The 57,671-nt window shown below is 45.4% G+C and carries 46 protein-coding genes; 20 read left to right on the plus strand and 26 right to left on the minus strand.

Annotation, left to right across the window (positions count from 1 at the left end):
- From ACVBJC_RS13995 to ACVBJC_RS14030, 8 genes are all read right to left on the minus strand, one after another.
- The coding region (locus tag ACVBJC_RS13995; RefSeq protein ID WP_447161469.1) for a hypothetical protein at window positions 1–713 on the minus strand (713 nt) is incomplete at its 3' end.
- A gap of 14 nt (window positions 714–727) precedes the next feature.
- Entirely contained in the window at window positions 728–2,053 is a 1,326-nt protein-coding gene (locus tag ACVBJC_RS14000) for an HlyD family type I secretion periplasmic adaptor subunit (protein WP_447161470.1), read from the minus strand.
- Window positions 2,046–4,163 carry a peptidase domain-containing ABC transporter gene (locus tag ACVBJC_RS14005; RefSeq protein ID WP_447161471.1) on the minus strand — a complete coding sequence of 706 codons (2,118 nt, stop codon included), beginning with the start codon at window positions 4,161–4,163 and terminating at the stop codon, window positions 2,046–2,048. Before ACVBJC_RS14005 ends, ACVBJC_RS14000 begins: the two co-directional genes overlap by 8 nt.
- Window positions 4,164–4,165: 2 nt before the next feature.
- Window positions 4,166–5,824 (minus strand): ABC transporter transmembrane domain-containing protein, encoded by a 1,659-nt coding sequence (locus ACVBJC_RS14010; protein WP_447161472.1) that lies wholly within the window; start codon window positions 5,822–5,824, stop codon window positions 4,166–4,168.
- A 300-nt stretch (window positions 5,825–6,124) separates the two neighbouring features.
- Window positions 6,125–7,522, minus strand: coding sequence for a tetrathionate reductase family octaheme c-type cytochrome (locus tag ACVBJC_RS14015; RefSeq protein ID WP_447161473.1), 1,398 nt, complete (start codon window positions 7,520–7,522; stop codon window positions 6,125–6,127).
- Between the two features lie 49 nt (window positions 7,523–7,571).
- The gene (locus ACVBJC_RS14020) at window positions 7,572–9,284 is read right to left on the minus strand and encodes a DUF3373 domain-containing protein (RefSeq protein ID WP_447161474.1); all 1,713 of its coding nucleotides are present in this window, start codon (window positions 9,282–9,284) and stop codon (window positions 7,572–7,574) included.
- Window positions 9,285–9,464: 180 nt separating this feature from the next.
- Window positions 9,465–9,794 (minus strand): c-type cytochrome, encoded by a 330-nt coding sequence (locus ACVBJC_RS14025; RefSeq protein ID WP_447161475.1) that lies wholly within the window; start codon window positions 9,792–9,794, stop codon window positions 9,465–9,467.
- 395 nt (window positions 9,795–10,189) lie between these two features.
- Window positions 10,190–10,909 (minus strand): SDR family oxidoreductase, encoded by a 720-nt coding sequence (locus ACVBJC_RS14030; RefSeq protein ID WP_447161476.1) that lies wholly within the window; start codon window positions 10,907–10,909, stop codon window positions 10,190–10,192.
- A 146-nt stretch (window positions 10,910–11,055) separates the two neighbouring features.
- Between ACVBJC_RS14030 and ACVBJC_RS14035 the strand changes: the two genes are divergently transcribed.
- Complete coding sequence (locus tag ACVBJC_RS14035; RefSeq protein ID WP_447161477.1) at window positions 11,056–11,970, plus strand: LysR family transcriptional regulator; 915 nt, start codon at window positions 11,056–11,058, stop codon at window positions 11,968–11,970.
- Window positions 11,971–12,178: 208 nt separating this feature from the next.
- Window positions 12,179–13,372 (plus strand): conjugal transfer protein TraF, encoded by a 1,194-nt coding sequence (locus tag ACVBJC_RS14040; protein ID WP_447161478.1) that lies wholly within the window; start codon window positions 12,179–12,181, stop codon window positions 13,370–13,372.
- A 9-nt stretch (window positions 13,373–13,381) separates the two neighbouring features.
- Here the strand turns inward: ACVBJC_RS14040 and ACVBJC_RS14045 are convergent, their stop codons facing one another.
- Entirely contained in the window at window positions 13,382–14,113 is a 732-nt protein-coding gene (locus ACVBJC_RS14045) for a sulfite exporter TauE/SafE family protein (protein WP_447161479.1), read from the minus strand.
- A gap of 183 nt (window positions 14,114–14,296) precedes the next feature.
- A complete protein-coding gene (gene metJ / locus ACVBJC_RS14050; RefSeq protein WP_012153825.1) occupies window positions 14,297–14,611 on the minus strand; it encodes a met regulon transcriptional regulator MetJ in 315 nt (104 codons plus the stop codon).
- A 210-nt stretch (window positions 14,612–14,821) separates the two neighbouring features.
- Here metJ and metB point away from each other — a divergent pair, with 210 nt between their 5' ends.
- The 8 genes from metB to ACVBJC_RS14090 all read left to right on the plus strand — a co-directional run bounded on the left by metB (window position 14,822) and on the right by ACVBJC_RS14090 (window position 23,229).
- Window positions 14,822–15,982, plus strand: coding sequence for a cystathionine gamma-synthase (gene metB, locus ACVBJC_RS14055; protein ID WP_447161480.1), 1,161 nt, complete (start codon window positions 14,822–14,824; stop codon window positions 15,980–15,982).
- 15 nt (window positions 15,983–15,997) lie between these two features.
- On the plus strand, window positions 15,998–18,391 hold the full coding sequence (locus ACVBJC_RS14060; protein ID WP_447161481.1) for a bifunctional aspartate kinase/homoserine dehydrogenase II: 2,394 nt from the start codon (window positions 15,998–16,000) through the stop codon (window positions 18,389–18,391).
- A 223-nt stretch (window positions 18,392–18,614) separates the two neighbouring features.
- Complete coding sequence (metF, locus tag ACVBJC_RS14065; protein ID WP_447161482.1) at window positions 18,615–19,505, plus strand: methylenetetrahydrofolate reductase; 891 nt, start codon at window positions 18,615–18,617, stop codon at window positions 19,503–19,505.
- Between the two features lie 318 nt (window positions 19,506–19,823).
- On the plus strand, window positions 19,824–20,399 hold the full coding sequence (locus tag ACVBJC_RS14070) for a c-type cytochrome (protein ID WP_447161483.1): 576 nt from the start codon (window positions 19,824–19,826) through the stop codon (window positions 20,397–20,399).
- 9 nt (window positions 20,400–20,408) lie between these two features.
- The gene (locus tag ACVBJC_RS14075; protein WP_447161484.1) at window positions 20,409–21,461 is read left to right on the plus strand and encodes a c-type cytochrome; all 1,053 of its coding nucleotides are present in this window, start codon (window positions 20,409–20,411) and stop codon (window positions 21,459–21,461) included.
- 69 nt (window positions 21,462–21,530) lie between these two features.
- Window positions 21,531–21,893, plus strand: coding sequence for a GFA family protein (locus ACVBJC_RS14080; RefSeq protein ID WP_447161485.1), 363 nt, complete (start codon window positions 21,531–21,533; stop codon window positions 21,891–21,893).
- A gap of 19 nt (window positions 21,894–21,912) precedes the next feature.
- Window positions 21,913–22,176 (plus strand): cysteine-rich CWC family protein, encoded by a 264-nt coding sequence (locus ACVBJC_RS14085; RefSeq protein ID WP_447161486.1) that lies wholly within the window; start codon window positions 21,913–21,915, stop codon window positions 22,174–22,176.
- Between the two features lie 69 nt (window positions 22,177–22,245).
- Window positions 22,246–23,229, plus strand: a complete 984-nt coding sequence (locus ACVBJC_RS14090) for a DMT family transporter (RefSeq protein ID WP_447161487.1) — start codon at window positions 22,246–22,248, stop codon at window positions 23,227–23,229.
- 172 nt (window positions 23,230–23,401) lie between these two features.
- On the opposite strand, the gene ACVBJC_RS14095 is transcribed toward ACVBJC_RS14090, so the two are convergent.
- From ACVBJC_RS14095 to uvrA, 4 genes are all read right to left on the minus strand, one after another.
- Entirely contained in the window at window positions 23,402–25,288 is a 1,887-nt protein-coding gene (locus ACVBJC_RS14095) for a DEAD/DEAH box helicase (RefSeq protein ID WP_447161488.1), read from the minus strand.
- Window positions 25,289–25,514: 226 nt separating this feature from the next.
- Window positions 25,515–26,474: a M28 family peptidase gene (locus ACVBJC_RS14100; RefSeq protein WP_447161489.1), complete on the minus strand. Its 960-nt coding sequence runs from the start codon at window positions 26,472–26,474 to the stop codon at window positions 25,515–25,517.
- A gap of 62 nt (window positions 26,475–26,536) precedes the next feature.
- Window positions 26,537–26,851, minus strand: a complete 315-nt coding sequence (locus tag ACVBJC_RS14105) for a hypothetical protein (RefSeq protein ID WP_447161490.1) — start codon at window positions 26,849–26,851, stop codon at window positions 26,537–26,539.
- An 18-nt stretch (window positions 26,852–26,869) separates the two neighbouring features.
- Window positions 26,870–29,713 (minus strand): excinuclease ABC subunit UvrA, encoded by a 2,844-nt coding sequence (gene uvrA / locus ACVBJC_RS14110; protein WP_447161491.1) that lies wholly within the window; start codon window positions 29,711–29,713, stop codon window positions 26,870–26,872.
- Window positions 29,714–29,978: 265 nt separating this feature from the next.
- On the opposite strand from uvrA, the gene ACVBJC_RS14115 reads away from it, so the two are divergent.
- From ACVBJC_RS14115 to ACVBJC_RS14140, 6 genes are all read left to right on the plus strand, one after another.
- Window positions 29,979–31,346, plus strand: a complete 1,368-nt coding sequence (locus tag ACVBJC_RS14115; protein WP_447161492.1) for an MFS transporter — start codon at window positions 29,979–29,981, stop codon at window positions 31,344–31,346.
- A 32-nt stretch (window positions 31,347–31,378) separates the two neighbouring features.
- Entirely contained in the window at window positions 31,379–32,053 is a 675-nt protein-coding gene (gene ssb, locus ACVBJC_RS14120) for a single-stranded DNA-binding protein (RefSeq protein WP_447161493.1), read from the plus strand.
- Window positions 32,054–32,430: 377 nt separating this feature from the next.
- Window positions 32,431–32,826 (plus strand): curli production assembly/transport protein CsgE, encoded by a 396-nt coding sequence (locus ACVBJC_RS14125; protein ID WP_447161494.1) that lies wholly within the window; start codon window positions 32,431–32,433, stop codon window positions 32,824–32,826.
- A gap of 10 nt (window positions 32,827–32,836) precedes the next feature.
- Window positions 32,837–33,223 carry a curli assembly protein CsgF gene (locus tag ACVBJC_RS14130; protein WP_447161495.1) on the plus strand — a complete coding sequence of 129 codons (387 nt, stop codon included), beginning with the start codon at window positions 32,837–32,839 and terminating at the stop codon, window positions 33,221–33,223.
- A gap of 3 nt (window positions 33,224–33,226) precedes the next feature.
- Window positions 33,227–33,988, plus strand: a complete 762-nt coding sequence (locus ACVBJC_RS14135) for a CsgG/HfaB family protein (RefSeq protein ID WP_447161496.1) — start codon at window positions 33,227–33,229, stop codon at window positions 33,986–33,988.
- A 292-nt stretch (window positions 33,989–34,280) separates the two neighbouring features.
- Window positions 34,281–34,946, plus strand: coding sequence for a response regulator transcription factor (locus tag ACVBJC_RS14140; protein WP_447161497.1), 666 nt, complete (start codon window positions 34,281–34,283; stop codon window positions 34,944–34,946).
- A 107-nt stretch (window positions 34,947–35,053) separates the two neighbouring features.
- Here ACVBJC_RS14140 and ACVBJC_RS14145 read toward each other — a convergent pair whose 3' ends face one another.
- Window positions 35,054–36,565, minus strand: coding sequence for a curlin (locus ACVBJC_RS14145; protein WP_447161498.1), 1,512 nt, complete (start codon window positions 36,563–36,565; stop codon window positions 35,054–35,056).
- Between the two features lie 14 nt (window positions 36,566–36,579).
- A complete protein-coding gene (locus ACVBJC_RS14150) occupies window positions 36,580–37,005 on the minus strand; it encodes a curlin (protein WP_447161499.1) in 426 nt (141 codons plus the stop codon).
- Between the two features lie 450 nt (window positions 37,006–37,455).
- On the opposite strand from ACVBJC_RS14150, the gene ACVBJC_RS14155 reads away from it, so the two are divergent.
- Window positions 37,456–39,969: a S8 family serine peptidase gene (locus ACVBJC_RS14155; RefSeq protein ID WP_447161500.1), complete on the plus strand. Its 2,514-nt coding sequence runs from the start codon at window positions 37,456–37,458 to the stop codon at window positions 39,967–39,969.
- 102 nt (window positions 39,970–40,071) lie between these two features.
- Here ACVBJC_RS14155 and ACVBJC_RS14160 read toward each other — a convergent pair whose 3' ends face one another.
- Window positions 40,072–40,803, minus strand: a complete 732-nt coding sequence (locus ACVBJC_RS14160; RefSeq protein ID WP_447161501.1) for a substrate-binding periplasmic protein — start codon at window positions 40,801–40,803, stop codon at window positions 40,072–40,074.
- Window positions 40,804–41,350: 547 nt separating this feature from the next.
- Between ACVBJC_RS14160 and ACVBJC_RS14165 the strand changes: the two genes are divergently transcribed.
- A complete protein-coding gene (locus ACVBJC_RS14165; protein ID WP_447161502.1) occupies window positions 41,351–41,767 on the plus strand; it encodes a hypothetical protein in 417 nt (138 codons plus the stop codon).
- A 56-nt stretch (window positions 41,768–41,823) separates the two neighbouring features.
- On the opposite strand, the gene ACVBJC_RS14170 is transcribed toward ACVBJC_RS14165, so the two are convergent.
- The 8 genes from ACVBJC_RS14170 to cutA all read right to left on the minus strand — a co-directional run bounded on the left by ACVBJC_RS14170 (window position 41,824) and on the right by cutA (window position 54,224).
- On the minus strand, window positions 41,824–42,864 hold the full coding sequence (locus tag ACVBJC_RS14170; RefSeq protein ID WP_447161503.1) for an aldose epimerase family protein: 1,041 nt from the start codon (window positions 42,862–42,864) through the stop codon (window positions 41,824–41,826).
- Between the two features lie 24 nt (window positions 42,865–42,888).
- Window positions 42,889–44,043, minus strand: coding sequence for a galactokinase (gene galK / locus ACVBJC_RS14175; protein ID WP_447161504.1), 1,155 nt, complete (start codon window positions 44,041–44,043; stop codon window positions 42,889–42,891).
- 341 nt (window positions 44,044–44,384) lie between these two features.
- A complete protein-coding gene (locus tag ACVBJC_RS14180; RefSeq protein ID WP_447161505.1) occupies window positions 44,385–45,806 on the minus strand; it encodes a solute:sodium symporter family transporter in 1,422 nt (473 codons plus the stop codon).
- Window positions 45,807–45,858: 52 nt separating this feature from the next.
- Window positions 45,859–49,092 (minus strand): glycoside hydrolase family 2 TIM barrel-domain containing protein, encoded by a 3,234-nt coding sequence (locus ACVBJC_RS14185; protein WP_447161506.1) that lies wholly within the window; start codon window positions 49,090–49,092, stop codon window positions 45,859–45,861.
- Window positions 49,093–49,152: 60 nt separating this feature from the next.
- The gene (locus ACVBJC_RS14190) at window positions 49,153–50,103 is read right to left on the minus strand and encodes a TolB family protein (RefSeq protein WP_447161507.1); all 951 of its coding nucleotides are present in this window, start codon (window positions 50,101–50,103) and stop codon (window positions 49,153–49,155) included.
- 68 nt (window positions 50,104–50,171) lie between these two features.
- Window positions 50,172–51,875 carry a cation:proton antiporter domain-containing protein gene (locus ACVBJC_RS14195; protein WP_447161508.1) on the minus strand — a complete coding sequence of 568 codons (1,704 nt, stop codon included), beginning with the start codon at window positions 51,873–51,875 and terminating at the stop codon, window positions 50,172–50,174.
- Between the two features lie 205 nt (window positions 51,876–52,080).
- Window positions 52,081–53,904, minus strand: coding sequence for a protein-disulfide reductase DsbD (locus ACVBJC_RS14200; protein ID WP_447161509.1), 1,824 nt, complete (start codon window positions 53,902–53,904; stop codon window positions 52,081–52,083).
- Window positions 53,901–54,224, minus strand: a complete 324-nt coding sequence (gene cutA / locus ACVBJC_RS14205; protein ID WP_447161510.1) for a divalent-cation tolerance protein CutA — start codon at window positions 54,222–54,224, stop codon at window positions 53,901–53,903. The genes ACVBJC_RS14200 and cutA overlap by 4 nt, the downstream gene beginning before the upstream one ends.
- Window positions 54,225–54,585: 361 nt before the next feature.
- Here cutA and ACVBJC_RS14210 point away from each other — a divergent pair, with 361 nt between their 5' ends.
- A complete protein-coding gene (locus tag ACVBJC_RS14210; RefSeq protein ID WP_447161511.1) occupies window positions 54,586–55,221 on the plus strand; it encodes an FxsA family protein in 636 nt (211 codons plus the stop codon).
- Between the two features lie 39 nt (window positions 55,222–55,260).
- Here ACVBJC_RS14210 and ACVBJC_RS14215 read toward each other — a convergent pair whose 3' ends face one another.
- Complete coding sequence (locus ACVBJC_RS14215; protein ID WP_447161512.1) at window positions 55,261–57,069, minus strand: protein kinase domain-containing protein; 1,809 nt, start codon at window positions 57,067–57,069, stop codon at window positions 55,261–55,263.
- A 247-nt stretch (window positions 57,070–57,316) separates the two neighbouring features.
- Between ACVBJC_RS14215 and ACVBJC_RS14220 the strand changes: the two genes are divergently transcribed.
- Window positions 57,317–57,658 carry a hypothetical protein gene (locus ACVBJC_RS14220; protein WP_447161513.1) on the plus strand — a complete coding sequence of 114 codons (342 nt, stop codon included), beginning with the start codon at window positions 57,317–57,319 and terminating at the stop codon, window positions 57,656–57,658.
- Window positions 57,659–57,671: the final 13 nt, after the last annotated feature.

Below are 57,671 nucleotides of genomic sequence, written 5' to 3' on the forward strand. Positions count from 1 at the left end.
CCAGTGCCAGTGCCAGTGCCAGTGCCAGTGCCAGTGCCAGTGCCAGTGCCAGTGCCAGTGCCAGTGCCAGTGCCAGTGCCAGTCTCGGTAGTTGTTAAAGTGGGTTTATTTTGCAGGGTGCTGACTTGCTGAGCATTAGTATCAGTTGTCATCGCTACCGTAAAATGAGGCTGATTATGCTCATTTGCGCTAAAGGTCAGCGGTTGTGCAATCGTGCTTAACTCGGGGCTTTTATCTGAAGTGGCATGAAAATGTGCTCCGGCTCTGAAACCTGAAGTTTGGATAGCGCTATGCGGACGTGTTCCTGTTGCTTGTTGAGCTTGGCTATCTTGTGATGCTGGAGGGGTAACTTGCTCGTCTTTACTGGGCTGGATAGCTGATGCTTGAGCTTGTACATTGTCATTATTTGAACGTGTGGATGCTAGAGGATCTTCGCTTGCGGTGGCTGCCTTGTTTGAGGGGCTAGTGTCTACATCTGCTATGGGAGTGGCGGCGCTCCAAGATTTATCGGCAACGAGATCTTTATTACCAATGCTTGTCGCTTTCTCGGTATCTCGAAGCTCTTTTGCTTTTAAGCGAGCAACATCTTTGTCGAGTTGTTTGGCTTTTAACTTCGATTTTTGATCGCGTTTTTTTTGCTGCGCGTGTTCGCTATCGGTGGCGTTATTAGGTGTTTTAGAGGCTGATGTGTGCTTATTCTCGTCATGACTCATTATTTACATCCTCTTTATCGCTCACCAAAAGCTTCGGTTACGTTAGTAAATACAGGCTTCCATAGATATTGAAATACCGTTTTGTCTCCAGTGACGATGTCTGCTTCACCAGTCATGCCAGGGATTAGATCAAACTGACCCGGTTTATCGGAAAAATAGGGTTTATCGATGGCAATTTGCACCTTGTAAAATACGCCGCCTTTTTCATCGGCATCGGTGCTCGGAGATATCCGTTTGACTATGCCATCAAGGGCGCCGTAGCGACTGTAGTCAAAGGCATCAATTTTGATCCGTACAGGTTGACCAACACGAACGAAGCCGATATCTCGCGGAGAGAGTTTAGCTTCCATTAAGCCGGTTTTGGTCATAGGTACAATTACGGCAACCGTTCCACCTGGTTGGATAACACTGCCAGATGACGTGGAGGGGATGGATTGAATAATGCCATCGACGGGGGCGGTCATGGTATTTTCAGAGACCAGAGACCCAGATGATTTTAAGCGGGCAATAATACCCAGCAGTTCAGCCTGAGCATCGGTACGTTTTTCCCCAACTTCTTTGAGCAAGGTTGCTTGTTTCTGTTTCAGCTGTTGCTCTAAATTGAGCAAGTTTTTGGCCAGCACTTGTTGCTTACTTTCCATGCTTTTTAGCTCACGGATATAGGCATCAAGCTTTTGCTGCGACTCTAAAATACGTAGTTTAGAAACAGCTTGCACTTCGGTGACCGATTGCATCATCTTAAGTGTCTGCTCTGCGGTTTTAATCTGATCGCTTAACGGTGGAATTTCTGCTTGTAAGCCGTCAATTTCAGCTTGGGATTTAGCAATGTCTGACTCAGAAAGCCTTGCTACAGCAGTGCGCTCCTCATTCATACGCTTAAGTGAGGCGGTATGTAGCTTGACCAGTTGTGGGTACTCAATGGCAAACTCAGTAAAGTCGGCGTCACGCTTATCGATAAAGGCATCGTAACGTTCAATTTTGAGTAGTAAATTAGCGCGTTTACTGGCGAGCTCCTCCTCTGCCGATTGACTGTCAATCGAGACAAAGGTGGCAAGTATATCGCCCTCTTTAACGACATCGCCTTCTTCGACTTCAACAGAAGCAATGGTGCCTCCTGTACGGCTTTGAATAACCTGTCTATGTCCTAGCGGTACCACTTGGCCTTTGGACTTAGAGATCTCTTCAACATGGGTAAAAATAGACCACAGCAGCATGATCAGGATAGAGCCTGTGATAAGCAAAATAATACGCTTGATCAGCTTTCGCTCCGCTGGCGCCTCAATCGCATCGGTAAACTCGTGCTCAGGCCAGACTCGATTTGCTAGTTGTCGATTATCCATTAGAGAGGTTCTCCTGAGATGACGCAGCTGGTGGTTGCTGAGGTGCTTGTTCTGGAATGGGGCCGGCGTAAACCACAGCACCTTTATCTAAAATTACGACTTTGTCGGCTTGCTGGATCAACTCTTGGTCATGACTGGTAAATAGCACCGTTGCCTGTCCTTTAAGTTCACTAAAGGTTTTGAGGAGTTGCGCCTTAGCTATAGGGTTACGGTTAGCAATGGGTTCGTCTAGTACGATAAATCTGGACTGCTTAAGTAAGGCGCGAGCCAGACTAATATAGCTACCTTCAACAGCAGAGAGAAGCGTGTGACCGCGATTAAATAGGTTGATGTTTAAGTCATTTCCAAGTGCATTGAGCAGTGAGTTTGCTCCTGCGTCTTTTAAGGCTTTAGTCAGCTCCGCATCTGTCGCTTCAGGTTTTGCTATGCGCAGGTTCTCGGCTAAGGTGCCAGGAAATAGGTCCGGTTCTGCAGGACAAAAAGCGGCCCACTGTCTAAAAGCTTCAGGATCATATTGCTTAAGATTCTTACTGTTGACTGTGACATAGCCAGCTTGGGCTTCAACAACACCGATCGCCGCCAATAGCATTGAGGTTTTACCGCAAGCATTTGGACCGATAATCGCAACGTTTTCTCCAGGCTCAATATCGACGGTAACACCGGCTAGGGATGGCTCTAAGTCTGCAGAATAGCGTAACGTTACATGTTGAAAGCTGATGCCGGGTGCTTGATGTGTATCGGGTGTATCGAGCCTAAGCTCGTTTTGTTCAGTGCTTGCTTGCATAAAACGATCAAACTGAGTAATTGCAGAGCCCATCATGGTGATTTTTTGGCTGGAGGAAAAAGCCAGTTGAGCCGGCCCCGTGATCCGCCAAATCAGCATGACGCAAGCGATGAGTGCTCCCGGACTGATGCTCTGGTTTAACACCAAGAAAATCCCTGTAAATACGGTGACTAACGCAGTAAGCAGGCTCATTGCATGAGCGACGGCGGCATTAAGGCCATTGCGTTTTGCGTATAAAAAGTTTTGTCGACAGTTCTCTTTGCATTGACGAGCAAATTTAGTATTCCAGCCGTCAGTTTCTCCACTGGTTTTTAATTGTAATAGGTTCTTTGCTAGCTCATTAATCGAGTTTTGATAATCACCACTAATCGTCGGTGAAGCCGATTGTGCATATCTATTAACAGCTTTCATTACGAGGTAAAAAAGCAATAGCATCACAATGGGGACGATGACTAACCAACCACTTAGTAGGGCGATGGTCACAAAGGCGATGAGGGTAAATGGCAGATCGACCAAGCCTGCGCCGCCGGGACCGGCTAACAAAGTTCGTACTTTTTCAGCGTTGCGCATTCTTGCCATATGATTGGAGATCCCCACTCGAGAGAGCACCATCAAAGGCATGCTGAGTAGTCGTCTAAAGGTCAGATCGGAAAGATCTCTGGCGAAACGGTTGCTGGTGGTGGCTAATACATTGGCGCGAGTTAATCGGCTGGCGACTAATATTCCCAATGCGAGCGCTGCGCCGAGTGCAATGCTGGGGAGTACATTGGGAGCTTGCCCACCAATGACTTTATCGTAAACCGCCATGGTAAACAGGGGAACAGCCAGGCCTGTCAGGCTTGAAAGCAAACTAAGCCAAAATACTGGACGATACCATTTAGCCCTTTTGCTCATGTGCGCGGCAAAGGCGCGAATATTTTGTTTACTGCTTGGCAGGTATTCGATAACAAACAGGTGTGCAGGTTTGGGGATGGCACTTTCTTGAATGCTTTGCCATTGATCTGTAGCGATATCGAAAGCTTCAAATAGCTCGTCACGGCGGCGAGCAATAAAGGCGGGCTCAGTTTCGGGTACCACAATAAATGGATGGATCGATTGAGCGATGGCTTGCTGGTGTAACTTGTACACTGAAAAGCCGATATGGTGCTTCTTGAGTAAGCCTGCTAACTGAGAGGTATCAATATCTTGGAACGTTTGGTCATTGATTAAGTTGGTCGCTTGAGCAAAAAGTCCAAGCTGTTGAAATAAACTGATGAGTATGGGTTTTAGCTCTGGCATGTCAGGCTGCTTTTCAGAATGAACACTTACGGGATCTGTCGTCATCATATTCATCCTTGTGCCGGTGATGTTGTTGGCAGTATTTCACACTCGCCATTTGCGCTGACATTGACCCGCAAATCACTTTGACTGTTAAGGGTGTCAAAGTGAGAGGCGCACAATATGGTCATCTTGCCTTGGTACTGTTTAAGTACTGTCAGCAAGCGCACCTGTGAGTCGGTATCTAATGAGATCAATGGCTCATCGAGTAATAAAATAGAAGGTGACTGCACTAACGCCCTTACCAATGCAATGAGCTTAATCGCCCCCTTATTAAGCATTTGACTGTCATTCACGCCGACTTCGGTTTGGTAACCTGCGGGGAGTTTCGCGATACTCACCGTCAAACCTAAAGCTTCGGCTATCTCCATCGCTCTTGATTCTCGCTCCGGTCTAAACATGGTCATATTTTCTAGTAGGCTGCCCGCAAAAAGAGTGGGCCAGGGGGATACATAGGTGACTGATTGGCGATATTCGTTGGCGTTATGCTCTAGCTGTGCAATGCCTGCGATATAAATTGTTCCTTGCTCTAAATGGTGAAATGCGCCAACAACACTCAATAATAAACTGGCGTGGGTTAGTGGATCTGATGTGATAGTCACTAAGCTACCCGAAGGAATATTCAGGTTAAAGTTCGCGAGTTTTGCGCCTACTTGGTGACTTGCTGCAGCTTCAAAGGTAATCGGCCCAAGGGGGAGTTTTTGATGATACTGAGTGTGACCGTTAAAGGATTCTAGAGGTAGCTTGGCTAAATCATCGACATGAGACATGGCTGTTTTAGCTGATACGAGTCGAGATCGTAAACTGATGATTGCGCTAAGAGGAGCGATTGCGCGTCCAGCTAAAATTGAACAAGCGGCTAGGCCACCAGTCGTTAAATCTCCATCTAGCACTTCCAAGCAACCAATCAGTACGATTAATAAGGTCGTACCTTGGGATGCGCCTTGAATAAGTTCTTGTAGCTTGGATGAAAGCCAGTCGACCTGTTGTTGCAGTGCAAGACGGCGGTAATTGATCTCATTGTACGTTGTCGATAGTCGCGTCTCCATTGCTAAGGCTTTTGCCGTGGTTAACCCCGACAATACCAATATCAGCATACGAGAGCGTTCATTATCTGTTAGCGCTAACGCTTCAGTGACTCGGGTTAATTTTTGGCCTATCACTAGCACCAAGGCCCCAATAAGCGCCCAAACGATAATGGGAATAAACACGAGTGGGCCACCTATATAGGCGACGAGTGCTAAAAAGATCAGGACAAATGGAAAATCCATCAAGGCAACTAAGGCTTGGCCTGAATAGAGTTCACGAATGGCAGCAATGCTTGCCAGTCCATTAGAAACCTTACCCGCTCCGAGATTTTCCACATGATGGTAATCAGAACGCATCAGGGCGCTAACAAGGTTAGTGGTCGTTTTGAGCTCAAAGTTAGCCGCGGATGACGCCAACATCCAGCTACGAGCATAGCGTAGTAGTAACTCCAGCAAGATAGCGACTGCAACGGCAGAGACCAGCACACTTGCGGTGCCGTAGCCTTGATTCGGTAAAATACGGTCGTAGATTTGCAGCATGGTAAAGGGGAGGGCAAGTGAGAGCAAATTGATGAAGATTGAGGAAAGAAACAGTTCGGCCCAAGCCCGATTACTGTTTATTAAGCTTAAGTTTTTTCTCATTTGCTGACCTCATCCTAGACGGAGTAAAACAGTGTTTAAATGATAGCCCATAAATGGGTGTTTACAGTAACTTAACTTAAATTTAACGGCATGGATATAGTCAAAAAGAAGCATTAGAAGAGTTTTCTTTATGGGTGCACAAGGGGGAGAGGCGGTTAACTAAAAGGCATAATGAAAAAGAGTCAGCCAGCGGATGTCGATAATGCTGGCTGACGAATCACCTTACTACTGGAGTCTCTGCAAGGTCAGTTGGCAGGATTATGGGTCGTTATTACTGATGATTATCCGTTGCTGTTAATGTTATTTTGCGTGTTTTTGGTCTGCTTTCACTTTCATCGGATCTCCGTCATAGCCTAAGGCTTGCCAATCGAGTCTGCCTTGTTTGCTATGACAATCCTTACACTTGAGGGCATCCTCCTTAGGTGAAACCATATGGTTGATTGGCCACCACATCTCTGTGGCAGCAAAATCATATTCACCACTGTACTTAAGTCCTTTTTCGGCCATAGTTTGATTTTGCGCCATGCCCAGTTGAGCAGCTTTATCCCAGTCAAAAGTTTTCCAGTAGCCATCTTTACCAAAGACTTTTGGGGTGATGAAGATATTTAACTTCTTGTCGTAGATCTGTTTACCCGTATGTACTTTAAAAGGTGCGATTTTGGCTTTAGGATCCTTGATGTTGCCTAAAGGATGAGTCAGCTTAGTGACAGCGTTAGGCTGTATTTTATCGCCAGCCATATAAGCATCGGCTTTACCGTTATACCAGGCGTATTGAGGTATAACATTCTTAGCCCATACGAAGTCACCTTTCTTTTTCATGTAGTTGTGCTTGCCATATTCATCTCGGGTTTGTTCCCGGTCAGAGCCCGCGGTTGACCAGTCCCAACTCATTTTTGTTGGTTCGTTTTTAGCAAATTCAGGAATATGACAGGTTTGGCAGGCAACCGCTTGACTGTGCTCATTAAGCTTGCTGTTTTCATGGGGCGTACTCTCGTGACAGTTTACGCAGCCGATTGGGTTATTACCTCCAGGTGAGACGCCCATGGCATTACCTGTTATTTGGTGATTGAGCGTGGCGTGACAGTCTTGGCACTGAAAGTCATTACCGTCAGTATCCATATGCACATCGGTACGTATGTCTGGGTAAGACATAGAAGAATCAAGATCGCCGTGTTTGACGCCATCGCCCCCGCCACCATAGAAGTGGCAGGTTCCGCAGTTGTCTCGCACAGGTGTTCCTACATTTTGCGCCACCCGTTCAAGGTTGACTTTCTTTGAGACTTCACCCGCGCCAGCAGGGTCTTTGACGTAGGTGCCGGTGGTGTCGTGGCAGATAAGACAGTCGACCTTGGTCATATCGGTAAAGTCGAAGTTATTGTCTTTCCAGCCGTAACCCGCATGACAGCTTGTGCAGCGGGGCTCGTTACTGGAGATCGCAACACAGAAATTATTAATGGTATTTTTCTTGCCACGCTTTACGCTGCGCCCAGGAAGAGACTGCTCTAGTTCCCAGGTCCAGTGTGATGATTTCATAAAGTCTGCGGCATGATCTTCATGACATTCTATGCACTGAGTTGTAACGTCTGAACCCGTTGCAAATGGCCCTTGGATAAACTCACTATGGTCTTGGGCTGCCCAGGTGCTAGTGCAGTGTAGGAGCATAGTGAGCAGGCTGAGTGTGATAGCTATGGTTTTCATGACGAATCTCCATCCCCTCGGTAATTAGCCGAGGGGGAATCCATTTTTGTTAGAAGTTGACGGTGAGAGAGGCGTTAACATCAAAGGCGGTGTCGACGACGGGTAACATTGAGTAAGCCGTGCCTGCGATAACCTCATCGATATCTTGAGGTGCTCCTACAGGCGTGCCGCTACCCGTATATTCAAAGTCATAGTAGAGACCTGCAAGCTTGATAAACATACGTGGATTGATATCAAACATGTAATAGGCTTCGCCGACATGGCCACGAGTCGCTAGCTTACTGCCGATAGGGTCGTCTTGCGCTTGCGTGAATGGGGTCCAGTATTTAGACCCATAGTTATATTCGAGACCAAATTTTCCGTATGGGGCAGGGATCTGAATACCGACATAGGCACCGTAACCCTCTTTTGGACCACTGTCGTCAGCGGCACTTGGCATCATGATGATCTCAGTGCCATCGGCGTTAAGCTGAGCTTCAAAAACGGCATCACTTAACATGCCACCGAACATGCCTGCGTTGCCGTTACCATCAGCGCGTGTCCAACCACCAGAGATAAACCATTTCACGTCATTATCTTCTTCACGTGCAAAGCCGATCCCACCTAAGAACATATCGCCAATAACACCGCTGGGCTGTACTCGAGTTTCAAAGTTAAAGTTGCTGAACTTCTGCATATCTTGATACATAGTTGGCGCAAAAATGCCCGCTAGCTGAGTCGGGAAGGCCATGGTGCCTTTAAAGCCATCATTGACATCTTTGGCGCCAAAGAGGGTGAATTGAAGAAAGTTTTTGCCATCATTTATCGCATCAATATTAAAGCCACCTAAGTGAGTATCTTTGGTGACGATATCGCCAAACATTTCGCCATTACCCCACTGGGATTCAAAGCCTTGGCCATAACAGATACGCACAACTTGGCCATCGACTCCGGTCAATTCTCCGAGCTTGTATCCTAATGTGGCACCATCGAAGTTAAAGTTGACTAAGTGACCTGATGGCGTTCCGCCTCGTTGCTCATTTTCACGATATTGGGTTGGGGGGCCATAGGTTGAAGGCCGACGTCCAATGGAGAGATAGAATGGTGAACCGTTGATGTTCTTCCAGTCGAAATAAGCGCGCTCGACTCTTAGCCAGTCGCCACTGGTGTTACCGCTGCTGGTGCCATCCATGGTAAATGAGCGCCAAGAATCGAATACTTGCACTCCGGTAGAGTCGCCCCAGTTTTTATACATAGAGAGCCGGCCCGCAAAACTGACGTTGTCCCAGACTTTGGCTTTTAAATTGAGGCGTAACCTTGTGGTGTAAAAAATATCGTTATCGATATCTTGAGTGGTTTTTTGAGCTAAAACATAAGGCATGATCCCCTGAAGCTGACCACTTTGGAATGCCGCCGCTAAATTCGGATCTGCTGCCATCATCTTGCCTAAAGGTGAGCTTGGATCATTTGGCATGCCAAATACGCCGGACATCGCTTTGGCACCAAAGTCACTAAAATTGACCTTTATTGCAGGGTTCCAGGTCACGTTTTGATAGTGAAGTGAGTGAGCTTTGGTACGAAAGTCGCCAGTGATCAAAATTCTGTCGAGGGCGGAGTGGCGCTCATTGTTATCGACGCGATCATTGAGATCGTCAATCTCGCTGGTGATGTCCTCTAGCTGTTGCTTTAGATCTGAAATTTTTTGAGCGTCGTTTTCATTGGCATATACACTGCCAGATAAGGCGATAGCATTGGCAACGAGTAGTGATATAAGGGTACGCATAACATCTCTCCTTTCGAGGTTTGACTTATCTTGCTGTTGTCTTGTCTCGATTGATGTTGAGGGGCAACCTGGACTTGGCTGATTTTTGGCAGCACGAGGCCCTGAGGCTTTCCCCATTTTTAATTTATCTGTTGGTTACTCTGAGAATCTAAGAATGGTGGTAAGTCGGCTTACCGCGTCTTAGCCACAGGTTTGCGGTTGATCTGAGTCAGCCGCATGGTCATAAAGGAACTGTTGAATATCTTTTAAGTCCTTTTCAGATAGCGCATTAAAGGCTTCTTGATCACCTTTGTGCTTCATACGTTTAAAGAAGCGATCCCACTGGCTCATGGTTTTTGTCATTGGAGTGATCTCTCCCCCCACATCACCTTTGCTATGGCAGGCTTTACACTCTTTTTTATAAAGGTGCTTACCCTTTTTAGGGTTACCGCCGTCTGCAGCCTGGGCTTGAAGCCCCAAAGACAGCGCAAGGGCAAGGCCTATTCCGATTTTTGAGATTGTTTTCATCATCAATTCCTTACTTTTTTATAGGTTTGATGCCGTCCTTCGCGTGGTTAATCAAATGCTTTAAAAATGCTTTCGTGTTGTTACTAAATTTAGCAGGTGTTGTTGGGTTAAATATTGAGCTTGATCATATTCATGATAAAAATCTAATTGATAAAAATATCATTGAATAAAATCTAATGGAGGTTGATGTATGTGCGCTTGCTGTTGTTTTTAAAGGGTTTTGTGGTTTTGGGTGTGATTTTGATTATCTGTTTTTGTCTTGCGGAGTGTTTTTGGTGCGAGGTCTGTGTCACGTTTTTGGGTTTTAGCTATCCCTAAAGTGATAACTAGGTTGACTTGCTGTTAATAAAAAGCCCTAGCAGAAAGACTGGAAGGGCATTAACTTGTGTGAGGGAAGATTAAGGCTGTTGACGCGTAGGTGCTAATACGATTTCACGCACACATACATTTTGTGGTTGCTCGAAGGCGAACACGGCTGCATCAGCAACCGCTGTTGGCTCAATCACTCCGCCCATGAACTCTTTCCACTCGTTGTAACCCGCTTTGATCTCTTCGCTGGTGGTGTGGCTTAATAATTCGGTTTCAACTGCCCCAGGCGCAATCGTCACCATACGCACATCATCTAAGGCGACTTCTTCACGGATATTTTCTGTGAGTGCATGTACAGCAAACTTAGTGGCACAGTATGCCGCATGGTTGGGGAATGTTTTGCGGCCTGCTATTGAGCTCACGTTGATGATGGTGCCTGTTTTGCGCGCTTTCATATCGGCAAGAACCGCGTGAATACCATTGAGTACACCCATCACGTTGATGTTAAGCATACGACTCCATTCGGCTGGATCTTGAACATCCGCTGCGCCCAGTAGCATGACTCCAGCGTTATTGATTAAGCAACCTACAGGGCCAAACTTGGCTTCGGCTGCAGCAATAGCGCTTTTCATTGCATCTGCATCAGTTACGTCAACACTGACGCATAAGCTATTATCAAGTGCCAGAGCTTGCATAGGTTCAATGCGGCGTGCCAGTAAAAGTAACGGGTGACCCTTAGCACTAAAGGCTCTAGCCATTGCCGCACCAATACCAGAAGATGCACCTGTAATAACGATTAATTGTTTCATATCAGCCTCAATAAGGGGGTAGGATCTCGATTGATGATTATTTTATATAAACCAATATTGTTGATATATAATCTATAGAGAATATGATTGTTTACATATGACTTCTAATGCTCGTCAAAATACCGAGATAAAATGGATTGCCGTTCATGTATCAAGACCTAAATTTAGCAGATGTTCGCGCCTTTACCGTGATTGCAGAGAAAGGCAGTTTTACCCTTGCGGCTGAAAAGCTAGGTTGCTCTCGTTCTCACCTTTCAAAGCAGTTAACGCAATTAGAACGCTACCTGGGAGTGACCCTAATTACTCGCACAACAAGGGCGCAGCGATTAACAGAGCAGGGCAGCTTTTTTTATGAGCGCTGCCAACATGCCTTAGATGTTATGGAGCAAGCCGTCGCCAAGACGGTTGATAACGCCCATAACTTGCAGGGAAAAATCAATATTAACTGCGTTGGTGGTTATATCGGTGAAGAGATCGTCAACCAACTGGTGAACGACTTTATGAGCCAACATCCGAACATTCAAATCCATCTTGATTTTAGTAGCCAGCGAGTAGACTTAGTGCTTGATGAGTTTGATTTGGTCTTCAGAATGGGAGAGCTTGAAGACTCAGGCTTGGTGGCGAGAAAGTTGATGGACATTGCCAATTGTACACTGGCATCGCCGGCTTATATTGCTAAGCGCGGTCGTCCTCTGCATCCAAAAGAGTTGAAGAGCCATGCCTGTATTACCGGGTCGGTATACCACTGGAATTATCACTCTCGTAGCGATAAAAACCAAAAGGCAGAGGTCACGATTGCTGGCACTTTCTTATGTAAAAATGGCCGCGTGATGAAAAGTAGTGCGTTGGCAGGAAATGGTATTGTCAGATTACCTGAAATTTACTGTAGCACGGAGTTAGATAGCGGTGAATTAGTGCATGTATTTGAAGATTGGACCATATCGGATACACCGCTTTATCTGCTTTATAACAAAGATCAGTTTCAACCAGCTCGATTAAGGCAGTTTATTGATTTCACTACACAGCACTTTATGGAATATGTGGCGTTGCCAAAAAATTGAATTGAAATAAGGTTGAGCCCCCTTTAATCGGTTTGTTACTGATGATTGGGGTGGCAAACATTTTGCTATATAAATGTTTATTTAAAGTTAAATTTATCATCCATTTTAGTCGATTTTGTCTTAGAATATCTTAAGAACAAAAATAACCTTTTTTCGATTTGAGTCGTATTGCTGCTTAGAGCGTTAAGGACATTAAAAGGTGGAATGGATGAACCTAAAGAAAATAGCACTAGCTTGTGCCTTGTTACATTGCTTTTCAGCCCATGCAGGGCAAGAATATTATGAGGCTCGAAGCGATGCTATGGGGGGAGCGGGCGTTGCAGCTTCAAATAAAGAGGGGGCGGCTTTTGTTAATCCTGCCTTACTCGCGATTAATGCGCATAAAGACAATTCTGCAGTACTGCTGATGCCTGTTCTTGGAATCGATATGGCTGATAGCGATGACATGATAGATAAGTTTGATTCGCTGATTGACTCATACGATGGCTTAGCTGATGCGATTGATACTGGCAATAGTGGTGATATTAATCAATTTCGTGATGATTTAGTAGCTGATTTAGAGTCGTTAAAGGGCACTTCAGCCTATGCGAGTGCAGGGCTTGGTTTCAGCGTGGCCATTCCACATCAAAGAATGCCGATGGCAATCTTCTATAAGACTTATGTCAACGCCGTCGGCGTTGCTAATATCGCGCAGTCAGATATCAATACCCTCAATAATTTAGATCCTAATAATCCACCACAAATTTCTGATTTAGACTCTCAAGGGCAAGTAGTAGGCGGCGCAGTATCAGATTTAGGTATTGCATTGAGTTTTCCACTTTCTATCGTCAATATGCCGATTGCAGTGGGTATATCGCCAAAGTTTCAGCGCGTTGACACCTATAACTATATTGCCAATGCGAATAACTTTGATGCCAGTGATTTTGACGACGTTAAGTACCGTAATGATGAGACTAACTTTAACCTCGATATCGGTGTCGCCTTGCAACCATTTGAAGGGCTGACGCTAGGTCTGTCGGGGAGAAACTTGATTAGCCAGGATGTGGATACCATAGAAGTTGAAGGGCAAAAGTTTACCTACCGCGTAGAGCCCTTAGTAACCGCTGGAGTGGTTTATGACTGGGGTATTTTATCGGTAACCACAGATATCGATCTGATTGAAAATAAGAAGTTTAAAGAGCTCGATGGTACTCAATATTGGCGCTTAGGGGGGGAAGTTAGAGCCTTTGATTGGATGTCGCTACGAGTGGGTTATCGCCATGATATGAAAGACTCTACAGCTAATCTCTATTCATTGGGTTCAGGCTTTGCCTTCGGTGATTCGTTTTTCTTAGACTTCACCGGTATGTTTGGTGATGACAATGCGGTAGGAGGCGTGCTGCAAACCTCCTACCATTTCTAACGAGTAACGCTAACCCATTAACTCTATCGTTGATTTAATGGTTAGGATAAGCGCACTGCCGCCACATAAAGCCAGAGTTAACGCTCTGGTTTTTTGTTTGTCGACTCGTCCTACTAATCGCCCTGCCACGATATATCCCAAAATCACAGAGGGTAATAGCATTAAAGAGATATAAAAGTGATGCAAGGTCAGCAAGCCTGCAAATGCCAAAATGATCAAAGCAATCATCGAGCTGAAGATAAAGAAGGCCGATAAGGCGGCGCGAAATTGGCCTGCATCTTTACCGGAAAGCAAGATGGCAAGAGGCGGCCCACCAATTGCGGCTATGTTGCCAAAAATACCGGATAAAATGCCTGCGATAAATAAGCTAAATCGATTTACTGGAATGCTAAATTTCATCAAGCTTAAACCAACCGCCAATGCCACAATCGCGGCTATCGCCAGACCTAAAATCGGTTGCGGCGCAATTAAAATCAACGTCGCGCCGAGTATGCCGCCAGGAATACGACCTAAGAGTGCATATTGCAGGCCATTAAACTCAAGCTGACCTCGCTCTCTAAATAGGGTCAGCAGTGCAATAGAGAATCCCATCATGATAACAGGTGCAGGTACTAGGCTCGGATCGACGATATACAGCAAGGGGCTTGCAACGACGGCTAGGCCAAAGCCGATAAGACTTTGGGTTAGTGCGCCACAAAAGATAATCAGTGAGGCAAGTAGTAATGTAATGGGTTCGATCATCTGTTTATCCAGCCAAGACGGCTTATATGGGAACGAATAAAGGTTGGCCTATCAGTGACGATGGCGTGAATCGATTTACAGGCAAACTATCAGTCGGCTACACGTTTATAGTGGTATAGAAGCAGATAAGGACTGCTAAGCAGTCCTTATCTGGAGATCATGTTTGTCGATAATCAATGAAGATTATTCAAGTTCTTCCCACTCAATGCCCATTTCATCCATTAGACGTTTAACCTCAGCAGGCATGCTGTCGGGTTTATCTTTAGTTAGATCGGCATCGTTTGGCAGTGGCTGGCCTGTGTATGCATGCAGGAATGCTTCGCACAACAGTTCACTGTTTGTGGCGTGACGCAAGTTATTCACCTGGCGGCGTGTGCGTTCATCGGTAAGTACTTTAAGTACTTTCAAAGGAATGGACACAGTAATTTTTTTCACTTGTTCATTCTTTTTGCCGTGTTCAGCATATGGGCTGATATAATCGCCATTCCACTCAGTCATTGACTCACCTGTAATTTCAAAATTCGGGGCAGATTTTAACCCTTTAAATTGTGCAGTCAAATTATTGCCTCTTATTTATGATAAATGCAAATAGATTTCTATATGCATGGACGTCTAAACGTCTAAAGTGGTTGACGAGGAGGATGTGCTTAGGTACATTTAGACGTCCAGACATCTCTAATAAGAAAATCAGTAACTAAGGAGTAGTACATGACCGAGCGTAAACTTGCCACCGCGGCAGTGCGTCAAGGCATTGAGTCCGATAGCCAACATGGCGCTGTTGTACCGCCAATATACCTGTCAACTAACTACTCTTTTGATGGTCATAAAAATCCAAGAGACTTCGATTATAGCCGCTCGGGTAACCCAACTCGCTCCATTCTTGGCGATGCGATTGCCGAACTTGAAAAAGGTGCGACGGGAGTGGTGACTTGCACTGGTATGGCGGCAATCACCTTGGCGACAAATCTACTCGGGCCAGATGATTTACTTGTCGTGCCACATGACTGTTATGGCGGCAGTTACCGTTTATTTACTAACCTTGCCAAGAAAGGTCAGTTTAAGTTGCTAGTAGTGGATCAGACTGACTCACAGGCACTTAATCAGGCGATAGCGCAAAAACCTAAGATGGTATGGTTAGAAACACCGTCGAACCCCTTACTTCGCGTGGTCGATATTGAAGCTATCAGTTCGGCTAGCCATGAAGTCGGCGCGTTAGTCGTCGTCGATAACACTTTTCTGTCACCTATTTTGCAACAGCCGTTATTACTTGGCGCCGATATCGTGATCCATTCTACGACAAAATATATTAATGGTCATAGTGATGTGGTGGGCGGCGCTGTTGTGGCTAAAGATCCTGAAGTCGGAGAGTTGCTGCATTGGTGGTCAAATACATTAGGGCTAACGGGTTCAGCATTTGATAGTTATCTCACTTTGCGCGGAATTCGCACACTTGCAGTACGAATTCGCGAACATCAGGCGAATGCGCAACGAATTCTTGATACCCTAGTCAATCATAAAGCTGTATCCAAAATTTATTACCCAGGGCTTAAAGATCACCCGGGGCATGAGATTGCGGCCAAGCAGCAAAAAGGTTTTGGCGCCATGTTGAGCTTTGAGCTCCAAGGTGGGGAGCCCCAGTTGGTGGAGTTCTTAAAAAATCTAAATTATTTTTCAGTTGCAGAAAGTCTTGGCGGCGTTGAAAGTTTAGTGGCCGTTCCTGCGACCATGACACATAGGGCGATGGAGCCAGAGGCTCGCGCTGAAGCTGGCGTAAAAGATACGCTTATCCGTCTTTCTGTTGGTATCGAAGATGCTGACGATCTTGTTGCCGATATTGAAGCTGCGCTTAATGCTGCAGCCGCTTGTTAATTAAAGGGGTATACGATGGCACGCTGTCACTTACATAAATTTGGTGGCTCAAGTCTAGCGGATGCAGACTGTTACCGTCGCGTTGCTCATATTTTGCTGACGCATGGCCACAGCGACGATTTAGTTGTGGTGTCAGCTGCCGGTAAAAGTACTAATTTCCTGTATAAGTTGCTCGAATTAAGTAGCACTAAACAGTTGTGGCAAGAAGAGCTGCAGACACTCATTAGCTTTCAGCAAAATTTGATTGAGCAATTGCTCTCAAATGAGCAGGCACGTTCTTTAAGAGAGCGTTTATCTACCGATAAATCTCAGCTGATCAGTCTATTGTCGATAGAGTCAATTAATGACTATCAGAGCAGCCAGGTAGTCAGCTTTGGTGAGCGTTGGTCAGCGCGCCTATTAGCTGCATTGCTGCGCGAGTCAGGGGTTGCGGCGTCGGATGTCGATGCTCGCACCTTACTGATTGCTGATGAGGGCGCAGTGCCGCAAATTCGCTTGCAAGAGTCTCGCGAGCGTGTGCATCTGATGACCGAAGCACACCCAAATGAGCGGCTAATTATTACGGGGTTTATCTGCGCTAATGAGCGTGGTGATACCTTACTGTTAGGGCGTAATGGTTCTGATTTTAGTGCCACCTTGATTGCTAGCTTAGCGGATATTGAGCGGGTCACGATTTGGACCGACGTTGAAGGGGTATTTAACGCCGATCCGAATAAGATCAACGATGCAAAGTTGCTGAGTAGTCTTTCACTTGCTGAGGCAAACCGTTTAGCCCATTTAGGCTCACCGGTACTGCATAATCGTACTTTGCAGCCACTATTTGATACCCAAGTGAGTCTGGCTGTGCGTTCAAGTTACGCCTCCCACACAGACTTTACCTTGATTGCACCTAAGAGTTCTTCGGCAAGTGCGCCAGTGGTGACAAACTTAAGTAGCGTTGCCTTGTTTAATCTTGAGCTGAAGAGCGATTTTAAACAGTTTATCGCCTTGCTTGAAGAAACAGGCTTGAGCCCACTTGCTCATTGGGAGCTTGGGCAAAACCGAATTGAGTTGACCGTAACGCTTGAAAACCAGAAGCAAGTGTTAGCTTTGCTTGATGTTAATCGTGAAGCATTAGCTGTGAGTAATATTAAGATCACCGAAGACTTAGGCCTAGTTGCGTTAGTCAGCGCCGATGCAAACCTTTACCGTCGTGGATTTGCCAGATTATTGAGCCGTAACGCCAGACCACTATTTAACGATGGCATGAGTCTCGTGACATTAGTGCCGCAAGGGCAAGTTAACCTGCTAACGCAAAAAGTTCATCGTCGCTGCGCCGGTCCACGTAAGCGCATTGGTGTGCTATTGCTAGGGGTGGGCAATATTGGTGAAGCTTGGGTCGATCTGTTTAGCAATGCCCAGGCGGCGCTTAATAAAGAGTTAGAAGCCAGTGTTGAGCTTGTTGGTTTAGTGAGCTCACGCAAGGCACTAATTAGCGATGAAGGTATTGAGCTTGATACTTGGAAACAGGTTTTTGAAGAGCATGCGACGCCTTGGCAATATAGTCACTTATTTGATGAGGTACATGAGCTGGAGTGTGATGAAGTTATTGCGCTCGATATTAGTGCCAGCGCTGATTTAACTCTGCAATATCCAGAGTTTTTTGCCCGCGGAATACATGTTGTAAGTGCTAATAAACTTGCAGGATCAGGTCCATTACCTTTTTACCGAGAGCTTAAGCAGCAACTGGATAATCGTCGCCTGTTTTGGCGTTATAACGCCAGTTGTGGTGCAGGTTTACCTGTGCAACATGCCTTAAACGATCTGCATAATAGTGGTGACAGCATAGAGGCGGTTGGTGGGATCTTCTCTGGCACACTTTGTTGGTTATTTGAAAACTTTGATGCGAAGAAACCTTTCTCGGAATTGGTTATTGAGGCGAGGGGCTTAGGGATCACTGAACCAGACCCTAGGGATGATTTATCTGGCCGTGATATGCAACGTAAACTACTGATCTTAGCCCGTGAAATAGGCTTTGAGATTGAGCTAGAAGATATCGAACTTAAGTCTTTGGTACCTGCTAACTTGGCTGAATTGCCGCTAGAGCAGTTTTTGTCGCGAATTTGCGAGTTAGATGAAGATATGCAGCAACAGTTTGAGGCTGCAGCAGAGCAAGATAAAGTTCTGAGATATGTGGCTTCTTTAGATAAGGTGGATGGCAAGCTAAAGGCTGAGGTGAGCTTACAATGGGTTGATAATAGTCACCCTTACGCTAACCTAACACCAGGCGATAACGTGTTCGTGATCCGTAGCGAGTTCTACCAAGATAACCCATTGATAATTCGTGGGCCGGGTGCGGGTCGCTTAGTCACAGCTGCTGCCGTGCAGTCGGACCTAGCGCATATTTGCAGAGATTTGCTGCAAGAATAATGTTCACATTTTTGCTGTTACAAAGGACTCGTTTGAGTCCTTTTTTATTTTCAGCTCTAAACCATCTTGTTCAAAAGGCGGATTTTTTACTGTCTCAAGAAAAAAACTCACTTGCCTGCTTTTTGCGCTTGACTTCACTCTCAGTTTCTCTAGTATATGGACATATAGACGTCCAAACGTCTGTTTCGGATTGCAATCTAATGCTGAAGTTGAGGAAGTAGAAATGGGTTTTCATCACGCACAACATGCAACATCATTAAACCAGAGCCTATCTGAGCTAAATGGTGACATTAACGTTTCTTTTGAATTTTTCCCGCCTTCAACTCCAGAGATGGAAAAGTTACTTTGGAACTCTATTCGTCGTTTAGAGCCATTAAACCCTAAGTTTGTTTCTGTAACTTACGGTGCCAACTCTGGCGTTCGTGATAGAACCCACGGCGTGATAGAACGTATTCAAAAAGAAACCGACTTAGTGGCTGCACCGCATTTAACGTTAGTTGACGCGAGTGACGAAGAGTTAAAAGAACTGGCTAAGCATTACTGGAACAGCGGTATTCGTGACATTGTAGCCCTTCGCGGTGACTTGCCAGAGGGAAGCGCAAAGCCAACGCGTTTTGCTAACGATCTTGTTCGCTTACTGCGCTCAGTTGCTGACTTTGATATTTCAGTTGCTGCGTACCCTGAGGTGCACCCTGATGCGAGCAATGCTCAAGCCGACTTGATCCACTTGAAAAAGAAAATTGATGCCGGAGCTAACCGTGCCATTACTCAGTTTTTCTTCGATGTAGAGTCATATTTGCGTTTTCGTGACCGCTGCGCGGCGGCAGGCATCGACGCTGAAATCGTCCCAGGCATATTACCTGTCACTAATTTCAATCAAACTAAACGCTTTGCGGCGATGACTAACGTTTCAATTCCAAGCTGGTTACACCGTCAGTTTGAAGGCCTAGAAGATGATGCAACCACTCGTCAGATGGTTGGTGCTAACGTGGCGATTGATATGGTTAAAGTCTTATCTCGTGAAGGCGTTAAAGACTTCCACTTCTATACATTAAACCGTGCCGAACTCACCTACGCAATTTGCCACACGTTAGGGGTTCGTCCAGGTCAATAAACAGATAATTAATTAGAGCAATAAACTGAACCAATAGCCTAGGCTGTTGGTTTTTTTATGCTGTTTATGGATGGTATTAGAGCGTTAAGTTTTACAGCAAGCTTTCTCTGAGCTTTGTTATTTATGCATATGAAAGCTGTCTGCTCGCTATCACTTACTGGTGATAAGAGGCGGTGGCGCAGCATATTGCCGCACTCTAGAGCCTCGCTGTCATATTATTATGATATTTTTCAATCTACAGTGAGTAATCTTAGCTAAAGCTGCTACTGTTATTTATATAAAAAACAGTGAGGTATGATAATGAAAAGTGGATTAATAATGGCATCTTTACTGATGCTGAGCTCATCAACTTACGCTGCTATGCCGCCTTCGGCAGCGTTATGTGGTAGCTGCCACGGCCCGCAAGGTCAAGGCGTTGAGCCACTAGGGCCGAGGCTAGCCGGCCTTTCAGCAGACTATATTGTGAACCAAATAGTACTGTTTCAATCTGGTAAAAGACAAAATACGACTATGGCACCGATGGCGATGACAGTTCAAGGCCCAGCGATTAAAGAGGTTGCCGATTACTTTGCAGCGCAAGATGCTCCTGTAGTAACTCCGCACATTAGAGGGGAGATAGTGAGTTATACGGACACTACCGAGAGGCTCGTTTACCAAGGGGATTGGAGTCGTACTATGCCAGCTTGCGTGACTTGTCATGGGCCATCAGGTCTAGGCATTGCTGAGTTTCCACGTTTAGCTGGTCAACAGGCTTCTTACCTTAAAAGTCAGCTGTTAGCCTGGCAAAATGGTACGCGCAGTGGCGATCAGGATAACGTGATGGGCACCGTTGCTGATAAGCTCACAGCTGCCGAAATTGACGCATTAGCACAATATTTTGCCACATTGAAATAGGAGCAAACCATGAAAATAGCTCAATTAAGTTTGCTTTTACTCGCCTTTAATTTTGCTGCTCAAGCTGAAACTTTACCCGATAAGCAAGCAGAGCTTGATGCCTCAGCCAAAAAAGAGGGCCAGCAATACCTGGTTCCACGTCCTTTGACGAGTATTCCACAAGGCGCATTTGGCGACAAAGTTCGCCGAGGTTATCAGCTTTTTGTTAATTCACAACAGATGCGCGGCCAATATGTAGGTAATGAGCTTAATTGCTCAAACTGTCATATGGATGCGGGTCGTAAAGCGAACGCCGCTCCCATATGGGCAGCTTACTTTGCCTATCCTGCCTATCGTAAGAAAAACGACAAAGTGAATACCTATCAAGATCGTCTCCAAGGCTGCTTTACTTATTCTATGAATGGCAAGCCGCCAGCTTCGGGCAGCGAAGACTTAGTTGCCTTGTCTGCGTATTCTTATTGGTTGGGGATGGGGGGGCTAATGGATATGGCGGGTCTTTCTGCTAAGGTACCAGAGTTAAGTGATGCTGAGCTATTAAAGGGAGGTAAGCGCGATGATTTTCCATTCCCTGCGGCGGTCAAAAATGCGATGACACTTGAGCAGCGCGCCAATTTGCCAGGCAGAGCCTATCCTAAAATTCCGGCACCAGAGCAAGCTTACTCGCCCGAGCGTGGAAAAGCGGTTTACCAGGCTCACTGTCAGTCTTGCCACAATGTAGATGGTCAAGGCTATGAGACTGCAGGAGTGTATTCTCTACCGCCAATATGGGGGCCGCAGAGCTTTAATTGGGGCGCTGGCATGCATAGAGTAAATACTGCGGCTTACTTCATCTACGAAAATATGCCGTTTGGTAAGAGTATTCAGCTCAGCAATCAACAAGCCTGGGATGTCGCGGCCTATATTAACTCTCATGAGCGGCCACAAGATCCACGTTTTAAAGGCGATATTGGCAAGCTGAAACAAGAGTACCATATGCACCAAGGTTACTATGGTCAGAGTGTTGATGGGCAAGCGGTACTAGGTAGCAAATCTTTTATCAATAACCCTAAAAAAGGCGAATAATACTCACCTTCAGCATTGCAGGGCTCGAGATTTGAGCCCGCTTTGACTTTGTATTATAGGGAGAGCACGATGCAATATAAAGTCAGTTGCCATTGCGGCGAAGTAGAACTAGAACTGAATTTACCGGATGGCCTTGTAGACTTGCGCCGTTGTGATTGTTCTATGTGCCGCAGAAGGGGAGCGGTGGTTACGTCAGCATCACTCGACGGTATAACGATTATTAAGGGGGCTGAGAAATTATCGCTCTACCAGTTTAATACGTTAACGGCGAAGCATTATTTTTGTCGGATCTGTGGGATCTATACTCATCACCAACGCCGCTCAAACCCTAAGCAATTTGGTGTGAACGTGGCTTGTATTGAGGGGATTAACCCCTATAATCTTGGCGATATCCCGCTAATGGATGGAATTAACCATCCTGCAGACCGTTAACACTAGTGAGTTCACCTCAATGAGTCATCAAGCCCCACTCGATAGCGATAATCGCTGCCCTCTATGTCAGGGATTTAATCATTGTGCTGCGCAAACTGGTACAGGTATAGAGCAATGTTGGTGCAGTAAACAAGAGTTTCCAGATAAGCGTTTATTAACGCATATTTTAGCCGCGGATGAGCTGGCAAGTTTAACTGGAACTGATTGTATTTGTGAGTCTTGTCTGCTGAAGCTTAAAGCGCTGCAAGACAAAGACAGTCATCTCTATAAGAGAATCGATTAGCCCACTAGACCGATAGGGATCAATGAGGCACTATTTGCGATCTTCTATTCCTGCAACGAGCCATATCCCATGGATCCGCTAACTCAGCGCTCAGAGTTTAAACTCGGTTTTATCTTTATTTCAGTCGCCGTACTTTTTTGGGGCATTTTGCCGATAGCACTTAAGTTATCTGGTCAATTTATTGATGCCGTTACCTTAACGTGGTTCCGCTTTTTGGTTGCCCTAGTGGTCAGTTTTGCCATTCAATACTTCAGTGGCAGCATCAAACAATTTAAGGGGCTCGATAAGCGGTCTTGGCTCAAGCTGGTTCTGGCTGGTGTGTTGTTAATTTTTAACTACGTCTCTTTTGTTTACTCGCTTAAGTATCTGGCGCCTGGTTCTGCTCAACTTAACTTTCAAACTGCGCCTTTCTTTCTCGCATTTGGTGGTGTGTTATTTTTTAAAGAGCGCCTAAATGCGATACAACTTAGCTGCTTTGCCACACTGGCTTTAGGCATGTTGATGTTCTTTCATCCCTATTTAGGCTTTTCAAACTCTGACTTGTCAGGATCTGGGTCGTCAGAAGTATGGAAAGGGGTATTGATTGTTCAGTTTTCAGTGCTGTCTTGGGCTAGCTATGCGCTAATCCAAAAGTCGATGATTAAACGCTTATCGCCGAATAACATTCTCTTGTTTATCTACTTCTTTGGTATTTTTGCCATGGCTCCTTTTAGTGACTTAAGCCAGTTTGCTCGCATGAACTCTAGCGAATGGGCGATAGCCATCTTCTGTGCCATCAACACTTTGATAGCCTATGGCTGTTTTGGGCAATCGATGAAGTACTGGCCTACAGGGCAGGTTAGCGCCATGTTGGCACTAACTCCAGTACTCAGCTTAGGCTTAACGGCGGTGGTAGTGAGTTTAGGTTGGTGGAGCGATTTGATAAAAGGGGCATTTATCGACCCGTTATCGTTTACTGGGATAGTCATGATTGTCGTATCGGTGATTGCGGTGCAGCTGTCTCCCATCTGGCAAAAACACAGGGCGTTAAGGCAAGTTCAAGCAAGAACTTAAGTTATTGAAATGATTAAGCTACTTTAAGTTTTGTGGCTTTTTTTGCTCTTTATAACGGGCTTGGGTTATTTGTGCTACCTAGAGACGTTAGGGTTTAAAACAAAAAAGGAGCCTAATGGCTCCTTTTCTTTATGTCTAGTTTGGCTGCAACAGAGGTTGCAGCTCGTTAGACTTATTCAGCGTCTTTTGGACCTTTACGGTGCGGCTTTCTGTCACCAGAAGGACGACGGTCACCAGAAGGTCTGTCGCCTGAAGGACGACGGTCGCTTGATGAAGTACGTGGGCGACGTGGTGGACGGCTATCGCCACCTGAAGTGTTTTCAAACTTCTCACCAGCAGCTTCACGGATGTTTAGTGGACGACCACAAACACGCACTTTCTTAAGGTGCTGTAACACTTCTTTTGGCATGCCATCTGGCAAGTCAATTGCAGTCACTTGGTCGAACAATTGGATTTGACCAATGTAACGGCTGTCGATGTTCGCTTCGTTAGCAACAGCGCCAACAATGTTACCTACACCAACACCATTGTCACGACCCACATCGATGATGTAACGACACATCTTAACATCTGGGTTGTCCTTCAATGAATCCGCTGCACCTAGGTTTGAAGGTGTTGGGCGAGACTCACGACGTGGACGGTCACTGCGATCACGTGGACCACGGTCATTGCGATCACGAGAACCACGGTCATCACGGTCACGTGAATTACGGTCATCACGGCTATCACGTTGACGCTCGTTCATTGTATGGAGTTGCAATGGACGATCTTTTTGCACTTGCTTAAGTAGTGCTGCAGCAAGTATGTCTGTATCGACTTCTAATTGCTGACAAAGTGTTGCCACTGCGCCTTTCATGAACTCTAAATCTTGAGAGATAATTTCAGCTACTTGCTCACCAAGGCGAGAAAGACGACGCTCAGTTACTGTCTCAGGGCTTGGTACGTCCATTGGAGCGATACGGCTGTTAGTTGCACGCTCGATAGTGCGTAGCATACGCATTTCACGGTGTGTAACAAAAAGAATCGCCATACCTGTACGACCAGCACGGCCAGTACGGCCAATACGGTGAACATAAGCTTCAGTATCATATGGGATGTCGTAGTTAACTACGTGTCCAATACGCTCAACGTCAAGACCACGTGCAGCAACGTCAGTAGCAATAATGATGTCTAGTTGGCCACGTTTAAGTTGGTCAATAGCTCGCTCACGTGCTTGCTGATTCATGTCACCGTGTAGTGGTGAAGATGCATAACCGCGTGCTTCTAACTTTTCAGCTAGTTCAACACAGCTATTACGAGTACGTACGAAGATAATAATACCTTCAGTTTTTTCAACTTCTAAAACACGTACTAGTGCTTCAAGTTTGTTGTGTTGAGAAACCTGAACAAAACGTTGCTCGATGGTTTCAACTGTAGAAGTTGTTGCCGCGATTTTAACGTGAACAGGGTTATCTAAATATTTGTTAGCAACACGCTTAATTTGCTCAGGCATAGTTGCCGAGAATAGCGCTAGTTGGCGAGTCTTAGGCGTGTGCTCAAGGATCCATTCGATATCATCGATGAAGCCCATTTTTAACATTTCGTCAGCTTCGTCAAGTACCATTGCTTTTAATGTATCAAGCTTTAGTGTGCCACGACGCATATGGTCCATAACACGGCCTGGAGTACCAACGATGATTTGAGGGCCACGACGCAATGCATTTAACTGCTGTTGCATGCTTTGTCCACCGTAAATTGGCAGAACGTGTAGGCCTTTCATGTATTTTGCGTAGCTAGCGAATGCTTCAGCAACCTGAACGGCAAGTTCACGTGTTGGTGCTAGCACTAGAATTTGTGGTGCATTAGTATTTGGATCAATGCTGTTTAGCAAAGGAAGTGCGAAAGCACCTGTTTTACCAGTACCAGTTTGCGCTTGACCTAAAATATCTTTACTCGCCATAAGAGGCTCGATACTTGCGGCTTGGATCGGTGTTGGTTTTTCATAACCAAGATCGTCAAGAGCACGCACTAAAGACTCGTTTAGACCGAGTTCGCGGAAAGTTTTTTCATTGGATGACATGGGTTGTAGCCTTGTGGAATAGCAGAGCACTTGGAATGTGCCGATGTTTAAGACAGAAAATCAACCCCGTGTCGACTTCCCGCACTGAAAACGTATCAGTAAGCCGACTAGTATAGCAGGCTACAATTGGTAATACCAATTAATCCTTAGTTCTTTATCTAATTCCATAGCAAATAGTAGGCCAATTAAGTACTTGCGTTAACCAATAAATCATTCTTTGTTCACATTAGTGAGCATTTCTTAGCAGTAAGCTATCAATTTTTAGCAGTTGGTAGGCTGATTCACTAACAGATGCAATAAAGTTAACATCTAAATTATCGGCAGTATCGGTGGTTTGATGGTAATCGCGGTGTGCCGGTACACCAAAATATAGCCAAGGTATTCCAGCTTTATGCAGTGGGTAATGATCAGAGGCTCTTAAGAAGTCGAAGGCAATAGCCGAACCGTCGAAGGCTCTCGGGTGCTGGGTTCTAATGCACATCTGGTTATATTGTGTAATTGCGCTACGCATCTTAGAGAATGATTCGAAGCGGCGAGAGCCTTCAATATAGATGGCATCATGCCTGTTTGGACGACCTATCATATCCAAATTAATTGCTAGCTCAATCTGATTAATTTGTGGTGTGGTATCGGGCAATTTTAGCGCTTCGACCAAGGCATAGCCACCATAAAGCCCTGGCTCTTCTGCATCTGTTGCGACAAATAGCAAGTTCACCTCACTGCCTTGGCTCTTTGCTTGTTGTGCAAGCTGTAGTAAGCCTGCAACACCTGATGCATTGTCATCGGCGCCAGGGTGATAGCGATTAGCATCGCCACCTAAGTGATCGTAATGAGCAATAATAATCCGCCATTGCTTACTGCCATTATTGGCCGCAACGAAGCCTATCATGTTGATACCTAATTTATCGCTGAAGGAGCGGCGGTAGTGAAATGGATGTTGATACTGACCTTGCCAGGGGCTAAGGCCAATCTGTTGGTAGCGGTTTTGAATAAAGGCTCTGCTTAATGCCGCGCCTTGTGTTCCGGTTTTACGCCCAGACATCGCTGAGCTGGTCAGAGTGTTGATATCGGCGGAAATCGTTGCGGTATCGGCCCAATCGATTATTGGTGCTTTATTGCAACTTGGCTGGTTAGCACAAGAGATAAGCGTGATTGAAATCGCTATTAATAACAGTAAACGCAACATCCATTTGCCCTTAAGTATTAAACCAATATATTGAGATTAGCTTTTAAGGGCGCAACTAGCGACTAGATTTTTAGTTGCTGGACGACATTATTATTGGTTTGAGGTAGGTCGATAGCTTTAATTTTGTAAACAGGTACTTGGGAGAACAAGCGATGTTTTGCGCCAACGTTAACCAGAGACTCCTCTTTTAGGTTACCTACGGGCACACGAGCAACGCTGCCGTCTGGCAGTGCTATAGTACTGGATTCTTGATCGCTACTTATCACTCGTGCCTTATGTAAAGTGCAGTTACCAAATAGGGGATCAATAACCGCGATAAGCAGTAGGCCAAGTGTAAACACTAGGCCTAAGCTTAAAAAAACAAGTCTAAAATGCATTTAGCGAGTCTGTAGTTCTTATGACTTTTGAAGCAATGGCTTCAAAAAGCGGGCGGTATGGGACTCTGTATGTTCAGCAACCTCTTCAGGTGTACCGGCAACTAAGATGGTACCACCGCCAGAGCCGCCTTCGGGGCCAAGATCGATAATCCAGTCTGCAGTTTTAATCACATCGAGATTATGCTCAATCACCACGATAGTGTTGCCATGAGATTTGAGTCTATGCAAAACATCCAATAAAAGTTGGATGTCGGCAAAGTGCAGTCCTGTAGTGGGTTCATCAAGAATGTACAAGGTTTTACCGGTATCACGTTTAGATAACTCTTTGGCGAGTTTAACGCGCTGAGCCTCACCACCTGACAGGGTGGTGGCGCTTTGGCCAAGACGAATATAAGACAAGCCCACATCCATCAAGGTTTGTAATTTACGGGCTACGGCTGGGATCGCATCGAAGAACGGACGCGCCTCTTCAACTGTCATCTGCAGCACTTCGTGAATGTTTTTACCTTTAAAGCGCACATCTAAGGTTTCGCGGTTATAACGCTGCCCCTTACAGTTGTCACATGGCACATACACATCGGGTAAGAAGTGCATTTCAACTTTAATTAAGCCGTCACCCTGACAAGCTTCACAGCGACCACCTTTGACGTTGAAAGAGAATCGACCCGGTTGGTAACCGCGAGTACGTGATTCCTGTGTTGCAGCAAACAGTTCACGAATAGGGGTGAAAATACCCGTGTAAGTGGCAGGATTTGAGCGCGGTGTGCGGCCGATAGGGCTTTGGTCGATATCGACGACTTTATCACAGTGATCCATGCCGACAATGCTTTTATAGGGAGCGGGCTCATCGACCGTTGCACCATTAAGTTGCATGTGCGCAATCTTATAAAAAGTATCATTAATCAGAGTCGACTTACCCGAACCTGACACGCCAGTGATACAGGTAAACAAGCCGACTGGAATTTGCAGATCGACATATTTAAGGTTGTTACCCGATGCACCAAATAGCTCAATCAATTTTTCAGGATCGTATTGAGTGCGTTCGGTCTTTATGTGAATCGTCTTTTCACCAGAAAGGTACTGACCAGTGATAGATTCTTTACAGTTGAGCAGATCTTGCAGCGTACCTTCGCCAATCACCTGGCCGCCATGCACACCAGCACCTGGGCCGATATCAATAACATGGTCAGCCATACGAATCGCATCTTCATCATGCTCAACCACGATAACGGTATTACCTAAATCACGCAGGTGAATAAGGGTTTGCAATAGACGCTCGTTATCACGCTGATGTAAGCCAATCGAAGGTTCATCGAGTACGTACATTACGCCCACAAGGCCTGCACCAATTTGGCTAGCCAGACGAATACGCTGCGCTTCACCACCTGAAAGTGTATCGGCAGAGCGTGAAAGGCTTAAGTAATTCAAGCCCACATTGACCAAGAAGCCTAAGCGGTCACGGACTTCTTTTAAGATTTTATCGGCAATCTGTGCGCGCTGACCGGTAAGTTCTAGGTTTTCAAAATAGTTCATGGCTTCGCCAATAGACCATTGAGTTAACACCGGTAAATTCAAGTCTTCAATAAACACGTTACGCGCTTCTTCACGCAGGCGTGAACCACCACAACTTTGGCACGATTGAGTATTAATGAACTTGGTTAGTTCATCGCGAACCGCGTTTGACTCAGTCTCACGGTAGCGCCTGTCCATATTGTTTAAAATCCCTTCGAAAGGATGATTTCTAACAACAACATCGCCGCGATCGTTAATGTACCTAAAAGCAATGCTCTGATTACCTGAACCATAAAGCACGATTTTACGCACATCATCGCTGAGCTGCTCAAACGGCTTTTCGATATCAAACTTATAATGGTCGGCTAATGAGGTGAGCATTTGGAAGTAATAGAAATTACGTCTATCCCAGCCTCTAATCGCTCCGCCAGCAAGTGACAGTTCAGTGTTGGTGATCACGCGTTCAGGATCGAAGAACTGTTGTACCCCAAGGCCATCACATGTTTGGCAGGCGCCTGCGGGATTATTAAACGAGAAGATCCTTGGCTCAAGCTCGGCCATTGAGTAACCACATACTGGGCAGGCGAAGTTAGCCGAGAAAACTTGCTCTTCAGGCTTAGCTTTACCTTCAACAGGATCCATGCAGGCAATTTTTGCTATGCCACCAGATAACTCAAGTGCCGTTTCAAACGACTCGGCTAAACGTTGCTTAATATCACCGCGGACTTTAAAGCGGTCAACGACCACTTCGATGGTGTGCTTAACATGAAGATCAAGCTCTGGTGGATCGCTTAAGTCACAGACTTCGCCGTCGATGCGAGCGCGAATATAACCTTGTGCTGATAGGCTCTCTAATAGCTTTACGTGTTCACCCTTGCGGTTATTAATTACCGGCGCAAGCAGCATTTGACGGCTGTCTTCAGGTAACTCAAGCACTTTATCAACCATCTGGCTAACGGTTTGAGCCGCTAGAGGCTTGCCATGAGTTGGGCAGCGCGGTTCACCTACGCGGGCAAACAACAGTCTTAAATAATCGTAGATTTCGGTAATGGTACCCACCGTTGAGCGTGGGTTATGAGACGTTGATTTTTGTTCGATGGAAATGGCAGGGCTTAAGCCTTCAATATGATCAACATCAGGCTTTTCCATCAAGCTCAAGAATTGACGGGCATAGGCTGATAAAGACTCGACATAGCGTCGTTGGCCTTCTGCATAAAGCGTGTCAAAAGCAAGAGAAGATTTGCCCGAACCTGACAACCCCGTGATGACAATTAGTTTGTCGCGAGGAATAGTTAGGTTGATGTTTTTAAGATTGTGGGTACGAGCACCACGTACTTCAATATTTTCCATCTAGCGTTCAGATCTCAAAGCCGAAAAAAGTGGTTAAGTATCTCACAAAATTGCCACAGGAAATAGACAGAACTGGCTATCAATTGTAGGAGTGAACCAAGATCTCTCTAAGAAACCGAGATAAAGGCATTAGGTATCAAAGCTTTCTGAAGTCTGTGTTTAAAAGATGGTTTGACTTTGCATCTTTGCTTTTTACTTTTGGGCTATTGAAAAACTTCGTGATAAACTGCGCGACCAATTTAAAGTCACTGATCAGGGCGGGGCCATGGCCAACAACGGACTTTCCAAAACAGAGAAAAAAGTCGCGTTTTCTTTAGCCAGTGTGTTTGGATTGCGAATGATGGGCTTGTTTATGATCATGCCTGTATTTGCACTTTATGGACAACACTTAGAAGGTTTTTCGCCTTTATGGGTGGGTATTGCCATTGGCGCATACGGTTTAACACAAGCGATTTTGCAAATCCCGATGGGGATCTTATCTGATAAATTTGGTCGTAAACCGATTATTTTAATCGGACTACTGATCTTTGCTCTTGGCAGTCTAGTGGCAGCCAATGCCGACACTATCTATGGCGTAGTGGCCGGGCGAGCCTTGCAAGGCATGGGGGCGATTGCCGCCGCTGTTTTAGCCTTGGCTGCAGATTTAACCCGAGATGAGCAACGCACCAAGGTGATGGCGATTATCGGCATGTGTATCGGCTTCTCGTTTGCCTTGTCTTTATTAGTTGGGCCCATTGTGGCGCAGCATTTAGGCTTGTCAGGCTTATTCTTTATGACGGCTGGGCTTGCGCTGTTAGGTATGCTTATCGTGCAGCTTTTAGTGCCTAACCCGATTTCGCAGGCCCCAAAAGGGGATACGGTTGCGGCGCCTGAAAAGCTGAAGCGTATGCTATTTGATCCGCAGTTATTTAGACTCGACGCCGGTATTTTTATTTTGCACCTGGTATTAACCGCTGTGTTTGTGGCGCTGCCGCTAGACTTGGTTGATGCGGGCTTAGCCAAAGAAGAGCACTGGATGCTCTATTTTCCAGCCTTTATGGGGGCATTTTTCTTGATGGTGCCGCTGATTATTATTGGGGTTAAGCGCAATAATACTAAAGGCATGTTCCAAGTCGCCCTCATTATCATGATGGTTGCACTGGGCTCTATGGCGATGTTTGCCAATAATTTAGTGGTATTAAGCATTGCTGTGGTGTTGTTCTTTACTGGTTTTAACTACCTTGAGGCATCGCTACCTAGTTTAATTGCCAAGTTTTGTCCTGTTGGTGATAAAGGCTCTGCAATGGGGGTTTATTCAACGAGTCAATTCTTAGGTGCATTTTGTGGTGGTTTATTAGGCGGCGGTGCCTATCAGCTGGTCGGTGCATCTGGAGTATTTGCGGTCGCATTAGGCTTAATGTGCCTGTGGTTTTTGTTGACCTTCGGAATGAAAAATCCAGTGCTACTCAAGAGTTACACATTAGAAGCCAATGTGAGCGATAAACAGAGTGCAGTGGTGATGGCTACTGAGCTGTCGGCATTGGCCGGTGTGTCAGAAGCTATCGTTGTACTCGAAGAGAAAGTGGCTTATTTAAAAGTAGATGACCATTTCGATTTGAGAGAAGCCAGAGCTGTGTTAGGCTCTGTCAATTAGTAAAAATTTAATGAATGTCGCAGGAGATTTCAATGGCTAGTCGTGGTGTCAATAAAGTAATTTTGGTGGGCAATTTAGGACAAGATCCTGAAGTACGTTATATGCCGAATGGCAATGCCGTAGCCAATATTACCGTGGCGACAAGTGAGTCTTGGAAAGACCAACAAGGTCAACAGCAGGAGCGTACTGAATGGCACCGTGTTGTGATGTTCGGCAAGTTAGCTGAAATCACTGGTGAATATTTACGTAAAGGCTCTCAAGTTTATCTTGAAGGCAAGCTACAAACACGTAAGTGGAAAGACCAAAGCGGACAAGATCGTTACAGCACTGAAGTTGTTGTCGATCAAAGTGGTAGCATGCAGATGCTAGGTAGTCGCAACCAAAGCGGTGGCGCTCCGGCACAAGGTGGTAACTCTGGTTATGGCCAGCAGCAATCACAGCAGCAAGGTGGATACGCACCTGCGCCGCAACAACAAGCTCCACAGCAGGGCGGTTATGCACCTAAGCCACAACAAGCACCTGCTCAGCAGAGTGGTTACCAGCAGGCTGCGCCGCAACAACAAGCTCCACAGCAAGGTGGTTATGCACCTAAGCCACAGTCTACTCCGGCTCCTCAGCAAGCGCCACAACAGCGCCCAGCACCGCAGCCACAGCAGAACTTCACTCCAGATTTGGATGATGGCTGGGACGACGATATCCCGTTCTAGCAGACGGTTTATTTAAAACTGTAAAGTTAAAGTTAAAACCATATATGAACCCAGCATAAAAGCTGGGTTTTTCTTTTTCTGACACTTTTATATAGATAAATATCCCTGAGCCCAGCAGAAATGCTGGGCTTTTTTTTGAACATTTATCATTGATTTAATACCTCGCGTTTCTACAAACGTACCTAAAAGTACTACGCCTTTTTTCTACCTTTGATATTCCAGTGGCAAACAGTCTCGTTTTGGGCATCAAAATAGATGGAATAGCTGCTAGTGTAGAAAACTCAAAATTATAGCAGCGGGATGGCGACGACTAAGTACGACTAAGTGTTGTTATCAGGTTTTCAAATGAGAAATTCTACCCAAGGGTTGCACTGGTTATGCGGAAAACAATTTCAATTCTTATACTGATTTTCTGCTGTACTTTCCCTGTCGCTGCTGAAGATAACGATATTGAAATTAGTGGCTTAGTTATCGATAGAACGCTCACCCGTTTTGGGAAAGATTTTAGCTTCTATTATTCAAGCTATTGGCGAGACCTGCCTTTTACTCAAGGTTTTAACGTCACTTTATATGAAACGGTCTTCCCACAAGCGGGTACCTTACTCACTCTAGAGGTGAATGGGATAACCATCTACAAAACCCATTTTGGACGTAGAGCGAGTCCAATAAAAGAAAGAGCAGAGCAGGCTATTTTACTCACAATCGATCATTTAGCTCGGGTTAGGGCAAATGCGATTACAGGAGAGTTGGCAGACGGTTCTGACGGATACTAGGATAACGATAATGAATAACAGGATGTTAATTCTCATAGGGCTGCTATTAGCGAGCCCTAGCCAAGCAACAGAGCTGGTTTATACACCAATTAATCCCAGTTTTGGTGGCTCTGCGCTGAACGGTTCTTATCTACTCAACAAGGCCAATGCGCAAAATGACCATACGGCCGGTACGAGCGAAAAAGATTTTGTCACCCGCTTTAAGGAGTCCCTTGAACGTAACATCATGAACACCATCACGCGTGGTGTGGCCAGTGGTGAAATCACAGATGGCACCTATGACACGGGCGATTTTAGAATTGAAGTTGCATCAATTGGTGGTGGCGTTATGTTGACGATAACTAACTTGCTTACGGGTGAAGTGACCGTTATTGAAATGCCGACATATGGAGGGTAACTGATGAAATCGTTAACTACGTTGATTGTTGCACTCGGTTTGGTCGGCTGTAGTCTTATTCCAAAGCCTGAACTGAATATTACCGAAGCTAAACTTAATCCAACTAGCGAAACCATGCAGGCTTTAATGGCAAAGCCTGGACCAAAGTATCCAATCCCGGTTGCGGTCTATTCTTTTAGGGATCAAACGGGTCAGTATAAGCCTCAGCAAAATGTCAGCTCATTCTCGACAGCTGTCACCCAAGGTGCCACGTCTATGCTGGTGCAAACATTGCTTGATTCAAAGTGGTTCACTCCGGTTGAAAGAGAGGGGCTACAAAACCTATTAACCGAGAGAAAAATTACTAAAAAACAACCTGTAAAGACGAAAAAAGACGAGGTGCCTCAGCTAACCAATGCTCGACTTTTATTAGAGGGCGGCATTATTAGTTATGAAACTAATATCAGTACTGGTGGTGCTGGAGTCGAGTATTACGGGATTGGCGCATCAGAAATGTATCGTGAAGATCAAGTGACCATTTATCTACGTGCTGTTGATGTACATACGGGTAAAGTCATGATGTCAGTGTCGACAACAAAACGAGTCTTTTCTCAGGAAATGCGTGCAGGGTTGATCCGCTTTACCAGCCTTAACCGCTTAGCTGAAGCGGAAGTCGGCTTTACAACCAATGAGCCGGTACAATTTTGTGTGCTACAAGCGATTGAATTAGCGGTATCGGAGCTTGTTGATAAAGGCGTTAAGATGGGCTACTGGACGGCCGCATAAGTATTTTATATTTTGTTAATAAATGCACTGCTAAGTGAGCAAGAAAACATTTTTCTTGCTCATCTTGCCTATCAATATTTCATATTTAATATCCAATATTCAGTTTAATCTTCCGTGTATGATTTTATTTACAGGCTATATGCTTGTGCGTACCTGTTTTTGTGGCTATTTATTTCGTTGTGCGGTATTAATGTTGCAATCTTGTTGCTGACATAGGGGTTGGTCATGTTAGGGGTCTACTTTACTGACTGTCTATAGTGCAGGGAACTGGCAAATTCACGGAGAGAATTCAATGAGTAAAATCGATGAGTTAGTATTTATTCATCAGGTCGCATCGCCCTGTCACTTGGCTATTTTAGCCGAATCGATTGGTTTAAAAACCAGAGTAATCAAAAAGCCGTCAGATCTTGTGGTGGCTAAAGAATGTAATCGCTTCTATCTTGTTGCTCAAAAAGGTACAGCCCTTGATAGTAAAGGGATCCCTTTAGTTGCTGCTAGGCTCGTATCTCAGTATCCCATCGCTTTATACCAAGTTGAGCGCGACTCATTAGATCCTAAAGCTGCAATGCTGTTGGGAATTAAGGGCTTGTTGTATGCGGATCAGGGAATGGATCTACTATTAACTGGCTTGCGCAAAATGGTCGCCAATGAGCTGTGGTACGACAGAAAATTACTCAGTGAAATGTTTAATCACTTAGTTAAGCGTTTAGATAGTGGCTCTGAATCTTTGCAAGACACGGTGGTAATGCTACAAATGCTAACTGGGCGTGAAAGAACCATTATTCAGCTCGTATCAAGTGGAGCACGTAATAAAGAGATTGCTCATCAGCTTTGCATTAGTGAGCATACGGTTAAGGCACATATTTCATCGATTTTTAGAAAGACTCAGTCACGCAATAGGGTTGAGTTATTACGTTGGGCGCAAACCTACCAAAGCCAATTCGAACTCTGCTCTTAATGCTTAGATAGTGGAATGTTACTTCTGGCTTAAATTAACACTGAAGTAATATATAAAAAGAAAGGGAGCCTAAGCTCCCTTTTTTGATCTCACTTTGAAGTTATATTTTAGTTTTGCATTACCGTTGCTGTATTAAAGTCACCAGTTTGCGTAACTGAAATAGCGTTACCAGAACCTGACTGAGAACCCATTACGAGGTTATCGTTACCAGTTTGGGCAATAGTCAGCGTATTTTCTACGCCTTCAACCATAAAGCCACCGTCATCTTCAGCGCCAACCCAGTTGCCATTGCCTGTTTGATAGATAGTCGCGATATTTTCATCGCCTACAATAATGAGGTCAATCAGGTTAAGATCACCTTCTTGCGTCATTTCTACTTCAGTGTTATCAAAACCGACGACTGTAACAAGGGCTTCATTTTGGTTGCCATCTTGCTCGATATCAACATCATTACCGAAGCCTAGTACGTCGGCATAACCGAAGTTCTCATTGCCTTCTTGAGCGATTTCGATGCTGTTATCGTCGAGTTCAGTGAAGGCTACTGCAGTATTGGCGTCACCGTCAGATATGATTGAGATATCATTGTCGTCACCATACTGAGCGAATGTCGCAAAGTTACCATTGCCTTCTTGATCTAGATTCACACTGTTTTCGTCACCAAATACTTGAAACTCAGCGCCATTATTATCACCATCTTGCTCAATACGAATCGTATTATCACCACCTTGAATTTCGGCAACTAATGTATCGCCAATGGTGTTCGAGCTACCATCTTGCTCAATCTCGATGTCATTGTCGTCACCAGCGGTAAAGGCTAAGTAAGCCGTGTTACCGGTACCAACTTGTTCAATTTCAATTTCATTATCAGAACCGGCCAGCGCATATACAAAACCTGTGTTGCTATCGCCTGCTTGAGAGACAACAAAATTATTGTTATCGCCCTCAACGCCTTTAACTGCACCTAGGTTATCATTGCCTTCTTGGTAAACCTCAACGTCGTTGTTGTCACCAACATTGGCGCTAATATCCAGTGATACCATACCTGCAACGTTGTTGTCGCCGTACTGAGTGATATCACCGTCGTTGCCGTTACCTTCAACACGGAACGTGGCAAAGTTACCGTTACCATCTTGCTCAACATAGCTCGTGTTTTCAGCCCCCACGAGTTCAACAACAGCTTCGTTTTGCTCACCAGTCTGCATGACATCAACCATGTTGCTATTACCCGTCACATCAATATCAATTTGGCTAAAAAAGCCTGATTGATTGACATTCACTTCGTTGCCGTCACCTTCAATGTTTGCATCTGTAATGTGCCAATCTTCAGTTTGATTAATATCAATCACATTGCCTTCACCCGTTGACTCAACGTAGGCCTCAATCCACTCGCCATCTTGTGTGACAGTCGCTGCTTGGTCATCACCGGTCTGTTTAACGCTAGCAATATGTAGATCACCGGCTTGGCGAATGGTAGCGTCCTGACCAACAACGTCACCCGATGCGACAGTGGTTTGAATAATTGTGGCACTGTTTGCTGAATCGGCTAATGCATTGCTGCTTAGGCCTAAACTTGCTGTAATCGCTAGCGCAATCATAGTTTTAGTTGTTTGCGATCTCATTAGAGGCTCCCTGCTTAATATTGAGTAATTGTGATTGCGGCACCGTCTGCAATCTGTTCAATTGAAAAACTGGCACTTCCCAGCTGATTTATTTGTACTAAATTGTCATTGCCAATCTGGGTGATATAGGCTTGGTTATCCGTCCCAGCTTGTAAAAGATCAACTTCATTATCTTGTCCAAATTGAATGACTTCTGCTTGATTACTACTGCCAACTTGGATTAAGTCAGTGATATTTCCCTCGCCAGACTGGCTCAGACTGGCTTGGTTAAGTACGCCGACTTGCACAAGGTTAATAATGTTGTCTCGCCCTGAACTTTCGAGAAGTGTTTGCAGTGTTATGGGGAGTTCATTGGCAACTAACTCTGATTCATTGCCAAGGCTAGAGGCTGAATAGAGTGAGAGGGCAAGGATGACTCCAACTGTTTTAAAAACCGACACTTAACGCTCCTTCATTAAGATTACAAGGTGAAGCACACTTCACTTTGTGCTTGCTGGTGAGGTCTCTTTACTAGAAGTTGCTCGCCAGATAAGTTCCTCAAGTTACCCTGTTGTTTTTTTGCTGCAATAAGAAAAAGGTCTACTTATTTGAGTAGATGAAAATTCTACCAATCTGACGATAGATTATCTTTTTACTGTTGAATGCTAAGAGGTTTTGGTTTTTTTAACTGTTTTTGGGGCACTTTTTATAATGCAATGGGATTAGTAGTTTAGTCCTAATTGGTCGGCAAGCTCTTTCAAATACTGAGGCGCTGTGGCAACAATTTGATGGGTTAAAAATGCCGGATGTTCACTTTTGTTTTCAACAAGCCAAGCGTTGTTATGGGCTGGATAATGGAGTGTTTGGGGTACCGGTTCGGGAAATTTAAAGGATTAATAGGGAACCTGTTTATGTTTAAGAAACTGACACCGTTAGCCTCTGCTATCGCTGGAATTATCGCGGTTTCGTCTGCTCCAGTGCAGGCGAAAGTAGTAACTCAACACGAATATATTAAAGACTCGCTAATCGTTGTTTATAAAGACAATGCCACTCAGAGCGAGCGCGCGTCGGCTCAACGTCTGGTTAGGGCTTCTATGCGTGATGTTAATGCCGATGGTGTTGATGACCGTTTTGCTAACTTGCTTGAGGGTAAGCTGGCTAGATTATCACTTCGTCCAGGTTCAGATGTTGGGCAGGCGATCAAGATGATCAGTCGTCATCCTGCAGTAAAATATGCAGAACCTAACTATGTGATTAAGGCGATTGGTACGCCTGATGATCCAGACTTTGTGTCTTTATGGGGCATGAATAACACGGGCCAAGATGGCGGTGTAGCTGATGCCGATATTGATGCAGTAGAAGCTTGGGATGTCACCACTGGTGATAGCGCTATTGTGGTTGGTGTAATTGATACCGGTGTTGATTATAACCACCCAGATCTACAGGCAAATATGTGGACCAACCCGAATGAAATTGCTGGTAACGGCATCGATGATGATGGTAACGGTGTAATCGATGATATTCATGGTTTTAACGCTGTGAATAACAGTGGCGATCCTATGGACGGCAACGGCCATGGTACTCACGTAGCAGGGACGATTGGTGCGTCGGGTAACAATGGTGTTGGCGTTGTAGGTGTTAACTGGGACGTGAGTATTGTGGGTTGTCAGTTCTTAGATTCGAGTGGCTCAGGCTCTACGGCTAATGCGATTGCTTGTATCGACTATATGACAGATTTAAAGTTAAATCATGGCGTAGAAATTAAGGCGACGAATAACTCTTGGGGCGGCGGTGGCTTTAGCCAAGCGTTGAAAGACTCTATCGATGCCGGTGGTGATGCTGGGATTTTGTTCTTTGCTGCAGCGGGTAACAGTGCGGTCGATAATGATGCGAATCCGCACTATCCATCAAGTTATGATTCTGATGCGGTTATGTCGATTGCCAGCACAGATCGAAATGATGACATGTCTAGCTTTTCTCAGTGGGGCTTAACCAGCGTTGATATGGGGGCGCCGGGTTCAGCTATTCTTTCAACTACACCGGGCAACACGTACTCGACATACTCTGGTACATCAATGGCGACACCTCATATGACAGGTGCTGCAGCGCTAGTATGGTCTATTAATCCAGACTTAACACCGTTAGAGATGAAGCAGTTGCTGATGGATTCTGGTGATGCCAATACTGCACTTGCAGGTAAGACCGTTGCGGGGACGCGATTGAACGTAGCCAACGCGCTTGATCTTGCCGATCCCGATCCTGCTTATCGCTTTACGGTAACGCCAACTTCACAAACTGTAGAAGCCGGTAGCTCAACTCGTTATGACTTTAGTGTCGGCAGTGTCGCGGGGTGGGACGGTACAGTGGCATTAACTGTCGATGTTACGCCAACTCTTGCTGGTGTAACGTTATCGAGTAGCAGCGTAATGGCAGGTGATAGCTTTACTGTTGATGTTGCAACTGATGCTGCAGCTGCTTGGGGAGATTACACCATAACGGTTTCGGGTGATGACGGCAGCATTGTTAAGAGCAAAGCGGTTTCACTCACAGTGCTACCTGAAGGTATTCAGGACTTTACTTACTCAAATACTGATTCTGCAGCGATCCCTGATAATGATCCGGCAGGTATTGTTAGCACTATCGTGATTGCCGATGATGTTCAGGTATTTGGTGTTAACGCTAATGTGGATATCTCTCATACTTGGAGCGGCGATCTCGCCGTCACCTTAACTTCGCCAGCTGGCACTGAAGTTGTGCTACATAACCGTGAAGGTGGCAGTGCAGACGATATCGTTAAGAGCTGGGACTTGAGTGCCTTTAATGGTGAAATGGCAACCGGTACTTGGACATTGTCAGTTGATGACAATGTTGGTTCGGATACGGGAACACTCAATAGCTGGGGGATGATTATCTCTGGTGTGGGTGAGGCGGCTCCAGCTGCACCTGTCGCTGGCTTTAGCTATGCTGTAGATGGTCTCAATGTTGCCTTTACTAACTCAAGTAGTGATGTGAACGATGATATTGTTGGTTATAGCTGGGATCTGGGTGATGGTGGTGTATCGACAGAGATGAGCCCAGCTCATAGTTACGCGGCTGCTGGAACTTACACTGTATCTATGACGGTTACAGATGCTGAAGGTAATAGTGATACCGCGACGATGAATGTAGAGGTCTTTGAGCATAGCATTACAGCGGGTGTCGCACGCGCTAAGCTATCACGTCGTGGCAGTGCACTGGTCGACTTAACTTGGGATGGTGCATCAGGTGATAACGTGGTGATTTATCGTGATGGCAATGCGATAGCAACTACAAGCAATGATGGCCGTTACCGTGACCGTTTCTCTGGTGCTGCAGCATCGGTAGAATACAAGGTATGTGAAGCATCAAGCAGTCTTTGTTCTGATGTGATAACAGCAGCTTTCTAAGTTTACTTAGTGACTAATACTGTTATTTAGTTATATGAAGCGACCTTATGGTCGCTTTTTTTATGTCTGTATTTTGAGGGCTACAGCTTTAAGCACATAGGTTTAAAAGTTAACGTGGTATTTATCGAGAATGGCTTGATAGGCACCAGAGCGTTTTAAGTTTTTAACGCCTTCTGCAAATTTTTCAGCATATTGCAGGCCTTGCACATTGTGGCTAAAGCCTACATAGAGTGGAGTAGCTTCTCCTTCGCTGCCCGCAAAGCGAATAAGGTCGCTATAACCGTTTTGTTTGGCTGAGTAATCGATAACATAGCGATTGCCTAATATGACATCTACGCGGTTTTTGATCACTAAGTGAAGGTTCGTTTTTAGCGGGGTTTCCCCTGAAGTTCGAAAATGAGTTGGGTGTTGTTTAAGGTATTGGTTCAATGCGTTGCCATAGTCATACCCTAAGATAGAGGCTAGGTGTTTATCATCTAGGCTAGGGAGATCAGTAAATTGCCAGTCGTCATTGCTGTGGGTAAAGAAGTCATTGGTATATTGCCCAATAACAAGGTGATTATTATAAAGTTCAAAAGCGGCCACATGCTCACTCGTGACAGCCAGCACAGCATCAATCTTATGCTGACTTGCAAGCTTCAATGCGCGCTGAAAGGGGATGAGCTCAAACTTGACGTTGATATTCACCGAGGCAAAGGCTTGTTGGGTTAACTCGACCACATAACCTGAATCATCAGTGCAGATATAGGGGCACCATATATCTGATGCAACGATGATCTCGTCTGCGTGGGAGGAGAAGCTTACGGCTAATACGATTAGTAATCTACACTTCAAAACAATCCTATTGTTAGTCACTCTATAAGGCGAGACTAGTCTATCAAAAGTATGCCGATAAAGGGGGATATTTAGCTTATTTAGTGGTCTAAGCTTGTCATTGGGGGCGGGAAAAATAGTATTTCTCTTTTAGGCGGCACTCCTTTATGAGCGGGTTGACATGCTCTTGTCATATTGTACTTACACTATAGTGGTAGCTGTTTTATGTCATAAAAGTCGCTTGTTGTTATTTGTCGATGATTGTTGTTTAAACGGTTGATGTTGTGAGGGTTCTTAACCTAGTTTATAATTTTTTGAATTTATTGATAACGAAAAACTTGAATAACCGCTGCTTTGAACTAAATTCGATAAGAGCTGAATAATTTATGTGATTTATTTCATCTTTGAGAGTGATATTTTGTATTTACAACTATTGATATTCGGCAAAAATCTGTAAAAATACCGCTTCTGTCCCTGATGACGAAATACAGGGAAAACGGAGGTAAATGTTAGCGCAATTTGCCTCTTATTGATTTTTGTATGTGTTGATTTAAGGGCATTAACATATATGTATAAGACGACAAAAAAACCAGTATGGTACGGCGAACTAAGAACAGCTCGTGGCAATACCATTCTAATTCATGATAAACAGTTTCCTGATGCTTCTGCTGGACGTGTTTACTTCTATAACGCGACTCGAGAGTCAATTATTGAGTATGCAGAAGATATCGTTAAGCCTAACTTACATGAGCTTGATGAGCAGGCGATAGCTGAAGTTGATAAAACTTATGGCGCCGCTTGGTTTGCAGCAAGAGAAGAGTTTATGGCTAAACATCAAGGCTGGGTAGAGGCTAATAATCCTAAGGCTGCTGCTGCACCTAAAAAGGCAAAGGCTGCACCAGTCGATGATGATGAGCCTGAACTAGAGTCGGCAGGCGGTGACGATGACTATGATGATGACTGGTCAGACGATTACGATGATTAATTAATGAAAAAACAGCGCTAGCGCTGTTTTTTTTTGCTTAATGTAATTAGAAGTGACTAATTAGCTGCAACATCATTTTCAAATTGATAGCGGCTAATATGATGATAAATCTCACCAGCAGCTATGACAGCATCACCTGCAATATCCGCTTGGTTTGGTGCATCGGGGATCTGCTGAGGCTCCAAGCACACACCTTGGTACTGTTTTAGTGTCTTTTGATTTTTACCTGTAATGCCTTGTAAATGGTTAGCACCGTAAACCTGCACGCCTGGCTGATTGGTATATAGGGTCAAGCTTCGACCGCTGTAGGCTGAGCTCAGCCTACCAAACCGCTGTAATGTCGACTCACTTTGCGGTAATAAAAAGCAATGATCTAAACCTGATGTTGCAGTTAACTCCTCACGACCAATCAGCGACTGCAGTTGAGTCGGTACAGATAAGTCTAAACCGCTGCCACGGGTTTCGCAGATCCCACTAGGCACTCCTACATTATTCATTTCGAGATACTCAGTGGCATCGATTTGCAGTTGGTGCGCTAGACTTGAGTCGCTGGCATCTAAGTTGAAATAACTGTGTTGAGTCAAGCTGATGGGGCAGGGTTTATCTGAGTTGGCTAAGATTTCGATATAAAGATTGTTGCCAACAAGACGATAATCTAACTGCACATTGCAGTTTCCCGGAAATCCCATATCTCCATCAGGGCTTCTTAGACTGAGACGCACACCGTCTGGTAAAGGGCCTAGCTGCCAGTTTTTTTTATGAAATCCCTCGCTGCCACCGTGTAAGCAGTTAGTCTCTTGATTGACATCGAGTTGATACAGGTTGTGACCAATACTAAATTGGCCGTTAGCGATGCGGTTTGCATACCGCCCTGCAACGGCACCTAGATAGGCATTTTGTGCTAGATAATCTTCGGCGCTATCACAGCCTAAAACTAAATTGGCACGCTCGCCATCTCGATCTGGTGCCCATAAAGAGCGAATTATCCCGCCTAGGCTTAACACCTCAATGGCGATAGTACCGTTGTCGATGAGCAGTCGCTCAATTTGTCCACCACGTGGATCAGTCCAAGGCTCGAGGGGGCGAATACGTACCATAATTAGGTCCTGTTAATGGTTAAGCTAGTCGTCGATACGCTTGGCGCCATCGCAAGCGTTGCACAGATAAATATCGGCTTCTAAACCTGTTTTTTCAGCATATTTCTGTTCAACAATTTCTACAACAGCGTCGGTGAGCGCGTGATCGACCAAGGCGACAACACAGCCGCCAAAGCCTCCGCCAGTCATGCGAACGCCGCCATGCTCACCAATAACATTAGCGATGATTTCAACGAGGTAATCGATTTCTGTTGTGGTGATTTCAAAATCATCCCGCATTGATGCATGGGACTCTGCCATTAAACGGCTGACCTTCGCTATGTCAGCAGACTCTAGTGCCCATGCTGCATTTTGGGTGCGTCGATTTTCAGTGATCACGTGCTTTGCGCGTTTATAACAAGCTTCAGTTAATTCAGATTTACCCGCTTCAAGGCTGGCTAAATCCAGATCTCGTAGTGATTCAAGACCAAAGTGGGCAGCAGCTTGCTCACACTGCTCACGTCGAAGGTTATACTCCGAATCGACGAGGCCGCGTTGAACATTAGAGTTGATAATAATCAAGCTTAAACTGTCAGGAATACTGACCGCCTCACTGTCTAAATCGAGGCAGTCGATAAGCAGTGCATGGTCCTGCTCACCTAGCGCGCTGATCATCTGATCCATGATACCGCAGGCGCAGCCAACAAATTGGTTTTCGCCGCGTTGTGCTAACTGAGCGATGGCAAGAGGTGAGAGCTTGATTTGACTACAGTCGTTAACCGCGGTGCCAAAAGCAACCTCAAGGGCTGCAGAAGACGACAGGCCTGCGCCCATTGGCACATTACTGACAACGGCTAGATCGAGCCCTTTGGGGGCAAGACCCGAGGTGGCCATAGCGGCAGTGAAACCTTTTAAGTAGTTCGACCAATGGTTTTTAACTGGCACTCCTTCTTCACCAAATACCCACTCTTCAATTTCACCGGGAAAGGCGTCAGATACGGCGCGAAAGCGAAGGTCATCACGGCGCTTGACTACTATGGCGGTATGGAAGTTGATGGCGGCGGGTAGCACAAATCCATCGTTATAGTCGGTATGTTCACCAATGAGGTTAACGCGTCCAGGGGCACAATAAAGCTCATCAGCTTGGGTGCCAAAAGTTTGCACAAACAGTTTGTTTGCTCGCTGAGCGGGATTGGACATAATCAAAATTTCCGAATGTTAATATTTACGTTCAGTACAAAACATTGCAATAAACTGTTTAGTTTGCTGAGTTTGATTCTGGTGACCAATTTAATAACAGCGGCATACATTAAAATTTAATCTTAATGAGTTACATTTTATTGAGCGGCAATGAGGCCTGTTTTTTTAGTGACGTCAGGTTTTTATACTGGTGTCATATTGCCTTGCTCAATATCTATCTCTAGTTTTATATCATGACTTTGTAGATTGTGTAACTGAGTTTTTTTATAGCACAAAAACTCAGCAGGCAAAGGCCCCTAATGCCCTACGGTTACGCAGGGCCATTACGTTTCCGCTAACCTTTAGTCGGTTACCAATTGGCTATTTAGGCTTTGCGGCCCAAAAACAAACTTGCTCAGTGCTAGGGTCACCAATATGGTGGCGGCAAGAGTGATCGCCATCATGTGGATGAAGTGCAGCGGGCTCCATACAAACGTAAACACGGCATATACCAACACACCAAATACCAGACCTATCTTAATCGCTTTTGCATTGACATCTTTAAAGGCAAGCGCGCAGATAAAGGCTGCCAATACCGGCATAGAATAGAGGCCGTTTAATTGCTGTAGTAGTGAGATGATGCTGGCTGACTGGGCAAATACTGGAACTAAGCATAATGAAATAAGGGTGAAGACTAATGCCACACGGGTACCAATCTTACGCACATCAGCATTCGGGTTGATGTAGTTTTGATGAATATCACAGGTATAAAGTGCAGCTGCTGAGTTTAAGCATGAGTTAAATGAGCTTAATACTGCCCCCGCCATCACCGCAGCAAATGCGCCAGACATCCAACTTGGTAAGATGTCACCGACTAATTTTCCGTAGGCCACATCACCCACATCACCATACAGCTTATAGGCAACAAGTCCGGGCAATACCACGATAATAGGAATGATAAGCTTCATGACGACTGCGGCATAAAGGCCTTTTTGCGCTTCTTCAACTGACTTTGCAGCCAAGGCTCTTTGGGTGATAACCATATTGGTTCCCCAGTAGAAGATCTGAATAAAGATCATGCCTGTTAGTAAAGTGGGCCAGGGAATATCTGATTGGGCGTCACCAATCAAGGTAAGGCGTTCAATCGGGATCCCTGATAGATCCCAGTTGACGGCATTAAGCGCTAGATAAGAGACCACGACCCCCATGAATAATAAGCCAATACCATTGAGGCTATCTGAAATCGCGATGGCTCTTAGGCCACCAAAAATGGCATAGATAGCGCCGACTACAGCAAAGATCACGGCCAACACTGTCACTGAAATAGATAAGCCAAACATCGACTTCATAAATAGTGAGCCGGTATACAGTACTACAGGGAGTAAGATGAAGGCGTAGCCAAGCATAAACAGCACCGACACCATGGCACGGATCCCTTTGTCTTGATATTTGCGCTCAAGCAGCTCAGTGGTTGTGGTGCAGTTGTATTTGTAATAGATAGGGATTAACCACTTAGCTAGGATTATCAGACCCACTGCTGCAGCAATCTCCCACCAAGCAACGATTAAGGTTTGCGCCCCATTCATTCCCACAATCTGCTCGGCACTGATGTTGGTCATCATCAATGAGCCTGCCACGACAACCCAGCTTAAGCCGCCGCCAGCAAGAAAATAGTCTTTGCTATCACTGGTGTCGCGAGTGATGTTTCGGCACTTTAGGTAGGTGATTAAGCCTACCAAGGCGGTTAAGCCAAAAAATATAACGAGTTGAATAGTCTGTTCCATGATGATCCTTCACTGCTATTTTAGTTTTAATATCCGTGTGTAACTCATTGCTTTAGGGTTGAGTTCTAGCTTGTTTGGCAATAGTGCCTTGAGCATGAGTTGGCGCAAGGCTAAAGCCAAACGACATAGCCTCTGGCGCGATACGATAGGGGGTATGCACGGGGCGCCCCCATGATGTATCTCCCCCCACTCCCATCTGCTTGTAATCGATATTCCAGGTGACAAAGTTGCGTGTGGGGATCTCTGCACCATGGTTGGCAGTGACTGGCACGAGTCCTGATGCTGACCCTTCGGCATCGCCGTCTCTAAAGTCGATATCGGCTTGAGAAAATGGCCATAGGCTGGTTTGCAGTAATTCTTTTTCCATAGTGGTTTGGGCAAGCAAGCCTGTACCTTTACTGTTTGTCACTGCCACATAACGTACGTCGGTGCGTTGTCCTGTTTCTTGTGGTCTAGAGTAACGATGGAAGGTTTTCTCAATGGGGAGAACATACCAAGCAACAGGGTTCCCCGTTTTTCTATCGGCGTAAGTCTCTTCAGGGCCGCGGCCAAAGTAGTGCATAAAGCGCATCTCAAATGGCAGCTTAGCTGAGAAGCCAAATCGAGGCAGGTCGGCAAGCTCGATATCACCGGGGGTAAACTGACTATTGACTAACAGTTTACCTTGCTGGCTCACGCGATAACGGGTTTTTAAAGTAAAACCCAGTGTAGGGTGCTGGTGGCTAACATCCAGAGCCGGTGCGTTGCCACTGATATAGTTGATGGAGGCTAGAGTTAACTCTGCAGCCGCATCTTGCCACATATCGGCCCATTTAGGCATTTGGTTACCCAAGTCGTTATCTGTTGGGGCGCGCCAGAAGTTAGGCATGAGAGGGCTATCGAGTAGTACTGTATCATTGGCTTTAACTTTGCTCAGCCAACCATTGCTTTTAGCGATGAAATACTGGCTGTCACCGTTTCCTAATACCCAGCTGTCGTCCGACTCTTCAATAGCATCAATCGTTTTTACGCTCACAGCTTTAGGCGTGTGCAGCTCAAACTGCTCAAAGGCTATAAGGTGATCGGTGGGCAACATAGGTTGCGGTGTATCGACTTTTACCTCTAGTAAAAGCTGATACTCGAACTCTGGTTTTTGCTGCATGAGCTCAATCGCGGTCTTAGATAAGCTAAAACGAATCGCTTTACTGGTGTCGGCTTTGATGTGTGGAAGTGCTAATAAGCCGTCAGCCACAGATTGACCATCTTGCTGCACTGTCCAGACTAAGTTTAACCCTTGCGTGTCGATAAAGTCATAGCGATTTTTCAGGGTGAATTCGACGTTTTGCTGCTTAATACTCAATCCTGTCAGCTTAAATGGCTGATAGACTTTTTTCACTTCAGATAGGTGGGGGTGTGGATTTCTGTCTGGATCCACTAAGCCATTATTAAGAAAGTTACCGTCGGTAGGCATGTCCGGGTGGTAGTCTTTGCCGTAAGCCCAATAGCGCTGGCCATTGTCATTGGTAAAGGCCAGAGACTGGTCGACCCAATCCCAAATAAAGCCACCTTGCAGCTGAGGATATTGGTCTATCACGTCCCAGTAATCTTGTAGGTTACCGACAGAGTTGCCCATCGCGTGAGCATATTCAATCATGATAAGTGGTCTATCTGTATGCGCCTTCGCGTACTTTTCAATGCGCTCAATCGATGGGTACATCGGGGCAACGATATCGGTATAAGCATGTTGCCCAGCGGGTTCATATTGCACTGGGCGGCTCGGATCGCGCTGTTTTATCCAGTCATAGAGGGCGGCAAAAAGTTTGCCTTCTCCGGCTTCATTACCGAGTGACCAGATGATGATAGAAGGATGGTTTTTATCACGCTCAACCATGCGTTCGACGCGAGCCTTGTGGGCGGGAAGCCAGCTCATCTCGTTACCAAGTTGAGTCTCCTTATCTATCGCTAATGGATGAGACTCAATATTGGCCTCATCTATCACATATAGACCATATTTATCGGTGAGACTTAACCAGTAGGGATCGTTTGGATAGTGGCTTGAGCGCACCGCATTGATGTTGTTTTGCTTCATCAAGCGGATATCGGTTTCCATGCTTGCCCGGCTCACTACATGGCCGGTATCGGGGTCGGTTTCGTGCCTATCGACGCCGCGAATCGTAATCGCTTTGTTGTTGACTAATAGCTGACCCGCTTTTATCTCGACACGGCGAAAGCCTATCTGTTGACTGCTAGCTTGCAGCAGTTTTCCTTGGCTGTCGTTAAGGCTAACAATCAGCTGATACAGGTTTGGGGTTTCTGCGCTCCAAAGTTTGGGAGACTTGAGGGAGAAGTCGAACTGTTGGCGCTGCTGTTTATTAAGTTTAGTGATATCTTGTTCACCGCTGCTGACTTCAACGCCTTGAGGGGAAAGTAGTCGATAGCTGAGGCTGACATCTTTGGCTTTTGCATGGTTTTCAAGTGTTAGCTTAAGGTTAACCTCGGCGTTATCTAAAGCGTTTGAAAGTTGATACTGCGCGTCAATATCGCTTATACGCTGCTTTTCGGTGGCATAAAGGTATACATCGCGCTCAATACCACTGACTCTGAGCATATCCTGGCTTTCTAAGTAGCTCGCATCACTCCAGCGGATAATTTGTAAGGCCAGTAAGTTTTTTCCTTGGGTCAAATAAGGAGTGATATCAAATTCGGCTGGCGTTTTGGCGCCTTGGCTATAACCCACTTCTGTGCCGTTAACAAACGCAGTCAGTGCCGACCGCGCTGCGCCAATGTGCAAGAATACTTGCTTATCTTGCCAGCCGTTAGGCAGGCTTATTTCACGACGATAGCTTCCCGTCGGGTTATGGTCTTCTGGCGCATCGGGCCAAGTCGTAGTAAATGGATAGCGCTCATCTAAATAGATGGCATGGCCAAATCCTTGGGTCTCCCAGTTACCGGGCACTTGAATGCTCTGCCAGCCCTCAAGATTAGTATCAGCTTGAGCAAAATCCTTGGGAACACTAAAAGGATTTTTAGCGTAATGAAACTGCCACCGACCATTAAGATCGAAAAAGTTACTGCTGTCTTTAGGCTGATCTTTTAGCGCGTTGGCTAAGCTCGAATAACCAAAAAAACTGGCATGCGCTGCTTGTTTGTTTTGCTCAAAAATCTGATGGTTTTGCCAGCGCTCAGGGGGCGCGCTGGCATAGCTCACAGGGCAAACTAAAAGCGCAAGCAGAGCGGTCAATAGCGAGCGGGCTGCAGCGTTATTACGGGGCGATGGTAAGGGCTTTATAAAGGGATGATTTTTCATTATTTATTATTCTATTGTCGTTATTGTATTTGTATTTGGGTCTTTCTTGTTATGTGCAGGCTATTTTCGCTGCCAAACTATCGCTAAATGCTGATTGTCGGGGCTAATGGCTATCCTTGAGGCGCTTAGGTAATCAGCATTGGGTTGCGGGATTGGGCTAATCAATTGCCAGCTTTTATTGCTCGATTTATCCCAAGCAACTAACTGGCCATTATCGATGTTAAACAGCCAGTTATTCTGACTCCAGGCATAGTCTTCACTGGCAGTATTCGAGAGTGGGATCAATTGGGTGTGGCTGTTATCTTTTGGTGAGAAGCGCTTAATGACTCGGTCGCCATCTAGCTGTTTATGTAGATAACTAAAGGCTTCATCATTAGGAATGGCATGGATACTTCTGCCAACATTTGCGACCACAAAATGACGTTCATCGGCGGTTTCGCCATTGGGTTCAAAGTAGAGACTGTAGGCGTATCGAGCCCAAATTAGCGTGCCAAGATCTTGCTTAATTGCGTAGTAACCCGTTGGAATTAAACTGTTGATAGCACGTTGGCGTGGGGTACTGTCTGTTTGTTGCCATACACTTTGATGGGGCACGCCTTGCTCGACCACATAATTAACTTGGTTGTTTTCCGCAGCTGTTTTAAAGGCTTGGGGAGAGAACTCGCTTTGCTCCGGGGTAAATGTGAGCTGCGTTATACGATTGTCGGCTATTTGGAACTGATAAATATCATTGTGGCGAGCAGAGGCTTGCGGGCCCTCACTTGGTGCGGCTTGCCTGTCTGAGGTGAAGAATAGCTGTGAGCTATCTGGTGTAAAGCTTGGCTGATTATCGTAACCGTCTCGCGCAGTGACTGGGCGACCTTCTGATACTGTCCACCCTTGTTGATTATCTTGGTAATTAAGTTTGTAGATCCAGATATCAAACCCAGCGGCAAAGGCGCTGCTGGGGACAAGAAGTAGGGCTGTTAAAAACCCATAACCCGCCAGAGTAGTATTATTATTTTTTGGCATTGTATGTTAGTGGTCATCTTATACTCGATAACAAATAACATACGCTATAATGCGGATAATGTATACAATCAGCTCTTTTGCGACATTTCCACTGACTCAGCCTGGTTTTCATGCTTGATAATATCTCCCGCATCAGGGTTATCAGCTTCATTTTTACGATTGATGGCATCTGGATTATCTGGTGCTGCGCCGCCAGGAGTGAGTAGCTCTTTGACCAGGTGTTCAACTAAACCCGCACCTGCCGCCTCATAGAGGTTATATACGCTATGTACGCCAGACTCGCTAAGTGATTGAGCATCTTCTTTATACTTAACGATGGCGCTTAGTTTACCTTGGTAATCATGTAGCTTTAATTGCTCCACCGCAAACAGGTTACCCACGTGATGAGGCATGGTTAGCAAGACTAATTCGAGATTAGGTGCTCTGTCTAATTTTTCCCAGAAGTCAGTATCAGAGGCATCACCTTGCACCACGTTTCGGCCTTCATTTATGTGGAAGTCTACCAGTTCTTGTTTGTGCTCAACCCCTAATATTTCGCCATCGTAACGGGCTCGAAGCTCATCATAAGCACCTGAACCAATCCGCCCCATACCTAAAATTAAAAAGCGTGGATTGCCGACAGGAATAGGTCTATCTTCCGGGTGTAGAGGGTGTTTTTCTAACGGCTTGAGCCTGCTTTGAAACTTCTGATATAAACGGCTAGAAGCGGTATTGAGCGGCGCGGCAAACAGGAAGCTAAAGCTGAGTGCAACGGCGAGAATAACCATCCATTGTGGCGGTAGCCATCCCTTTGAGGTCGCAACCGCTGCGACAATTAAACCAAATTCGCTGTAGTTACCTAAGGTAAATGAGCTCATTAGTGCGGTACGAGAACGCAGTTTAAAGTGGGTTAGCAAGTACATAAATAGGACGACTTTAATCGGCACGACAAGGACTAAAATTGCGGCCAAACCGATGTCGGAAAAGGTGGGTAAACCATTTAGGCCTACCGTTAAGAAGAACGCGACTAAGAATAACTCTTTAAAGTAAAACAGTGATTTAGCCAGCTCTGATGATTTAGGGTGCCCCGCCAGTAAAATACCAATGACCAGCGCACCCAGATCTGGCTTTAACCCGACGAGCTCAAATAGGCCAGCGCCCATGACGAGTGCCATCACCAAGCCAAATAGGACTAGTAGTTCACCGTGTCCAACACGATCGAATGCTTTATATATGAGGGGTTTTGCCAGCGGCAGTAACAGTAAACCTAGCGCCCAATATGAGGGGATATCCCCTTTAGATATGGTTAAGAAAGCAACCGCGAAGATATCTTGCATAATCAAGATACCAATAGCCACTCGGCCATAAAGCGACTGCATATCACCTTTATCTTCCAATATTTTTACCGCAAAAATGGTACTGGAAAAACTTAATGCAAAGGCAAGTAACGCAAATTGTTCTATCTCTAATCCTGTGAGCTGCTCAAGCCCTAATAGGCCGAGCAGTTTCAGTAGTGGGATAAAGAATAGCATAGAGCCGATTAGATGCAGGCTGGAGCCGGCCCAAACCTCCGCTTTAAATAAGCTGCGTAGATCTAACTTAAGACCAATGGCAAACAGTAGAAGGGTGACACCTAGATTGGCAAGTTGCTCCAACATAGGCAAGCTGGACTCTTCAATACCAAACAGAAACAGCACAAATCCCGCAACAAGATAGCCAATTAAGGGGGGCAGTCCCACGCGGCTAACTAACATGCCGCAGGCTAAGGTGATAATGAGTATAGCGGGTTCCATGATGCTCCTTTCTTTATAATATGTACCCAAGCCATTGGATACAATGATGCATCATTGTATAAGAAATTTATGAAGTTGAGCTGAAAATTGTGAATAAATTTAATGGTTATTTGCGGTGTTGTGAGCTAGGGAAGCTTAAAAAGAAGCCCCGATTATTAAAGATAAACGGGGCTTCTAAAGATAAGGTTTAATTTGCGCTAACGGCTTAGTTAACTAAGTGATCTAAATGCTCTGCAAATGCTTTCGGTCGCATAAAGCCTGTAACTCGCAGGTCGTCACGAATTACGCCGTTTTCGTCAAACATTAACAAAGTCGGTAAACCGAGTATGTCGTAGTACTCCAGCAGCTCAATATCAACCGCATCGTTTTTGGTGACATCAGCTTGTAGCAATACCATTTGATCCATGCGTTCAATGACGAGTGGATCTTTAAAAGTGATCGCTTCAAACTCTTTACAGGCCACGCACCAGTCAGCATAGAAATCGACCATTACCGTCTTGCCTTGTGCTGTTGCAGCAGCAACTTCAGTATGCAGGTCTAGGAGTGACTTTATGCGGGTAAAACCGTGATTTTCAGCTGTGCTATTAGTGGCAACATTGGTGTTGCTGCTAAAACCCAGCTTGGTCATTACCGCTTGCATGCCATATGAGAAGCTAGCGAGTAGCGCTAACATCAGTAGTACTGAGCGAGTGGTTTGCTTCCAGTTAAACTCGGTAAGTTTGTTCTGGTGCATAAGATAACCGACTAAAGTAATTCCCCAGATTGACCAAAGTAGATCTGAGATAAAGCCTGGCCAAATTCGACCTAGCATTACAATCGATACCGCGATGAGTAGGAAACCAAAGAAAGTCTTGATGATGTCCATCCAGCGACCAGCTCTTGGTAGAAGTTTTCCGCCAGAGGTACCAATAATCAGCAATGGCAGACCCATACCCATACTCAACACGTACAGGGCTAAGAAGCCTTGTAGTAGATCGCCCGTTTGCGCCACATAAATAAGCGCACCAGACAGTGGCGCCGTGGTACAAGGTGATGCCACAAGGCCAGAAATAATGCCCATGACGAACACGCCTATGACATTGCCACCTTTTTGGTTGTTAGAGAATGAGTTCATCTTTTCCTGCCACTTAGCAGGCAGTTTCAGGTCATATAGACCAAACATAGATAAACTTAAAACAAAGAAGAGTATTGCTAACACAATTAGCACTGCAGGGTGCTGCAATGCTGCTTGATACTTCATGCCCGCAGAGGCAACGATAAGGCCTACTAGCGAGTAGGTGATTGCCATACCTTGAACATAAACCATAGAGAGGCTGAAGGCTTTTGCGGTAGAAAGCTTCTTACCTTGGCCAACGATAATGCCCGACAAAATGGGGTACATAGGAAAAACGCAAGGCGTAAGCGCAAGGCCGATACCTAAACCAAAGAAGATCACTAAGGTCCACATAAGGCTATCTCCTGACAGCATAGCGCTTAAGGTATCTTGTTGAGTAATTGGGGCTTTTACGCTTTCATTGGCTGATGGAGCGGCACCAAGTGCTTTATCTGTATCACTAAGCAAGCCGTCATTAGCGGCGACTTCAGTTAGCTCAGCCGTTTTTTTAGTTGGCGGAAAACAGAGTTTACCTTCGGCGCAGCCCATAAAAGTGACATTGAGTTTACTGCCAGCTGTGGCTTCTTTAATCGCGACAGGCATCTCGACGTAAGAGTAGTAAACCTCTTGCTCGCCAAAGTATTCATCGGTGTGGGGTTTGCCCTGAGGTAGCACGACTTCGCCTAAAACGGCACCGTCAGCGGTTTCAAATTTAAGTTTGTCACGGTACATATAGTAACCGTCGGCAATGACCCAGCTAATTTTTACTTTGTCGCCTTGCTGTTTAAAGTCGAACACGAATGCTTGATCGACAGGCATGAGCTCAGGTTCACCCTTTAAAAAGTCAAACTTATTGCTACTGAAAATACCGTCGGCGTGTGCCAATGGCGTGAGCAGTAGTAGTGAGGCTAAAAACAGGTTGATAATTCTTTTCATGGCTGTGTAGTTTCTTTTATCCAATCAAAATAGGCTGGCAGTCCTTGGGTTACAGGAACTGCAATTAGCTCGGGTACATCATAGGGATGCAGCTTAGAGAGTGTGTGCTCTATCGCACTGTAATGCTGCGCTAAGCATTTAATTTGCAAACTGAACTCTTGCTCTTCACACAAGTCTCCTTGCCACTCATATACGGAGGTGATCCCTTGAGAGATCTGTACACAGGCAGCAAGCTTATTTTTAACCAGCTCACGGGCAAGGGTTTTTGCTTGCTCCTCGCTGGGGCAGCTGGTGATCACTAACAAAAATTCGTTTTGCATTAAACTATTTCTATTGTCCAACAGATTAAAATTGTATTAAGCCAACTATTGTATAATGCCAATCAAGGTTCATTGGCTATCAATATGGCGAATGGCTATAAAAAGCGAATCGATACTTTACGTGTTTTACCTTAGGCTTGCATTAAGGCATCGCTAAAATAGTGATGCCAGTAGTTTTTGCTTACAATTACTCGCCTAATTGCGGCACCAGTTAGGATTTATACTCTCTATATAGCAGTTTAACGGTCGTTAATTACAGACTAACAATAGGTGATCACGGTCTCCCAACAGCTAGCTACTTGAAAATAGACCGAGTAACCCCAATTTAGTTTTCATCACCAGCAAAAAATGTGAGGTCAGTGTGTTTTTTATTTTGTTATTAATTTTTGTTTTAGTTCCTGTGATGGAGCTATCAGTACTGATCCGCGTGGGTGAGGTGTTAGGTAGTTGGACAACGGTTGCATTAGTTATTTTTACAGCCGTCGTTGGGGTGTCTTTGGTGCGCAGTCAAGGTATTAGCACCTTGATGCAAGTGCAGCAAAAGCTGGCCCGTGGCGAGGCGCCAGGTCAAGAGATTGTTGAAGGCATGATGTTAGCGGTAGCAGGTTTACTCTTGCTGATCCCAGGTTTTGTAACTGACTTTCTTGGACTAGTACTGCTCACACCATTTATGCGAATTCCTGTCGCTAGGTTCTTCTATAAACGTATGCAGCTCAAAGTGCAGGCGAATGGTGGCTTCCAGTCAGGTTTTGGCCCCGGATTTGGTGCTGGAATGGGGCCTCAAGGGCAAAACCCATTTGAACATCCATTTGAAAATAAGGGCGGCCAGTCGCCTTTTGATCAAGGTAATACCTTCGACGGTGACTTTGAACGTAAAACCGACCCAAGTGATAAGCGACCTGAAAGCCATCAAGTAAAAGGAACGACCTTTGAAGGTGAAACGGTTACCAGTGACAGTGATAAAGAATCTGACGATAAACCACAGCCAAAACCTTAATAAGTAAGGCATAGATTGTTATTGATCGCTAGTGAGTTACTAGTGGTCTAACTGCTTAGGATTACGGGGGTAAAAGCGGTCACCGCGGCGTTCTATTAGGTTAAATTTACGGGTGTTTTTATAGGGCAGCTTCATAAAGCCTGACACCCCTTTGCCCTGAATTTTATCCACATGGGCTAAGATCCTATCCAAGCTGGCACGAAACGCTGCCTGTTTTCTCGGATTAAGTAATCGCAAGTAGCTGTGGATCTTCATATGATTAGGCAGCACCTCAAAAATAATACAGCCGGTATGGTGGATCTGATTTATCCAGCCAAGTTCGGTCATAATCTCTTTCGGTAGCTCTAGGTTTTCCTCCGGATCGCGACCATCTTCAAAGTAAGAATGTAGCCGTGATTTGTCTTCAAGCGATGGCACATTACCCACCTCAAAGGGGAGCTGTTGATCGCAACCCGTCACAAATGGTTGCGTGCTGTCTTGGCGTTCAATGTGCAAGGTGTCGCGGGCATTAAAGAAGCAGGCTTTAAATACGCCAATGCGACGAATGCCACGAGCGAGTGTCACCATATTGTTGACGGCAACCGTAATGGCATGTTTTTGCTCGGCCTTATAAATAGCCAAATTGGAGTCGATAAATACGCCGGTTTCACGCCAGTGGATGGCTAAGCCACCTACAATGGCATATTGGCTTAAGCGGCCAACTGCCGCAATAAAGCCTTTTTCGGTATCGCCCATTCCAGCCATAAAATTACGGTAGTATTTCTCTAACTGTAGGTCATCCATTTTGGCTATTGGATCGTCGCCATTATGCTCCTTCAAGAATGACTTACGCGAGCTGTAGCTAACGGTCTCAACTTCTTTGTCTCTGGGGAGGATCCAGACAGGGATCTCGGCAACGAGCGGCGTGGTGTCAATTTCTGGTAAGTGCATACGGTGACTGTGAGCCATGCTTTTTAAAAAGTAGTCACCGGCTTTTTTTCGTTGCTGTGGGTCATCGCTGAGCATGCCATCTAAGGTGCGCGCTAGCTCTACTGGCAAGCCGATACTGGTAGCGGGGATGACTTTACTACCAAAGCGACTGGCCTGGCCCGACGCTAAAGCGTAAAGGGTGGCTGCAACGCCTTGTTCATCAAACCTCGGGCTAGAGAGGGCGCCGTTAAGTTGCTCTTCGCCAATAAAATACACGTCTCCCATACGGGCATTGGTATGTTGTTGATCGCTGGACATTAAGTCCATCACATTGCCGTTAACGGGATTACCTTGAGTGTCACGCTGTGCAAATACAGCAGAGCCCCAGTCAATCAGCGATAGATGTTGAGTATGAATGTCATAGACGAGGTTTGACGGTTTGATATCGCCATGAATGAGCGGTCTACCATGGTGTAGATATTGTAAGATAGCCGCGAGTTGGCGGGCTATATTCATCACCATGGCAACCGGTAATGCGCCTACTCTTACACAAAGTTGTTCAAGGTCCTCACCTGGAGCACGGGCCATGACCAAAATCCCTTGCTTACCTACGTGTTCAAACTTTATGGCTGGTGGCACGTTAGGATGGATGACCTGAGAAAGCATAAAGGCTTCTTCTTCAAGCCTATCTTGAATATGCTGAGGCAGAGTTAACCGAGAGAACTTAAACACATGAGCCTCGCCCTGCTTATTAACGCCTGCAAACACAAAACCATAGGCGCCTTTACCCACGAGTTCTAAATCTTTATATCCCAACTTACTTAACTGCTGTTTACACAGGCGGATCCAGGCTCTGTGTTTACGGGCGTCATTGGCACCAAGCAGATAAACAGATTGCTCTTCTGAGATGTAAAAGTGTTGCAGTTCTGGTGTTTGCAATGGCGTCCCCTTCTTCAGTGAGTTCCATTAAATCAATAAGCTGTAATAAAGTCCAAGCTCATTGAATTATCGCACTTATGTCGAGCTTGTAAAAAGGTTATCTGAATCACACCTAACCAATATTTTCGGGTTAGATATTGATGCATATCAAATCTACGGGAATAAGAGAAAGGTAATCTTGAAGTCAGTACTAGTATAAATGGTATAAGCCAAAGAAAAGGCTTAGATATCAACTAAAGGTGGCTTTATGTCAGGACTAGATAAATCCCAGCTAATTGAATTGCTTGAATACCCACGTCGACGTATTTTACAGTCGATGGAGCTAAATTATTGCCCTCATGCAGGCTTTTTTAACCCGACGGATATGGAGTGCATTAATTGTCACCAAGGTATGGAATGTACCTGGATGAACCACAATGACGAAACCGTTGCGGTCGAGAAGAAATCAGCTGAAGAGCTGAAGCAGCAACTTCTGGTTGCGGTAGATTTTATTGATTCGAGTTTAACACCGCATCACTTGTCTCGTCGTAATTGCGAGTGTGAAAACTGTGTCTGGTTGAGGAAAGTTCAGCAAGTGCTTAATGCATAGCCGTGAATGCATA

The organism is Shewanella sp. 0m-6, assembly GCF_052977325.1.

What these genes read in the sequence shown, in the direction of transcription:
- ACVBJC_RS14000 (WP_447161470.1), bottom strand. Translation starts at nt 2,053, where the DNA reads ATGGATAATCGACAACTAGCAAATCGAGTCTGGCCTGAGCACGAGTTT.
- ACVBJC_RS14005 (WP_447161471.1), bottom strand. Translation starts at nt 4,163, where the DNA reads ATGATGACGACAGATCCCGTAAGTGTTCATTCTGAAAAGCAGCCTGAC.
- ACVBJC_RS14010 (WP_447161472.1), bottom strand. Translation starts at nt 5,824, where the DNA reads ATGAGAAAAAACTTAAGCTTAATAAACAGTAATCGGGCTTGGGCCGAA.
- ACVBJC_RS14015 (WP_447161473.1), bottom strand. Translation starts at nt 7,522, where the DNA reads ATGAAAACCATAGCTATCACACTCAGCCTGCTCACTATGCTCCTACAC.
- ACVBJC_RS14020 (WP_447161474.1), bottom strand. Translation starts at nt 9,284, where the DNA reads ATGCGTACCCTTATATCACTACTCGTTGCCAATGCTATCGCCTTATCT.
- ACVBJC_RS14025 (WP_447161475.1), bottom strand. Translation starts at nt 9,794, where the DNA reads ATGATGAAAACAATCTCAAAAATCGGAATAGGCCTTGCCCTTGCGCTG.
- ACVBJC_RS14030 (WP_447161476.1), bottom strand. Translation starts at nt 10,909, where the DNA reads ATGAAACAATTAATCGTTATTACAGGTGCATCTTCTGGTATTGGTGCG.
- ACVBJC_RS14035 (WP_447161477.1), top strand. Translation starts at nt 11,056, where the DNA reads ATGTATCAAGACCTAAATTTAGCAGATGTTCGCGCCTTTACCGTGATT.
- ACVBJC_RS14040 (WP_447161478.1), top strand. Translation starts at nt 12,179, where the DNA reads ATGAACCTAAAGAAAATAGCACTAGCTTGTGCCTTGTTACATTGCTTT.
- ACVBJC_RS14045 (WP_447161479.1), bottom strand. Translation starts at nt 14,113, where the DNA reads ATGATCGAACCCATTACATTACTACTTGCCTCACTGATTATCTTTTGT.
- metJ (WP_012153825.1), bottom strand. Translation starts at nt 14,611, where the DNA reads ATGACTGAGTGGAATGGCGATTATATCAGCCCATATGCTGAACACGGC.
- metB (WP_447161480.1), top strand. Translation starts at nt 14,822, where the DNA reads ATGACCGAGCGTAAACTTGCCACCGCGGCAGTGCGTCAAGGCATTGAG.
- ACVBJC_RS14060 (WP_447161481.1), top strand. Translation starts at nt 15,998, where the DNA reads ATGGCACGCTGTCACTTACATAAATTTGGTGGCTCAAGTCTAGCGGAT.
- metF (WP_447161482.1), top strand. Translation starts at nt 18,615, where the DNA reads ATGGGTTTTCATCACGCACAACATGCAACATCATTAAACCAGAGCCTA.
- ACVBJC_RS14070 (WP_447161483.1), top strand. Translation starts at nt 19,824, where the DNA reads ATGGCATCTTTACTGATGCTGAGCTCATCAACTTACGCTGCTATGCCG.
- ACVBJC_RS14075 (WP_447161484.1), top strand. Translation starts at nt 20,409, where the DNA reads ATGAAAATAGCTCAATTAAGTTTGCTTTTACTCGCCTTTAATTTTGCT.
- ACVBJC_RS14080 (WP_447161485.1), top strand. Translation starts at nt 21,531, where the DNA reads ATGCAATATAAAGTCAGTTGCCATTGCGGCGAAGTAGAACTAGAACTG.
- ACVBJC_RS14085 (WP_447161486.1), top strand. Translation starts at nt 21,913, where the DNA reads ATGAGTCATCAAGCCCCACTCGATAGCGATAATCGCTGCCCTCTATGT.
- ACVBJC_RS14090 (WP_447161487.1), top strand. Translation starts at nt 22,246, where the DNA reads ATGGATCCGCTAACTCAGCGCTCAGAGTTTAAACTCGGTTTTATCTTT.
- ACVBJC_RS14095 (WP_447161488.1), bottom strand. Translation starts at nt 25,288, where the DNA reads ATGTCATCCAATGAAAAAACTTTCCGCGAACTCGGTCTAAACGAGTCT.
- ACVBJC_RS14100 (WP_447161489.1), bottom strand. Translation starts at nt 26,474, where the DNA reads ATGTTGCGTTTACTGTTATTAATAGCGATTTCAATCACGCTTATCTCT.
- ACVBJC_RS14105 (WP_447161490.1), bottom strand. Translation starts at nt 26,851, where the DNA reads ATGCATTTTAGACTTGTTTTTTTAAGCTTAGGCCTAGTGTTTACACTT.
- uvrA (WP_447161491.1), bottom strand. Translation starts at nt 29,713, where the DNA reads ATGGAAAATATTGAAGTACGTGGTGCTCGTACCCACAATCTTAAAAAC.
- ACVBJC_RS14115 (WP_447161492.1), top strand. Translation starts at nt 29,979, where the DNA reads ATGGCCAACAACGGACTTTCCAAAACAGAGAAAAAAGTCGCGTTTTCT.
- ssb (WP_447161493.1), top strand. Translation starts at nt 31,379, where the DNA reads ATGGCTAGTCGTGGTGTCAATAAAGTAATTTTGGTGGGCAATTTAGGA.
- ACVBJC_RS14125 (WP_447161494.1), top strand. Translation starts at nt 32,431, where the DNA reads ATGCGGAAAACAATTTCAATTCTTATACTGATTTTCTGCTGTACTTTC.
- ACVBJC_RS14130 (WP_447161495.1), top strand. Translation starts at nt 32,837, where the DNA reads ATGAATAACAGGATGTTAATTCTCATAGGGCTGCTATTAGCGAGCCCT.
- ACVBJC_RS14135 (WP_447161496.1), top strand. Translation starts at nt 33,227, where the DNA reads ATGAAATCGTTAACTACGTTGATTGTTGCACTCGGTTTGGTCGGCTGT.
- ACVBJC_RS14140 (WP_447161497.1), top strand. Translation starts at nt 34,281, where the DNA reads ATGAGTAAAATCGATGAGTTAGTATTTATTCATCAGGTCGCATCGCCC.
- ACVBJC_RS14145 (WP_447161498.1), bottom strand. Translation starts at nt 36,565, where the DNA reads ATGAGATCGCAAACAACTAAAACTATGATTGCGCTAGCGATTACAGCA.
- ACVBJC_RS14155 (WP_447161500.1), top strand. Translation starts at nt 37,456, where the DNA reads ATGTTTAAGAAACTGACACCGTTAGCCTCTGCTATCGCTGGAATTATC.
- ACVBJC_RS14165 (WP_447161502.1), top strand. Translation starts at nt 41,351, where the DNA reads ATGTATAAGACGACAAAAAAACCAGTATGGTACGGCGAACTAAGAACA.
- ACVBJC_RS14170 (WP_447161503.1), bottom strand. Translation starts at nt 42,864, where the DNA reads ATGGTACGTATTCGCCCCCTCGAGCCTTGGACTGATCCACGTGGTGGA.
- galK (WP_447161504.1), bottom strand. Translation starts at nt 44,043, where the DNA reads ATGTCCAATCCCGCTCAGCGAGCAAACAAACTGTTTGTGCAAACTTTT.
- ACVBJC_RS14180 (WP_447161505.1), bottom strand. Translation starts at nt 45,806, where the DNA reads ATGGAACAGACTATTCAACTCGTTATATTTTTTGGCTTAACCGCCTTG.
- ACVBJC_RS14185 (WP_447161506.1), bottom strand. Translation starts at nt 49,092, where the DNA reads ATGAAAAATCATCCCTTTATAAAGCCCTTACCATCGCCCCGTAATAAC.
- ACVBJC_RS14190 (WP_447161507.1), bottom strand. Translation starts at nt 50,103, where the DNA reads ATGCCAAAAAATAATAATACTACTCTGGCGGGTTATGGGTTTTTAACA.
- ACVBJC_RS14195 (WP_447161508.1), bottom strand. Translation starts at nt 51,875, where the DNA reads ATGGAACCCGCTATACTCATTATCACCTTAGCCTGCGGCATGTTAGTT.
- ACVBJC_RS14200 (WP_447161509.1), bottom strand. Translation starts at nt 53,904, where the DNA reads ATGAAAAGAATTATCAACCTGTTTTTAGCCTCACTACTACTGCTCACG.
- cutA (WP_447161510.1), bottom strand. Translation starts at nt 54,224, where the DNA reads ATGCAAAACGAATTTTTGTTAGTGATCACCAGCTGCCCCAGCGAGGAG.
- ACVBJC_RS14220 (WP_447161513.1), top strand. Translation starts at nt 57,317, where the DNA reads ATGTCAGGACTAGATAAATCCCAGCTAATTGAATTGCTTGAATACCCA.